The organism is Lysinibacillus sp. NPDC058147 (genome assembly GCF_042884205.1).
Taxonomy (GTDB): domain Bacteria; phylum Bacillota; class Bacilli; order Bacillales_A; family Planococcaceae; genus Lysinibacillus.
Genome location: NZ_JBHVUJ010000015.1, coordinates 1 through 51,050, shown reverse-complemented (window position 1 = coordinate 51,050; position 51,050 = coordinate 1). Strand labels below are relative to the sequence as shown.

At 35.8% G+C, this 51,050-nt stretch carries 83 protein-coding genes; 11 read left to right on the top strand and 72 right to left on the bottom strand.

Going from position 1 to position 51,050, the window contains the following annotated elements:
* Window positions 1-288: 288 nt before the first annotated feature.
* Together ACFVT8_RS23795 and ACFVT8_RS23790 are read right to left on the bottom strand one after the other, a co-directional pair.
* A complete protein-coding gene (locus tag ACFVT8_RS23795; RefSeq protein WP_387080561.1) occupies window positions 289-621 on the bottom strand; it encodes a hypothetical protein in 333 nt (110 codons plus the stop codon).
* Window positions 611-970: a YolD-like family protein gene (locus ACFVT8_RS23790; RefSeq protein WP_387080558.1), complete on the bottom strand. Its 360-nt coding sequence runs from the start codon at window positions 968-970 to the stop codon at window positions 611-613. The genes ACFVT8_RS23795 and ACFVT8_RS23790 overlap by 11 nt, the downstream gene beginning before the upstream one ends.
* Window positions 971-1,126: 156 nt before the next feature.
* On the opposite strand from ACFVT8_RS23790, the gene ACFVT8_RS23785 reads away from it, so the two are divergent.
* From ACFVT8_RS23785 to ACFVT8_RS23765, 5 genes are all read left to right on the top strand, one after another.
* Window positions 1,127-1,273 carry a hypothetical protein gene (locus ACFVT8_RS23785; protein WP_387080555.1) on the top strand — a complete coding sequence of 49 codons (147 nt, stop codon included), beginning with the start codon at window positions 1,127-1,129 and terminating at the stop codon, window positions 1,271-1,273.
* 232 nt (window positions 1,274-1,505) lie between these two features.
* Window positions 1,506-1,709 (top strand): hypothetical protein, encoded by a 204-nt coding sequence (locus tag ACFVT8_RS23780; protein WP_387080554.1) that lies wholly within the window; start codon window positions 1,506-1,508, stop codon window positions 1,707-1,709.
* 371 nt (window positions 1,710-2,080) lie between these two features.
* Window positions 2,081-2,503 carry a DUF6941 family protein gene (locus ACFVT8_RS23775; RefSeq protein ID WP_387080551.1) on the top strand — a complete coding sequence of 141 codons (423 nt, stop codon included), beginning with the start codon at window positions 2,081-2,083 and terminating at the stop codon, window positions 2,501-2,503.
* 1 nt (window position 2,504) lies between these two features.
* Window positions 2,505-3,059: a hypothetical protein gene (locus ACFVT8_RS23770; protein ID WP_387080549.1), complete on the top strand. Its 555-nt coding sequence runs from the start codon at window positions 2,505-2,507 to the stop codon at window positions 3,057-3,059.
* The gene (locus tag ACFVT8_RS23765; RefSeq protein ID WP_387080547.1) at window positions 3,059-3,316 is read left to right on the top strand and encodes a hypothetical protein; all 258 of its coding nucleotides are present in this window, start codon (window positions 3,059-3,061) and stop codon (window positions 3,314-3,316) included. The genes ACFVT8_RS23770 and ACFVT8_RS23765 overlap by 1 nt, the downstream gene beginning before the upstream one ends.
* A 65-nt stretch (window positions 3,317-3,381) precedes the next feature.
* Here ACFVT8_RS23765 and ACFVT8_RS23760 read toward each other — a convergent pair whose 3' ends face one another.
* Window positions 3,382-3,696, bottom strand: coding sequence for a hypothetical protein (locus ACFVT8_RS23760; RefSeq protein WP_387080545.1), 315 nt, complete (start codon window positions 3,694-3,696; stop codon window positions 3,382-3,384).
* Window positions 3,697-3,985: 289 nt separating this feature from the next.
* Here ACFVT8_RS23760 and ACFVT8_RS23755 point away from each other — a divergent pair, with 289 nt between their 5' ends.
* Window positions 3,986-4,393 (top strand): hypothetical protein, encoded by a 408-nt coding sequence (locus ACFVT8_RS23755; RefSeq protein ID WP_387080543.1) that lies wholly within the window; start codon window positions 3,986-3,988, stop codon window positions 4,391-4,393.
* Window positions 4,394-4,866: 473 nt separating this feature from the next.
* Here ACFVT8_RS23755 and ACFVT8_RS23750 read toward each other — a convergent pair whose 3' ends face one another.
* The 40 genes from ACFVT8_RS23750 to ACFVT8_RS23555 form a co-directional block, all read right to left on the bottom strand.
* Window positions 4,867-5,475 (bottom strand): hypothetical protein, encoded by a 609-nt coding sequence (locus ACFVT8_RS23750; protein ID WP_387080540.1) that lies wholly within the window; start codon window positions 5,473-5,475, stop codon window positions 4,867-4,869.
* A 395-nt stretch (window positions 5,476-5,870) separates the two neighbouring features.
* Complete coding sequence (locus ACFVT8_RS23745) at window positions 5,871-6,536, bottom strand: M15 family metallopeptidase (RefSeq protein WP_387080537.1); 666 nt, start codon at window positions 6,534-6,536, stop codon at window positions 5,871-5,873.
* Window positions 6,533-6,793, bottom strand: a complete 261-nt coding sequence (locus tag ACFVT8_RS23740; RefSeq protein ID WP_387080535.1) for a phage holin — start codon at window positions 6,791-6,793, stop codon at window positions 6,533-6,535. Before ACFVT8_RS23740 ends, ACFVT8_RS23745 begins: the two co-directional genes overlap by 4 nt.
* Window positions 6,783-7,091, bottom strand: coding sequence for a hypothetical protein (locus ACFVT8_RS23735; protein ID WP_387080533.1), 309 nt, complete (start codon window positions 7,089-7,091; stop codon window positions 6,783-6,785). Before ACFVT8_RS23735 ends, ACFVT8_RS23740 begins: the two co-directional genes overlap by 11 nt.
* A gap of 218 nt (window positions 7,092-7,309) precedes the next feature.
* Window positions 7,310-8,551, bottom strand: coding sequence for a stalk domain-containing protein (locus ACFVT8_RS23730; RefSeq protein ID WP_387080530.1), 1,242 nt, complete (start codon window positions 8,549-8,551; stop codon window positions 7,310-7,312).
* Between the two features lie 368 nt (window positions 8,552-8,919).
* Complete coding sequence (locus ACFVT8_RS23725) at window positions 8,920-9,075, bottom strand: XkdX family protein (RefSeq protein ID WP_387080529.1); 156 nt, start codon at window positions 9,073-9,075, stop codon at window positions 8,920-8,922.
* On the bottom strand, window positions 9,075-9,290 hold the full coding sequence (locus ACFVT8_RS23720) for a hypothetical protein (protein ID WP_387080526.1): 216 nt from the start codon (window positions 9,288-9,290) through the stop codon (window positions 9,075-9,077). The genes ACFVT8_RS23725 and ACFVT8_RS23720 overlap by 1 nt, the downstream gene beginning before the upstream one ends.
* Window positions 9,290-11,782, bottom strand: coding sequence for a sialidase family protein (locus ACFVT8_RS23715; protein ID WP_387080523.1), 2,493 nt, complete (start codon window positions 11,780-11,782; stop codon window positions 9,290-9,292). Before ACFVT8_RS23715 ends, ACFVT8_RS23720 begins: the two co-directional genes overlap by 1 nt.
* A 2-nt stretch (window positions 11,783-11,784) precedes the next feature.
* Window positions 11,785-12,423, bottom strand: a complete 639-nt coding sequence (locus tag ACFVT8_RS23710) for a hypothetical protein (protein ID WP_387080521.1) — start codon at window positions 12,421-12,423, stop codon at window positions 11,785-11,787.
* Complete coding sequence (locus ACFVT8_RS23705) at window positions 12,423-12,725, bottom strand: hypothetical protein (protein WP_387080518.1); 303 nt, start codon at window positions 12,723-12,725, stop codon at window positions 12,423-12,425. The genes ACFVT8_RS23710 and ACFVT8_RS23705 overlap by 1 nt, the downstream gene beginning before the upstream one ends.
* Before the next feature lie 13 nt (window positions 12,726-12,738).
* Window positions 12,739-13,395, bottom strand: coding sequence for a putative phage tail protein (locus ACFVT8_RS23700; protein ID WP_387080515.1), 657 nt, complete (start codon window positions 13,393-13,395; stop codon window positions 12,739-12,741).
* Window positions 13,388-14,443 (bottom strand): baseplate J/gp47 family protein, encoded by a 1,056-nt coding sequence (locus ACFVT8_RS23695; RefSeq protein WP_387080513.1) that lies wholly within the window; start codon window positions 14,441-14,443, stop codon window positions 13,388-13,390. Before ACFVT8_RS23695 ends, ACFVT8_RS23700 begins: the two co-directional genes overlap by 8 nt.
* Window positions 14,443-14,847 (bottom strand): DUF2634 domain-containing protein, encoded by a 405-nt coding sequence (locus tag ACFVT8_RS23690; RefSeq protein WP_387080511.1) that lies wholly within the window; start codon window positions 14,845-14,847, stop codon window positions 14,443-14,445. The genes ACFVT8_RS23695 and ACFVT8_RS23690 overlap by 1 nt, the downstream gene beginning before the upstream one ends.
* The gene (locus ACFVT8_RS23685; protein ID WP_387081505.1) at window positions 14,847-15,197 is read right to left on the bottom strand and encodes a DUF2577 domain-containing protein; all 351 of its coding nucleotides are present in this window, start codon (window positions 15,195-15,197) and stop codon (window positions 14,847-14,849) included. The genes ACFVT8_RS23690 and ACFVT8_RS23685 overlap by 1 nt, the downstream gene beginning before the upstream one ends.
* 1 nt (window position 15,198) lies before the next feature.
* The gene (locus tag ACFVT8_RS23680) at window positions 15,199-16,161 is read right to left on the bottom strand and encodes an XkdQ/YqbQ family protein (protein ID WP_387080508.1); all 963 of its coding nucleotides are present in this window, start codon (window positions 16,159-16,161) and stop codon (window positions 15,199-15,201) included.
* Window positions 16,154-16,834, bottom strand: a complete 681-nt coding sequence (locus tag ACFVT8_RS23675) for a LysM peptidoglycan-binding domain-containing protein (RefSeq protein ID WP_387080506.1) — start codon at window positions 16,832-16,834, stop codon at window positions 16,154-16,156. The genes ACFVT8_RS23680 and ACFVT8_RS23675 overlap by 8 nt, the downstream gene beginning before the upstream one ends.
* Complete coding sequence (locus tag ACFVT8_RS23670) at window positions 16,827-19,073, bottom strand: tape measure protein (protein WP_387080503.1); 2,247 nt, start codon at window positions 19,071-19,073, stop codon at window positions 16,827-16,829. The genes ACFVT8_RS23675 and ACFVT8_RS23670 overlap by 8 nt, the downstream gene beginning before the upstream one ends.
* A 57-nt stretch (window positions 19,074-19,130) precedes the next feature.
* Window positions 19,131-19,475, bottom strand: a complete 345-nt coding sequence (locus ACFVT8_RS23665) for a hypothetical protein (RefSeq protein ID WP_387080501.1) — start codon at window positions 19,473-19,475, stop codon at window positions 19,131-19,133.
* Between the two features lie 14 nt (window positions 19,476-19,489).
* Window positions 19,490-20,020 (bottom strand): hypothetical protein, encoded by a 531-nt coding sequence (locus ACFVT8_RS23660; protein ID WP_387080498.1) that lies wholly within the window; start codon window positions 20,018-20,020, stop codon window positions 19,490-19,492.
* Between the two features lie 279 nt (window positions 20,021-20,299).
* Complete coding sequence (locus tag ACFVT8_RS23655) at window positions 20,300-20,725, bottom strand: phage tail assembly chaperone (RefSeq protein WP_387080495.1); 426 nt, start codon at window positions 20,723-20,725, stop codon at window positions 20,300-20,302.
* A 60-nt stretch (window positions 20,726-20,785) separates the two neighbouring features.
* Complete coding sequence (locus ACFVT8_RS23650) at window positions 20,786-21,301, bottom strand: phage tail tube protein (protein WP_387080493.1); 516 nt, start codon at window positions 21,299-21,301, stop codon at window positions 20,786-20,788.
* 14 nt (window positions 21,302-21,315) lie between these two features.
* A complete protein-coding gene (locus ACFVT8_RS23645; protein WP_387080490.1) occupies window positions 21,316-22,638 on the bottom strand; it encodes a phage tail sheath subtilisin-like domain-containing protein in 1,323 nt (440 codons plus the stop codon).
* A 1-nt stretch (window position 22,639) separates the two neighbouring features.
* The gene (locus ACFVT8_RS23640; RefSeq protein ID WP_387080488.1) at window positions 22,640-22,831 is read right to left on the bottom strand and encodes a hypothetical protein; all 192 of its coding nucleotides are present in this window, start codon (window positions 22,829-22,831) and stop codon (window positions 22,640-22,642) included.
* Window positions 22,832-22,836: 5 nt separating this feature from the next.
* Window positions 22,837-23,259 (bottom strand): phage tail terminator family protein, encoded by a 423-nt coding sequence (locus tag ACFVT8_RS23635; RefSeq protein ID WP_387080486.1) that lies wholly within the window; start codon window positions 23,257-23,259, stop codon window positions 22,837-22,839.
* On the bottom strand, window positions 23,249-23,752 hold the full coding sequence (locus ACFVT8_RS23630) for an HK97 gp10 family phage protein (RefSeq protein ID WP_387080482.1): 504 nt from the start codon (window positions 23,750-23,752) through the stop codon (window positions 23,249-23,251). The genes ACFVT8_RS23635 and ACFVT8_RS23630 overlap by 11 nt, the downstream gene beginning before the upstream one ends.
* Window positions 23,752-24,114, bottom strand: coding sequence for a hypothetical protein (locus ACFVT8_RS23625; protein ID WP_387080480.1), 363 nt, complete (start codon window positions 24,112-24,114; stop codon window positions 23,752-23,754). The genes ACFVT8_RS23630 and ACFVT8_RS23625 overlap by 1 nt, the downstream gene beginning before the upstream one ends.
* A complete protein-coding gene (locus ACFVT8_RS23620; protein ID WP_387080478.1) occupies window positions 24,108-24,503 on the bottom strand; it encodes a hypothetical protein in 396 nt (131 codons plus the stop codon). The genes ACFVT8_RS23625 and ACFVT8_RS23620 overlap by 7 nt, the downstream gene beginning before the upstream one ends.
* Window positions 24,504-24,508: 5 nt before the next feature.
* Complete coding sequence (locus tag ACFVT8_RS23615; protein ID WP_387080477.1) at window positions 24,509-24,688, bottom strand: hypothetical protein; 180 nt, start codon at window positions 24,686-24,688, stop codon at window positions 24,509-24,511.
* 14 nt (window positions 24,689-24,702) lie between these two features.
* Window positions 24,703-25,758 (bottom strand): major capsid protein, encoded by a 1,056-nt coding sequence (locus ACFVT8_RS23610; protein ID WP_387080475.1) that lies wholly within the window; start codon window positions 25,756-25,758, stop codon window positions 24,703-24,705.
* 16 nt (window positions 25,759-25,774) lie between these two features.
* Entirely contained in the window at window positions 25,775-26,089 is a 315-nt protein-coding gene (locus ACFVT8_RS23605) for a hypothetical protein (RefSeq protein WP_349662177.1), read from the bottom strand.
* Window positions 26,090-26,107: 18 nt separating this feature from the next.
* Window positions 26,108-26,698 carry a phage scaffolding protein gene (locus ACFVT8_RS23600; protein ID WP_387080473.1) on the bottom strand — a complete coding sequence of 197 codons (591 nt, stop codon included), beginning with the start codon at window positions 26,696-26,698 and terminating at the stop codon, window positions 26,108-26,110.
* A 141-nt stretch (window positions 26,699-26,839) separates the two neighbouring features.
* Window positions 26,840-27,049, bottom strand: coding sequence for a hypothetical protein (locus ACFVT8_RS23595; RefSeq protein ID WP_387080470.1), 210 nt, complete (start codon window positions 27,047-27,049; stop codon window positions 26,840-26,842).
* A gap of 2 nt (window positions 27,050-27,051) precedes the next feature.
* Window positions 27,052-28,587 (bottom strand): minor capsid protein, encoded by a 1,536-nt coding sequence (locus tag ACFVT8_RS23590; protein ID WP_387080468.1) that lies wholly within the window; start codon window positions 28,585-28,587, stop codon window positions 27,052-27,054.
* Complete coding sequence (locus tag ACFVT8_RS23585) at window positions 28,574-30,079, bottom strand: phage portal protein (protein WP_387080466.1); 1,506 nt, start codon at window positions 30,077-30,079, stop codon at window positions 28,574-28,576. The genes ACFVT8_RS23590 and ACFVT8_RS23585 overlap by 14 nt, the downstream gene beginning before the upstream one ends.
* Window positions 30,080-30,093: 14 nt before the next feature.
* On the bottom strand, window positions 30,094-31,401 hold the full coding sequence (locus ACFVT8_RS23580; RefSeq protein WP_387080464.1) for a PBSX family phage terminase large subunit: 1,308 nt from the start codon (window positions 31,399-31,401) through the stop codon (window positions 30,094-30,096).
* Complete coding sequence (locus ACFVT8_RS23575; protein ID WP_387080462.1) at window positions 31,401-31,838, bottom strand: terminase small subunit; 438 nt, start codon at window positions 31,836-31,838, stop codon at window positions 31,401-31,403. The genes ACFVT8_RS23580 and ACFVT8_RS23575 overlap by 1 nt, the downstream gene beginning before the upstream one ends.
* A 61-nt stretch (window positions 31,839-31,899) precedes the next feature.
* A complete protein-coding gene (locus ACFVT8_RS23570) occupies window positions 31,900-32,802 on the bottom strand; it encodes a hypothetical protein (protein ID WP_387080460.1) in 903 nt (300 codons plus the stop codon).
* 172 nt (window positions 32,803-32,974) lie between these two features.
* Window positions 32,975-33,316, bottom strand: coding sequence for a hypothetical protein (locus ACFVT8_RS23565; RefSeq protein ID WP_387080458.1), 342 nt, complete (start codon window positions 33,314-33,316; stop codon window positions 32,975-32,977).
* A gap of 155 nt (window positions 33,317-33,471) precedes the next feature.
* Window positions 33,472-34,068 carry a hypothetical protein gene (locus ACFVT8_RS23560; protein ID WP_387080456.1) on the bottom strand — a complete coding sequence of 199 codons (597 nt, stop codon included), beginning with the start codon at window positions 34,066-34,068 and terminating at the stop codon, window positions 33,472-33,474.
* A 359-nt stretch (window positions 34,069-34,427) separates the two neighbouring features.
* The gene (locus tag ACFVT8_RS23555; protein WP_387080454.1) at window positions 34,428-34,931 is read right to left on the bottom strand and encodes a hypothetical protein; all 504 of its coding nucleotides are present in this window, start codon (window positions 34,929-34,931) and stop codon (window positions 34,428-34,430) included.
* 572 nt (window positions 34,932-35,503) lie between these two features.
* Here ACFVT8_RS23555 and ACFVT8_RS23550 point away from each other — a divergent pair.
* Both ACFVT8_RS23550 and ACFVT8_RS23545 read left to right on the top strand, forming a co-directional pair.
* The gene (locus tag ACFVT8_RS23550) at window positions 35,504-35,707 is read left to right on the top strand and encodes a helix-turn-helix transcriptional regulator (protein ID WP_054550329.1); all 204 of its coding nucleotides are present in this window, start codon (window positions 35,504-35,506) and stop codon (window positions 35,705-35,707) included.
* The gene (locus ACFVT8_RS23545) at window positions 35,707-36,006 is read left to right on the top strand and encodes a hypothetical protein (RefSeq protein WP_387080452.1); all 300 of its coding nucleotides are present in this window, start codon (window positions 35,707-35,709) and stop codon (window positions 36,004-36,006) included. Before ACFVT8_RS23550 ends, ACFVT8_RS23545 begins: the two co-directional genes overlap by 1 nt.
* A gap of 50 nt (window positions 36,007-36,056) precedes the next feature.
* Here ACFVT8_RS23545 and ACFVT8_RS23540 read toward each other — a convergent pair whose 3' ends face one another.
* The 29 genes from ACFVT8_RS23540 to ACFVT8_RS23400 form a co-directional block, all read right to left on the bottom strand.
* Window positions 36,057-36,476 (bottom strand): hypothetical protein, encoded by a 420-nt coding sequence (locus ACFVT8_RS23540; RefSeq protein WP_387080450.1) that lies wholly within the window; start codon window positions 36,474-36,476, stop codon window positions 36,057-36,059.
* Window positions 36,477-36,581: 105 nt separating this feature from the next.
* Window positions 36,582-37,037: an SAM-dependent methyltransferase gene (locus ACFVT8_RS23535; protein ID WP_387080449.1), complete on the bottom strand. Its 456-nt coding sequence runs from the start codon at window positions 37,035-37,037 to the stop codon at window positions 36,582-36,584.
* 25 nt (window positions 37,038-37,062) lie between these two features.
* A complete protein-coding gene (locus ACFVT8_RS23530; RefSeq protein ID WP_387080447.1) occupies window positions 37,063-37,317 on the bottom strand; it encodes a hypothetical protein in 255 nt (84 codons plus the stop codon).
* Window positions 37,302-37,718: a RusA family crossover junction endodeoxyribonuclease gene (locus tag ACFVT8_RS23525; RefSeq protein ID WP_387080445.1), complete on the bottom strand. Its 417-nt coding sequence runs from the start codon at window positions 37,716-37,718 to the stop codon at window positions 37,302-37,304. Before ACFVT8_RS23525 ends, ACFVT8_RS23530 begins: the two co-directional genes overlap by 16 nt.
* A gap of 12 nt (window positions 37,719-37,730) precedes the next feature.
* Window positions 37,731-37,910 (bottom strand): helix-turn-helix transcriptional regulator, encoded by a 180-nt coding sequence (locus ACFVT8_RS23520; protein ID WP_387080443.1) that lies wholly within the window; start codon window positions 37,908-37,910, stop codon window positions 37,731-37,733.
* Window positions 37,911-37,918: 8 nt separating this feature from the next.
* Window positions 37,919-38,587, bottom strand: a complete 669-nt coding sequence (locus tag ACFVT8_RS23515; protein ID WP_387080441.1) for a dUTP diphosphatase — start codon at window positions 38,585-38,587, stop codon at window positions 37,919-37,921.
* Entirely contained in the window at window positions 38,565-38,765 is a 201-nt protein-coding gene (locus ACFVT8_RS23510; protein WP_387080439.1) for a hypothetical protein, read from the bottom strand. The genes ACFVT8_RS23515 and ACFVT8_RS23510 overlap by 23 nt, the downstream gene beginning before the upstream one ends.
* 13 nt (window positions 38,766-38,778) lie before the next feature.
* On the bottom strand, window positions 38,779-39,273 hold the full coding sequence (gene ssb, locus ACFVT8_RS23505; protein WP_387080436.1) for a single-stranded DNA-binding protein: 495 nt from the start codon (window positions 39,271-39,273) through the stop codon (window positions 38,779-38,781).
* Window positions 39,270-39,539, bottom strand: coding sequence for a hypothetical protein (locus ACFVT8_RS23500; protein ID WP_387080435.1), 270 nt, complete (start codon window positions 39,537-39,539; stop codon window positions 39,270-39,272). The genes ssb and ACFVT8_RS23500 overlap by 4 nt, the downstream gene beginning before the upstream one ends.
* A complete protein-coding gene (locus tag ACFVT8_RS23495) occupies window positions 39,536-39,967 on the bottom strand; it encodes a YopX family protein (protein WP_387080433.1) in 432 nt (143 codons plus the stop codon). Before ACFVT8_RS23495 ends, ACFVT8_RS23500 begins: the two co-directional genes overlap by 4 nt.
* The gene (locus ACFVT8_RS23490) at window positions 39,964-40,203 is read right to left on the bottom strand and encodes a hypothetical protein (RefSeq protein WP_387080432.1); all 240 of its coding nucleotides are present in this window, start codon (window positions 40,201-40,203) and stop codon (window positions 39,964-39,966) included. Before ACFVT8_RS23490 ends, ACFVT8_RS23495 begins: the two co-directional genes overlap by 4 nt.
* Window positions 40,200-40,388, bottom strand: coding sequence for a hypothetical protein (locus tag ACFVT8_RS23485; protein WP_387080431.1), 189 nt, complete (start codon window positions 40,386-40,388; stop codon window positions 40,200-40,202). The genes ACFVT8_RS23490 and ACFVT8_RS23485 overlap by 4 nt, the downstream gene beginning before the upstream one ends.
* Window positions 40,381-40,725, bottom strand: coding sequence for a hypothetical protein (locus ACFVT8_RS23480; RefSeq protein WP_387080429.1), 345 nt, complete (start codon window positions 40,723-40,725; stop codon window positions 40,381-40,383). Before ACFVT8_RS23480 ends, ACFVT8_RS23485 begins: the two co-directional genes overlap by 8 nt.
* A complete protein-coding gene (locus ACFVT8_RS23475; protein WP_387080427.1) occupies window positions 40,725-41,072 on the bottom strand; it encodes a hypothetical protein in 348 nt (115 codons plus the stop codon). Before ACFVT8_RS23475 ends, ACFVT8_RS23480 begins: the two co-directional genes overlap by 1 nt.
* A complete protein-coding gene (locus ACFVT8_RS23470) occupies window positions 41,065-41,259 on the bottom strand; it encodes an IDEAL domain-containing protein (RefSeq protein ID WP_387080426.1) in 195 nt (64 codons plus the stop codon). The genes ACFVT8_RS23475 and ACFVT8_RS23470 overlap by 8 nt, the downstream gene beginning before the upstream one ends.
* Before the next feature lie 20 nt (window positions 41,260-41,279).
* Window positions 41,280-41,465: a hypothetical protein gene (locus ACFVT8_RS23465; protein WP_036120747.1), complete on the bottom strand. Its 186-nt coding sequence runs from the start codon at window positions 41,463-41,465 to the stop codon at window positions 41,280-41,282.
* 37 nt (window positions 41,466-41,502) lie between these two features.
* Entirely contained in the window at window positions 41,503-42,558 is a 1,056-nt protein-coding gene (locus ACFVT8_RS23460) for an ATP-binding protein (protein ID WP_387080424.1), read from the bottom strand.
* The gene (locus ACFVT8_RS23455) at window positions 42,464-43,264 is read right to left on the bottom strand and encodes a DnaD domain protein (protein ID WP_387080422.1); all 801 of its coding nucleotides are present in this window, start codon (window positions 43,262-43,264) and stop codon (window positions 42,464-42,466) included. Before ACFVT8_RS23455 ends, ACFVT8_RS23460 begins: the two co-directional genes overlap by 95 nt.
* Window positions 43,265-43,387: 123 nt before the next feature.
* Window positions 43,388-43,696: a hypothetical protein gene (locus tag ACFVT8_RS23450; RefSeq protein WP_387080421.1), complete on the bottom strand. Its 309-nt coding sequence runs from the start codon at window positions 43,694-43,696 to the stop codon at window positions 43,388-43,390.
* Window positions 43,697-43,710: 14 nt separating this feature from the next.
* A complete protein-coding gene (locus ACFVT8_RS23445; protein ID WP_387080419.1) occupies window positions 43,711-44,127 on the bottom strand; it encodes a hypothetical protein in 417 nt (138 codons plus the stop codon).
* 196 nt (window positions 44,128-44,323) lie between these two features.
* Entirely contained in the window at window positions 44,324-45,034 is a 711-nt protein-coding gene (locus ACFVT8_RS23440; protein ID WP_387080418.1) for an ERF family protein, read from the bottom strand.
* A complete protein-coding gene (locus tag ACFVT8_RS23435; RefSeq protein ID WP_387080417.1) occupies window positions 45,034-45,600 on the bottom strand; it encodes a host-nuclease inhibitor Gam family protein in 567 nt (188 codons plus the stop codon). The genes ACFVT8_RS23440 and ACFVT8_RS23435 overlap by 1 nt, the downstream gene beginning before the upstream one ends.
* Before the next feature lie 104 nt (window positions 45,601-45,704).
* Window positions 45,705-45,983 carry a hypothetical protein gene (locus ACFVT8_RS23430; RefSeq protein ID WP_387080415.1) on the bottom strand — a complete coding sequence of 93 codons (279 nt, stop codon included), beginning with the start codon at window positions 45,981-45,983 and terminating at the stop codon, window positions 45,705-45,707.
* Window positions 45,980-46,189, bottom strand: coding sequence for a hypothetical protein (locus ACFVT8_RS23425; protein WP_387080414.1), 210 nt, complete (start codon window positions 46,187-46,189; stop codon window positions 45,980-45,982). The genes ACFVT8_RS23430 and ACFVT8_RS23425 overlap by 4 nt, the downstream gene beginning before the upstream one ends.
* Before the next feature lie 306 nt (window positions 46,190-46,495).
* Window positions 46,496-46,753, bottom strand: coding sequence for a hypothetical protein (locus ACFVT8_RS23420; RefSeq protein WP_387080412.1), 258 nt, complete (start codon window positions 46,751-46,753; stop codon window positions 46,496-46,498).
* Window positions 46,741-47,034, bottom strand: coding sequence for a helix-turn-helix domain-containing protein (locus tag ACFVT8_RS23415; protein WP_387080411.1), 294 nt, complete (start codon window positions 47,032-47,034; stop codon window positions 46,741-46,743). The genes ACFVT8_RS23420 and ACFVT8_RS23415 overlap by 13 nt, the downstream gene beginning before the upstream one ends.
* Window positions 47,035-47,249: 215 nt before the next feature.
* The gene (locus ACFVT8_RS23410) at window positions 47,250-47,564 is read right to left on the bottom strand and encodes a hypothetical protein (protein WP_387080409.1); all 315 of its coding nucleotides are present in this window, start codon (window positions 47,562-47,564) and stop codon (window positions 47,250-47,252) included.
* Window positions 47,561-48,340, bottom strand: coding sequence for a phage antirepressor KilAC domain-containing protein (locus tag ACFVT8_RS23405; protein ID WP_387080408.1), 780 nt, complete (start codon window positions 48,338-48,340; stop codon window positions 47,561-47,563). The genes ACFVT8_RS23410 and ACFVT8_RS23405 overlap by 4 nt, the downstream gene beginning before the upstream one ends.
* A gap of 19 nt (window positions 48,341-48,359) precedes the next feature.
* Window positions 48,360-48,608 (bottom strand): helix-turn-helix transcriptional regulator, encoded by a 249-nt coding sequence (locus ACFVT8_RS23400; RefSeq protein ID WP_387080406.1) that lies wholly within the window; start codon window positions 48,606-48,608, stop codon window positions 48,360-48,362.
* A 155-nt stretch (window positions 48,609-48,763) separates the two neighbouring features.
* Here ACFVT8_RS23400 and ACFVT8_RS23395 point away from each other — a divergent pair, with 155 nt between their 5' ends.
* The 3 genes from ACFVT8_RS23395 to ACFVT8_RS23385 all read left to right on the top strand — a co-directional run bounded on the left by ACFVT8_RS23395 (window position 48,764) and on the right by ACFVT8_RS23385 (window position 50,940).
* Entirely contained in the window at window positions 48,764-49,117 is a 354-nt protein-coding gene (locus ACFVT8_RS23395) for a helix-turn-helix domain-containing protein (RefSeq protein WP_387080405.1), read from the top strand.
* Between the two features lie 93 nt (window positions 49,118-49,210).
* Complete coding sequence (locus tag ACFVT8_RS23390) at window positions 49,211-49,729, top strand: ImmA/IrrE family metallo-endopeptidase (protein ID WP_387080404.1); 519 nt, start codon at window positions 49,211-49,213, stop codon at window positions 49,727-49,729.
* 53 nt (window positions 49,730-49,782) lie between these two features.
* Complete coding sequence (locus ACFVT8_RS23385; protein WP_387080402.1) at window positions 49,783-50,940, top strand: tyrosine-type recombinase/integrase; 1,158 nt, start codon at window positions 49,783-49,785, stop codon at window positions 50,938-50,940.
* The last annotated feature ends 110 nt before the right edge of the window (window positions 50,941-51,050 follow it).

The following is a 51,050-nucleotide window of genomic DNA, read 5'->3' as shown; positions in this document are numbered from 1 at the left end:
CTTAAATTTTTCTTAAGAGTTGACATTATTTAGCTGTATTTTTATTAGGCTAACTATGATTAATTCTATGTTTTCATGTTCTCTATGCAGGCAGTAATTTAAGGTAAGTTTTATTTATTTGCATTTCATCGTATTCTCATGTGGGGTACGATTGGGGTACGAGGCATTTTTTACTGAGGTACTTGGGGTACCAAAAAATATACGGACAGGTATATGTTGAATCTGATAACTTTAGTTTAAAAAAACTAAAAAGGTCACTCATTATTTTTTAAATGAGCGACCTTCTTTTTAGTTTAAAAGAATGTTATCTTTATTAGCATATAAATGAATTACTCCAGTACTACTTACCCTCATACTTACACTTGTATAATCAGCATTCAAAATATAATCAATTGCATATCTGATTTCCCATTCTTGAATAAAATCATAACCTTTAGCATTAGAAATACTAGCGTGATTTGAGTTGCTATTTTTGCTGTGTATAATCACTGTATCTTTACATTCATAAATTTTTGTAATTACATCATCAGCCAAATCAGCAGTAACGATTTTTAGTACATCTGTTTTTTGTTTTGTAACCTCTTTAAATGTTTTAGATTTAAACTTATATTTAACTGTCATATTCAATATCTCCAGAATCAACATCTATCAATTTCGCATCTTGTATATCGTTTAATGAAATACGTTTCACTGATATATTCGCATCCAGTAGTAGTTCCTTTTTGTGAGGATCCATACCTGTAACTAATCCAGTTTTATCATGCAAATTATGATTTTGCCATAGCGTTAATGTAACTAGTTGTCGTAATTTAAAGGCACGTTGTATGGTTTGTTCAATTTCTTCTAATTCCCATTCAGTCAAATCACGTTTCTTTTCATGAAATTGCTCTTCTTTCCATTTTCGAATTTCCACCAAATGCTCTGGCAACATCATCGCTGTCCACTTCATATTTCCACGGTCTTTTATCATAATCTAGCCCAAGAACGTTTGTTTGTATACATTATAGAACTAACGTTCTGTTTTTGACAATGAAAGTATTTGATTTCAATGGAAATAATTGAAGGAAAGTATTGACTTTATATACTAGTACTAGTATAATTAAAGTATAGAAAGGAGGTGAACAAAGTGGATTACGATAAGATTCTAGCTTACCTAGTAGCTATCGCAACAATCGCAAACTTACTTACAAGTTCAGCGAAAAACATAAGCGATATGAAAAGTAAGAAAAAACAAAAGCGACGCTCTCCCGGGAAGAAGAAACGTCGCAAATAAGCTGTAGAAGGAGGTTAACGCCTCCTTCCCTATAATCTTATCATATCCATCTCGTTATGAAAAATATCGGATATGTTGTGGCATTAGCATTTGCTCTGTATGTATTAACAGATATGGTTAATTGGAAAGAACCAAAGTTTTTCGACTATTCCATGATTGTTATATACTCAATATGTTTCTTATTAGCGATATTAAATATCGTAGTGTATTTCAAAAGAAAGAAGGGTTAAACTTGGAAAAAAATTCTCAGACCGAAGCAAATAAACGTTGGCAGGAAAAGAACAAAGAACGTGCAAAGTACATTAGCGCTCGATCTAGAGCGCGCAGCTTTATCAAGAATAATGCTTTAGAGGAAGATTTGGATGAATTTATGGAATTGATATTAGAGCGTAAGCAAGTGTTAAATGACATGAAAATAGACCAAGATGGCGTGTAAGCTGTCTTGGTTTTTTAATGTCTTAAACTGCTCATACCTCTTGCGCTATGCATTTCATCATATTCTCGCTCCGCTCAGCAAAACAGAATGTTTGTTTTTCAACATTGTAGAACTAATAAAAAATGACCAAGACCAAAAAAATTTGATTACCTGGTCATTTATTTTTACTAAATTCATTTTAGACGCTTATCTTATAAAAAAATAGATACTGATTTACAAAATTACAATATCCATCACTTTATATTATAGAACTTTTTTTAGGTGTTTCAAAAGCAAATTGGTTTATGGTGCATATGTGGGAAAATACTACCAAAATTTAATAAAACACGATATAATTTATTTATACAACATATACATAAGGAGATAAAATTATGAAACCGATAGTAAGTAGCTTTATGTTTTTTGATGATGTACAACATATGTCTAATTCAAGTGCTCCAGGATCAGCACTGCATTTAATAAACCCTCAAAATATTATAAGAACGCCATTTATACCAAGTACTTATTCTTTCGCAGTTGCTTTTGGGGTTACAAATATTAATACAGAAGAAAGCCATATTTTATCTTTTCAACTTGTTAATCCTATAAACGAAGTAATAGTCGATACTTCCGAAATTCATATTCAACCAGAACGAACAGATAAAATTGTACCTATTGAAGCACGTGGTTACACTTTCAATTTGAATTTAAGAAATGTAAAACTACAGTACGAAGGAAAGTATGTAGGACGTATTTTTGTTAGCAAGGAATTAATTGGCGAATTTCCGTTATTCGTTTATCCAGTAGGTGATTGATATGGAAACTTTAGAAATTCAAAGAGTAGATAATAATTACAAACCAGTTTCTTTAGATTTTAAGGGTGTTCACATAACACTTGGTATTGTCAGTTCGTTATTCGCACCAAGTATAATACCAGGGGTATTAGAGAATACTAGCCCTCAAGGTGAATACACATTAAATTTCAATAAAGAAAATCATGAAAATACTGTATTAATTAATTCAACAAATGTAAACAAGTTAATTGAATTAGATAGTTATGGTGTTAAAATGGTTGAAACAGCTAGTACTGGGCTTAGATTTTCATATGAAAAAGCTGAGCGTGAAGTTACCGTTATGAGTTATTCATCTGTTCAAACTGAGGAGGATGTGACTATGACTAACAAATTAATAATGCATCAAAACAAAGTTGAAAATATTGGCTTTTACGGCGGATTATTCTCTGGTATAGCAATGCTAACAATGCCACTATTTTATAACATTCAATGGCAAGCCACTATCCCGACTACTTTATTATTCCTCTCATTACCTATGTTTACTTTTATTAGAAAGAAACTGAAGGAGGATAATTAATGTCTTCACCAACAGATGCCTTAACACCGAAAGTAGTAACAACAGTAGCCAAGCAGTTATGGCCATCTATGTTATTCATAGTTGTAATGACATTAATTGCAATTACGTCGTTGTACATGTTTAGGGATATATTAGAACCCGATTCTATTAAATTTGCTTTCAATGCGTGGTTCGCTACAATGATTATTATCACAGGTTATGCTACTTATGTTTTTGTAATAGATGCTAGAGTACAATTTAATAAAACCAATGAATAACAAAAAAACAGATAACACAATGTTATCTGTTTTTTGTTTATTATTATTTAATAGCGTTAATCTTATCATAGAGTTCGTTTAACTACAGAAATCAACAATCCTAAAGCTTCACTATCAGTCATTGAACCCACTTTTTCGCTATGGTCCACCTTTAAAATCCCTTTTTGATACGTTGTTTTCAATAGTGCTTTTAAATCCTCTTTCGCTGTTGATGTTAGTGAATTTGCCATCTTCGTTTCCTCCTTTGGTTGTGTCGGTGTTATTGTTTGAGTTGTCGGCTTCATAGCCAGTTCAATTCGTTTTAAGAAGCGATTCCAACGATTTTCGCTTAAGATACGATGAGGACAGTATTTTCCGTTCCAATCCTGGTGTTTTTTCATTTTTTCAATGCCCCAACCATTCTGTTTTAATAGTTTAGCAATGTACTGCATTTTCTTCAGTTGCAGTATAACGAGCACCACCATTTTTGCTGTAGCAGATTTCAACACCGATAAAAATACGGTTACCTTTCTTTAATGTGTTTGGATCTTTACTACTACCACCATCACCACAATGCCCAGGCTCAAAATTAATTGAGTATCTGGGCTTTGTTGTAATTTATGTATACAAACAATAACAAATCTCTTAAAATGGAAATGATTGAAAATAATTAATAGGAGAAAGATTGAGATGAAAAAAATCGTAGCAATAATTGCAATTGTTTTAGTAGCAATTGTGGCCATACCTTATTTAATATTAGTTTCACGATATGAACATTCAGAAACCTTCGATAATTTTCCAATACCTAAAGGAGCAGAGTCATTTGGAGAAGAAAAAAACTCCGATGGTGAAAATACTTTAAATATAATGGGCTTCAAGTGGTCAAATCATAGTAAAGATATTCCAAAAGATTATAAATTACTTATAAAATTAAATGGTTGGAAAGAAGAAGAGGTTGAGGAAGAATACGATGGATCGCTTAGATATTCCTATACAAAAGGTGACTCATTAGTAGATCTTACTAGCATTGAAGAACATTATGTTATTACTTTATCAATAGGAGAATTAAATAGATATAAGAACCAAGTTGGCAATTAAGCTATCTTGGTCTATTCATTAGAATAAGCTTCCAGTGATGAAATTTTTCTTTTTTCCTTTTTTAATTCCACTAAATGTTTAGGCAACATAATGGACGTTCCTTCATATTCCCACGATCATTTATCATAATATCGCACCCCCAACAAAATAGAACGTTTGTTTGTACATATTACAGAACTAATGTTCTGTTTTTAGCAATAAAAAAAATGCCCAGGCTCAAAAATTAATTGAGTACCTGGGCTTTTTGTCTATACTCCGAATTAATTACTGAGTATAAGTATCATTTTTTTTTTTGAATTGATAAGTGACACCTGTAATAAGATTAAATATAAAAAGTAAATTTAAAGGATTTAAAATAATCCATTTTAAATCTGCTTCTAATGCCAATTGTAAAAATATAAACAGGATCCATATTACAAGATAGCTCAATATCATCGGTCTAGAAAACCATTCATTCAAAAATCATCACCTCATTAATCAGTACAGAATGTAGCAAATCCAGCCATACCGCCACCTACAGCACCAACTATAGCACCTCCAACACTTGTTACAGCTTTACCATTTGTACCCTTTTTATCGCCTACAGCAGCACCAGTACCTGCGCCAGCAACTCCTCCGCTTATCCAGGCTCCTGCAGTTCCAAGTGCGCATTTTATTGGATTAAAACTCCTTTTGCTTCTTGATAACGATCCTTGATTTGTTTCAGAATCATTTTGCAATTCAACTAATAACCCATTTTCAATTTCATTATAGACTAAATTAACAGTGTTACCATTTACATCAATTGCAGTTGTCGGTAAAACTTCTGAATTTTCACCGTTAGTTAATGTCACTACTCCATTTTCATTGAATTCAACGTTTACATTTTCATTAGTGAAATTAATCTGTAATGAACTATTATTAAACTTTATTATATCAACATCATTTGCACTTGTATTTGTTTCTACTGTATTAGAAAAAAATTCTTGGTCTGCAAAATTTGATGGATTACTTATTTCAGATGCTGATGCATCCTGTATGTTAGAAAAAGGAATCATTGATAGAGTTAAAGTCGATGCTAAGATTATATTTTTAAATTTCATAATGAACCACCTTATTTTCAGATAATAATATTTTAAATAGCTATAGCTAAACTTACCTCGAGTAATTATTATCCTATCATTACTAACATTACCAATTCAACAGTCGATTCACGCCATTTTTCCGGCGGTCATAACGTCATTTTTTGGCGTACTCAATTGTTTTTTAACAAAATCACGCCAATCACGCCAATTACAACGCCATTTTTTGGCGTGCTTATTTTTTTTGTAATAAAAAAGTAACGTTTTTAGTGAACATATCATTAAAGCTCTTGAAATTTATTTTTTATTTCATTTTATTCTAAAATAATATTTTCACGAAATTGTCACTTTAGTATTATGTAATAAGAAAAAAGACTAGCTCGACTAAATTAGCTTTGCTAGTCTTCATTACTTATTTATTTACGTCTTTGCTGAATCGTAATATACAATCCAATTAAACGATCTGTTGTCATTGCTCCACTTTGTAAATCTTTCAAATGTGAAGCTTGAATAATACCATCCTTTACAGCCTGTGCTATATAATTTTCAGCCTCTGTTTTCATAGTAGGTGAACCCGGATTCCAATTTGTCATTTTGATTTCCTCCTTTGGTTTGTCTTTCACAATTAATTGAACTTGCAATTTGCTGTTACTTGGTACAATTACTTGTCCTTCTAATTTATAACCTGTTGGCATTTTCCAAGTTGATTTAACTTCAAAGTGCGGTCGGTCAATACTACCTACCCAATTACCGCCCCATGTAATACCTAGCTTTCGAGCAATAGCACCTACTCGATTGAGCATTGTCACATCATACAATGATTGTGGAGGGCCAACAGCAATATCCCATGCTAGACGTGATTTATGATTACTGTTTAGTGTCCAAGTAACAATTTGTCCTGGTCGTGTTCGTCCTTGAGCATATAGGTAATTTTGTCGTTCTTGAGAGCGATACGTCTCAGTAATAAAGATGTTCTTAATGCCAGCCTTAAAACACTCTTGGAATAGTAATCTACAAGCTGTTTGTGCAGCTGGTAATAGTTCAGCAAGATCTCGACATGTAGTAGTTACACTTGTACTCATTTAGCATCATCCTTTGGTTTGTCGTAATTAAAGGCTTGCGTGCTATCTGAAATGCCTAATGTTGTCGGGTCGATAATAATACCAAGCAAACCCAAAATACTTAGAATTGTTTCAGAAATAGCTGTAACTTGAGCGTTGTAAATCGTTATATCGACATTAAAAATGCCCGCTATTTGATTAGCGAGCACTAGTAGTAATGCGATTAGCGATACCCAAAATTGTTTGTGTTGAAGTCGTACTTTCCAGTTAATTTTCATGTGTTAAACCCTCCATTTTATCAATTCGTTTATGAGCCTGCTTAGATGATTCTTCTACACGAGTGACCCGTTGTACTACCTCTTGAACTTTCTGATCATTTGCTTTCATATCCAAACGAATATCTTTCATATCTATTTGAATATCATTCACACCTTTGCTGATGTAATGCAATTGTGCGCTCACTTCTGCGGACTGTCTTCCGTCATCTTTAATACTTTTAGTTTTGTTGAGTTGATACCCTTGTATCGCTACAATTAGCGATAAAATTGTTAAAACAATTCCTAATTCCACTGTCAATTGCCATCACCAATCCTTTGCCCTATTTAGTTAAAATAAACAACGCTGTCAGAAGCATCGAGAATCAGTAACACGTACCGTTGCCCATCTCGATTGCTCTCACAGCGCATAATAAAAGCCCTCCACAGATTTGTGGAAGGCCTAAAAACTTATGTTTTTTTTATGCGATATATATCATTTACATATTTTACATACAAAAAAATTATATAGTTGTTTAACTAATTAATAGGAGCTAAAGGAACACCGTAACCATTAGTCCAATATTTAGAATTGGATTTGAAAAAATAGCTATAGAAATTGAACAATTCGTGTGCATCTATTCCTACTATATTATTATTAGACTTTCTAATTTGATAACTAATAACTTTACCATAATGACTTCGTAGTGCTTTCACAGGGTCTACATTAATTACATGATTAGTAGCCTTTTTGAATTCGGTACTGTTTGCGGATAGACCTGACCCCAACGCATTGAAAGTAACCATTTTATTGTAATTGTTAGGATAATACGATGCTACTCCTTGTGCTAGATTTCCACCTAAAGAGTGCCCAACAATCGTTATATATCCACCATTACTAATAGACTTTAAGAATAGCTGAAGTGCATATGGTTTCTGAGTATTACTCTTGTTTATAAAACTTTCCTTATTAGCATACCAATCATCTAAACTCGTAAAACCATCAGTACCACGATAGGAGATTACAACTTCCTTAGTTCGTATATTTCTGAAAGTATAACCTGTAAAACCTGAATTTTTGTATTTTGTATATTCAGAATCTGTTGAGAAATCACTCTTCGTAAGTACTGTCTTAACTACCCAATCTCCCATCAACATTTCGCTAGCAAATTCTTCAGGTGTATAATCTGTGTATATCCATAGTCTATTTTTCACATCATTAAAGATTCTATCATACCCCACACTTAATTGTGGGAAAATCTTATCTAGAGTTGTTTGGTTATCCGCATAATTTTCGAGTTTATTATACGCTAATGACGTTAAAATTAAGTATTGGTTCATTTTTAATTCATATGAATATACATCGATACGATTCTTAGCGCTATCCCAATTTACTTGCGCATCCAAACCTTCGAAAAATCTAATAGGGACATAAGTAACACCGTTTTCAACAAGGGAAACAGTATTCATTTGATTAGTCCCACTTTGATATCCGTTTTCATATCGAGTGGTAGTTTTAGTCCCAACAGTATGGTGCAATTCCCACTTTTGAAATGGATGTGATACAATTATAGTTTTACTGTTTTCATCAAATTTTACAGTTAAACCTAACTTTTCCGAAATTATTCTCAAAGGTACTAATGTACTATTATCTCTAGTAGCTGTTGAAACAGGTATATTCCTTCCATCAATATAAACTGAAGGAGTAGCAGCCTCTGCGCGTTCACCTAGAAATAAAAACGCTAAGCAAAGTGAAAATAACAAAATTACACTTTTTTTCATAAATCCTTTCCTCTCTTACCTAAAATTTTTACCAACCTTTTTCAAACCAAATTTTTGTAATACAGTTGATATATTATCATAATAGTAAAAACGTAGGGATATTGAAAGAGTTAATATTATCCACATTGTATTTTTATGATATATGCAACATCTTTTAATAACTTAATATGTGAGAACTAATACTTAGTTTATATTCTAACCTCACCACTGATTCAGCTTCAGTTTAATTTTCTGTATTATCATAGGACGATTATTTCCACATGTATCTTTCATACTAAAACCACTTTTTCATGATTTTCTTTAATCTCCATAGCGAGTATCCATCGTAAATTCACATCCCATTTCTAATTTAGACAATAAAAATAACGCTAAGCCTTAGCTTGCGTTTCAAAATCTTGCTTTGTTATTTCTTTGTACTGTTCAGCAGTGATTTCTCCAAACGGATTAGCTTCAGTCTTTACAGCTAAACGTAACTGAGCTGCTGTCACCCATTTATACATAAAAGCGATTTGCCAGAATTGCATTATGCCTCACCACCTTTCAAGACCATCATTTCTAACTTCAATTGTGTAACTGTTTCACCAAGACTATTAATAAGTAAATCCTTTTGAATACCCTTGATTTTTTCCTGCGCTAATTGCTCTCCCAGTGAAGCAACTTGTTCATCAATGCTCAACCCTGTTCCAATTTTAATAGGCTCACCAATTGAGCCATCTTTATTACGTTGTTTATATTCCATTACTCTACAGCCCCCGATATTAAGTGGATTTTGTGATTAACCGTAGCATCTGGTCGTGCAGAAGTAAGTTTTAAAATGATATTATCTTTTGCTTCTGTGGTTTCATAATAGAATGTATCTTCAACTATGCTATCGTCGTATGGCATTTGTGCTGTATCTTCTGGTGTTAGAGTTTCATACTGCTCTTGCTCACCATTTAAAGTCATGGACAACTCAACCTTTAAGTCCAATTCTTTATCACGTTCGATAAATAATAAAACACCCTTTGCAGTTCCCTTCGGCGGCTCGATTTTGTAACGGGCTACAGATTGCAAAATAGGTGTTTTCACTTCATTTTTATTAAGTTTTATCGTTTTGCTTGTCTTAGCACCATAGTTGTCGATTACTTCGACCACAATAGTATTTTCACCGACTATTAGTTGTGCAAGTGACACTTCAAATGCCCAATCTCCACCAGGACCATTGTAAATTTCAACTGCATTTCCATCGTTAATGCGTCTCGTCACTTTTAAGCTTGAATTAGCATCTTCATCCCATGCTTTACCACTGATCTTAAATGAATCGGCATCAACGATACCTGACGGCACTACAGCATCTACAGATAAAAGTGGTGCTCGGTTAGGAACAACATAGAATGTTCTCTCTACATTTGTAGATGATGCGTTCTCACTATCGACTGCCCATACTTTTATTTTGTGCGCTACTCCGTCAGCAAGGCTACTTGTTATAGCTGTATCACCATCATAAAGTTTGCCTGCTTTAAATTTGAGCTGTTTTGTTAACGATATTTGCGTTTGACTGACGTTTGTCGCTAAAACCTTTCGCGGTTCACTGTTGATTTGGTAATACGCTGTTACTGACTGATCTTTGTCAGGATCATATGTGTCACCTGAGATATTCATTACATCATTTTCGTATAGAGTAAGATTATCTGTTGGCGATGCAATTGCGATTGTAGGCGGACTGTTTGTACTTATTTTGCCTTTGAATTGTATACCACTAGATACCGTTTCCATGATGAAAGGAGGTGGCGTATCTGCTGTAGTGCCGAATTTAAAACGTCGTTCCGGATCATATAAAGTGTGTACTGAATAAGCTGTACCTACAGGTAAAATAGCGCTACCTTCCCAGTTATTACCTCTGTCTCTTGAGAAAAACAACGGTACTATTGTGTTTGCTCCTAGCACAAATAACGTACCTTCTTTATCTATTGTTATGCTAGCGTTTGCGGTTTCTGTATTTGGATTGATAGGCGTACTAGGCGCTTTCCACGTGACTCCTAAATCGTCAGAATAACGAGTTTTTATATGCGTAGCCGCATTTGAGCTAGTTTGACAATGGAAAGCAATAGTTACACGCCCTGTACCATCTACCATAATAACTGGATTATCGACTGGTTTATCGCTATTGTTGAACGCTGTTAATCCGTTACCGAAATTTTGGTCGCTTGTCGGACTGTACATGAACAATATGCTCATTATTCCAGAAGAGTTAGTTCGGTATGTTAGATACACTTTATTGTTTAACGCCAATATATCTGGATAATAAGCGTTACTAGTTGTTGCGTTATAGCTTGTGAGCATCTTAGTCGCTGAGAATGAGTTCCCTTTATCAGACGAGTAAACATGCGCTATGTTGTATGAAGCACCTGGATATTTAACAGACATTGCTATATGCAATTTATTGTTAACTTTGTCATATGACATAGACGGCGCTGCGTCTACTTGCATTGCGTTACCGTTGATTTGTTTGTTCTGAAATGTCCATGTCTTAGTAACTGGATTCCATAAACTATACATCGCTGTCGATGCTGTTGTATATAGGATAGCTATCTCGTTTCCTACAGCTGCTATTGTGACATTTTTTACTGCTGCTGAAAGAGCTACATGTGATTCCCAGTTTTCACCTTCATCTTTAGATACACGAACATTAGTTTTGCTATCAGTTATATAAGTTACTGAAACCCACCAACCGTTATCCAGGATAATTAGTTTACGGCCATTGTTTGGTCTTATTTTAGTACCTGTTTCAAGAGTTATTGTGCCTTTTGGAATTGCTCCAACCGCCGTTTTCTTCACGTACCAACTGCCATCACTATGACGTCCATTTGCCGGATATGTGCCGTCCTCTGCTACGATATCACTTTGCACTAGTGAACCTTTTGAGTACGTCGTACTTGAGCCTGTTTGTACGAATTTAGAAGTACCTGAATTGTATCGCATCCATCCTGTATAGCTACCTAGACCCGTATACCTTCCAATGCGAGACCCGTCACCGTCTATAACATATACAGTTTCATTACCAGATGACATCGCTATGTTTTGACCACCAGCGCCCGAAAATTTCCCGGTATTTTGGTCTAGGTTGTATGACATGTACCCATATGCCGAATCATTGCGTATTTCAGAATCTGGACTCCATTCAACCTGGTAGACGTAATTAGGTACGGTATTTGGGATAGCTGTAAACTTGTCATAATAATATAAAGCCATTCTTAAACCACCTCCACTAATTCAACGTTGTAAGTCTGCCAATCACCGATGCCCATTTCGGCATTGACCGTATCAATCATCACATTACTACGAGCCACTCTAGCGCCTTTTTTATACGCATTTTTAAGAGCTTGTACTTTAATAGTGTCTGCGCCTACCTCAGTAATCAAAACGTCCTCGCTGCGCGTATCGTCGTAAATCGTAACTTGCGTAAATGGTTTAAAACCTTCGACACTAGCAACCTTAAATTCCGTAGTACCGATTGCAATGGCCAGAGGAATATAGGTAATAGCTTTATCTAACTTGATTTTGTTTGTGCTACCATCCAAAGGATCAGCAAATGTTCCTGAGTTTCCTGGAACGCGACCGTCCAATTCCATTTGTATTTGCATACGACGTATAGTGGCTTCCAAAGAAATTAAATTTTTCCTGTTAATTTCAATGTTTTTATCAAGATGATTCATAACCTTCTGATTGTGTCGAGTACCTTCTTGTAATGCTTCCCAAACAGGCAATCCAGTAGCACGCTCAATTTTTTGTGTTCCTGTTTTTGGGTCTATCACAGGGATAAAATCGCCTTTTTCATCAATTCGTAGGATATGATCCAAAAAATTAATTCGTTCATATTTTTCAATAGCCACTATGCAACAATCCCCTCTGCAATGATAGGAATATCAAAGACATACATAAAGCCTTCATTTTCTTTGTAAAAATTCGTTGGACCACTCACCATAATCGCATTATCTTTATCAAGTAATGCTGCATGTGTTACTGCTCCACTATAGTCATCTAAATAAAACATAACCCGTATGATATTCCCAAGCTGTTCAGTTCTATAAATATCAACATCACGTTGAACGCCATCAATTAAAAAACGCCCCTTTCGTACATTCGAAAGTAGCGTTTGAAACAATAATTTTATTAACCTTTCATGTACTTGCATATAATCACCTCATTTAATAAGAAAATGCCATACCTGTAACCGGATAAATGACTTTATAACCGTGTGACCTTGAAGGAATGTCAATTTTAGACTCACTAGTTACACCAATACCATTGTCAGTTGTAATTGCCTGATTTGTGTTAGGATAAATAACTGGATAAACATGCTCACGTGCACTTACTTTAATTGCTGGCACGTTCATTACATAAAGAAAATGCAACCATAAATTTAAAGGAATCATATCTTCTAAGGTTCTCTTCAAATGATGGACATCAGTTATTTTGCTATAAAACTCAAAATGTAGATCATAAGTATGTGGATCGAGAAGAACATTATAGTTTTCTTCTCCGCATAATGAATTTAATAATTGCTTCAACGTTCGCATTGTATAAGGCAATTTATTATTAATTTTTGTTAAGATACGAGTTTTCCGTTCTTCTAACGTATCTGTTGTTCGTCGCTTTATTTTCAGCATCTTTTCCCACAAAAGCACACCTTTTTCGTCAGTTTCATGAACAAAACGGAACTTGAAAATATTGATCAATCGCAAACGAGCTTTGTTAAAATTATCACTTTCAACACGAGCAATTTCCTGAAACTCTTTAAAATCATTAACCGTTGGTGGTAGTAAAGGATATAAGTCAATCTCATTAGCTAAATAATCATTCACTGATTACACCCCTAACTGGAATTGAGTTTTCATCAATTGCAAGGTTCTCGTCTTTACCGTTAATTAAGGTGTCCTGAATATCCAAAACACCATTGATTGCAAGTGCGCGAGACTCTATTTGTGCAATCCTTATTATTATTTGCGTATTATCTTCCCATTTCTTTTTCAATTCTAAGAAATAATCATCAACCATATTCTGAATATCCAATTCAAGTAGTGCCCAATCATAACCAATATCAAAAGTAATATTGAAGGTAAAGTCTACTGTTGTTTCGGTAACTCCATCAACTTTAACGATGTGCCCAATTGGTGCTATACCTAAACCTTCACCTTGATTTATCTCCGGATCAATGGCCGTTTGAAGATTTTCTAACATAACAGAAGATGGTTTTTGAAATTGAGCATCCATTACAACAACTTTAACGTTATAAATTCCTTCTCGTACCCTATACATTTTAACGCCACCTACACCTTGTAGACTGTGCACCTTATCCTTATAATCTTTCCGATTACCTCCGTATGCCAGTGCATCAAAGCTTTCTAAATAGCGTTTTCTTAAATGTTCTGTAGGTTCTTCATCTTCACCAGGAATTAAAACATCCGAGAGAATTGCTGTCTGTAAACCATCAATGTAATTGATAGGTATTATGTTCCCGAAATCATAATTTCCTAAAGCCCCTGAAGTTTCACACTTTAATTTAAAGATACCTTCACTTATTTTTTCTGTAACTACAAAATTTAAAGTATCTAAACTGAAACGAGAGCCTATAGGAACATTTATATTAAATTCACCTTTTCGTATTGCTTGTGTTGCAGAATTTGGAGTTATACCTCTATCTTTGCTTAATTTAATTAAAAATTCACGAGAGGCAGTATCACCGAACATTTCTTTAATCATGCCGTCCATTGTAAAATATAGCTCATACAATTGTTTTGCATGTGGTGATATGGCATCAAAGATAATCGCACCTTCTCGTTTATCTACGTTATTATCAACTTCATTCAAAGCGTCATTCAATATATTTTCGTGAGTAATATGCTCGAACATCAAATATCCACCTCTCTTTCTATTGGGATTTCACCGAATATTGTATGTGCAGTAAAGGTCATAAAAACTTTATTTTTTTTATGGCTGAAGTTAAAATCTGTTAGCTCGTTTATACGCTTATCATGAAGTAGACATTCTTTAGTAATGCGTTGTAATTCACTGTATACATAAGGAATTGGTTTACCAAATAATTTCGCTATTTCGGCTCCAAAATTCCAAGTATAGATAATATTTTCATAACGCTCAGTACCCATAGCTTTGTAAATGGCTTGTTCCATAGCTTCTTTACCATCTGTATAACCAACAATTCTTTTTCTAGTATGATCCATACGATAAGTTCGAGTTGGTTGTATTTCTTCCTCGAAATCAACAGCTAAATCATCGTAATCATTTCGTGGAATCATCAAACCACCTCTTTATCAATTATTAAATATTGCTGTCCTCCATGAGCCCGGATCATCGTAACTTTATCACCTTTAACAAGACCGTTATGGATTAAGAACTTCTTTCGCCCTTTGTATTCATGTGTATGAAGTTCCTCGATTTCAGTTTCGTGTTCGACTGTCATTTCTACTTCATAATCCATGACCGCGCGAGTAAGCTTCAACTGTTCTTTCTTTAAAGGTAGTTTTTGATCCACTAGGACCTCTAAAGGTTCCACACTAGTAACAATGCCATAAACAATAGTGCATAGCTGTTGAGCATTAATTACTCCTAATACAAGACTTTGGATATTTGATAAAAAGTCATTCATATTACGCAATAAAATCACCACCAATTAGCTTTAAATCCATACGATGGTCTGACTCTTTAAAAATATGCTTACAGGTTTCAACCATCATAAAATGAGCTACAGTTATGTCACCAAGATACATCTTAACGGCAACTTGGCTACCACCTCGTATTGTTGGATCACCAAATACTTTATCAATGTGTAATTTTCTTGATTTACGGTTATAAAGCTTCAACATACCATCAGCTTTAGCCTTACCATTTGCGTTTTCGTCAAGCTTTTCAGTCATTTGCAAGACACCCCATTCGTTGATATTTGAGCTGTCTTGAGCTATATAGATTTCGCGTTTTCCAGTCTCCTTATTTTCGCGAATTAATTTGATCTTGTTATACGTGTTCTCATCGATGGATGTCGTATACTCGAATGTTTCTCCTGAATCTTCATCTATGAGTAAATCCGATTTTAGCATCTTGATATTCCGTAGATTTAGTGAGCCGTAGTCGTCATACAGTACATATAAATCACCTGTATTTAAAGTTGTATCTGATAAAGCATTATCCATAATCGTAAAAAGCTCTTGATTATCCTCAACTCTAGAAGCAATTACATGCTTTGTATTTGCAACAATACCTGTTTTTAATCTAAAGTCTTCAGCAATCATTTGAAGTACTTGAGCAGCCGTTTTATTGGCGTAGACATAAGTGTCTTTATTCTTAAAGTAGCGTAATTGATCGTAGCAAGTAACACTGATAATACGGTTGTTGTTACGTTTTTTAATAAACACAAAACCAAAGAATATCTTATGGCCATCGTAATCAAAGCGAACAGCATCACCCTCGTAAAATCCAAGTGATTCATCTTTAACAATGTTAAATGTCAACTTACCTGGTGTGCCTTTACGATGTGTTTCCCACTCAATACCTTCCTCTACAGCACACTCAAATATACGACCTCTACTCATGATGAATAATTGTGATTTAGCCAAGTTTAATCACCTGACCTTCTTTAATAACGTTAGGATTGTTGATGTTATTGAGCTTTGCTAATTCTGGATATTTAGAGCCATCACCTAAATACTTTTTAGCGATCGCCCACAATGTGTCACCTTTTTTTACAGTATACGTTTTAGGCGTCTCTTTGCCTGTTGTAGGACGTTTTTCTTCAACGACAGCATTTTGAGTTGTCGTAGAACTAGAGGCACTAGTTGATTGTGTAGCAGGTTGTACAACAATTCGTTTATTGCCGTATGATCGATATTGTTTTAACTGAATATTTACCATCACATCAAAGCCATAATCAGCGGATTCTTTAATCTCGTAATCTTCAATTGTAACTGTCATATTGGTGTCAAATAGCAGACTGCCGTTCGGCATCATGCGATTAACAATAAACTGAAATGGCTTATCTGAAATTTTTAATTTTTCGAGTTTATCAAGGTAAAACGTAGCTGGTTGAAAGCCATTTGGATAAATAGAAAACGGATATTTGACGTTTGGGAGTAATACCTCAAACTCAATATCCGTTAAGCCTGTTTTCTTGATTACGTTTACTTCGCCATCATTCATTAATACGATTGTTTCGTTACGTCCATTGATTTTTGTACTTAGCTCAGGAGGTGCAACAGGAAACTGTACACCGTCTACAAAAAAGTTATACATCTTCCGCTGGACCTCCTTCTGCTAACATTTGTGCTGCCTCTTCAGCTTTTTCAGTGAAACGATCAACAATGCCATCAATGTCCATTTCATTATTGATATGATTTTCACTTCGAGCATCTATTTTAATCTCAGCGGTAGTATATCGATTGATTGCTTCTCGTTCAGCGATGTCACGAAGATATTTCAAATCTTCTCCTGAGCCCTCCATCGATTTAGCCATTTCCGCTGTATTGCCAGCTGTTTTAGCACCGTTGCGGTTTCCTTTGTCTAACTTGTCTCCAAGACCTTTACTAGGACCTGCAGCATCCTTCATGGCGTTTTTCATTGCGTTTTCTATTGCTTTGTCAGTATTACTCTTGTCGACACTTTTGTCGTTACTAAATAAATTTTTTCCCCAATTGTAACCTGTATCATAAGCAGCACCTAAAGACTTCATTTCCATTTTAGGTGCTTCCCAGTAATCCGCAGGAGCTTCGCCAACCCAATCTTTCAACGCACCTTTCATATTATTTAAATCACTTGTGATAGATTTACGGTGTGAAAACTCAGTTCCTGCTTTTAAACCAATTTGGGTAGCTATTCCATCTGGCAACAAATTAATAAACCAATTCCATGCCTGTATAGCTAAATTTACTGCATCGATAATGGCATTCACGAAACTAGTAGCGAAACCATCCCATCCTGAGGTCATCGAAATTATTACATCTAAAACATTTGAGGCTAAATTGTAAAACAATCGTTTAACAGCGTATGTTTTATTTTTTGAAACATTTGCAAAAAACTCAATAAACGAAGCCCATATATTCCAAATATAGGATATAACATTATAGATATGAGCACCGAGCATCATGAAGAAACCTGCTATTGCACCTGTAGCACTATAAGATGTACCTGCGAAATGGTTTATTACAGCTATTGCTAAATAGAAAACCCCGATTAAAGCAATTATTAAAAGTATTATCCATGTTAAAGGACATGCGTATAGCGCTGCATTTAACCCGTATTGAGCAGCTGTTTGAGCAAAAGTTGCACCCGTAGCCATCATTGTAGCTGCTGCCTGTCCTGCTTTTCGAATTGCTAAAATACCTTCCCAAAATGCGACAGCCATAGTTATTACCTTAGCAATTGTTAGAACAGCCACGTATGCCATAATCGCTGCAGTTACTGTACCAATTACTGGCCCTATGATTGACCAATGATCATAAACAAAACTTCCTCCTGCAGTCAAAATATCCATAGCAAATGTTGCCACTACCGCTAGATTTTCCATTGCTCCAATTGCATTTTGCATCATATTCCTTAATTTATCACTATTTGCAATTTCGTTTATTTTGTCTAATACACCTCTAAAAGCCCACATTGCTTCATTCTTAAAATCTGTCCATAATTGAGCCCAAGTATATGGCATACTATCAAACTTATTATTAATATCATTAGCAGCTGCAAACATAGCAGCTTTGACTACTTGGGCTGTTATTTGACCATCACTTGCCATTTCTCGAATTTTTCCAATTGAAACACCAAGATATTTTGCAATGTTTTGAATTATTACTGGAGTAGCTTCAAAAACAGCATTTAATTCTTCACCACGTAGTACACCACTACCCATCGCTTGGGTTAGTTGCAGGGTCGCCGAAGCTATACTTTCTGTATTTGTACCAGCTATTACAAACTGCTTATTTATCAATTCAGCAAAAGCAACTGTTTCGGCATTAGTTTTAAATGCATCCCCTGCATTCATTGCTAATTTAGCAACCATGTCAGCGGTATCGGCATATGCACCACGTGAACGTTGTGCACTGTTAAAAATCATTTGTTGTAAATCAGCAGTTGTCTGTAACCCATCATTAATTAAATTTAATCGTGCAGTGGTACTGGTCATTTCATCTGACAATTTAAAAATATTACCAACTGTTTGAAAACTTAAATATGCTGCTGCAATACCCATAATTTTGTTTAATAATCCATCGGCTGCACTAGTGCCATCTCTAATGTTATTCGTAAATCTTTGTTGAGCATTACTAGCGTTATTAACTTCATTTTCTATTCGGTTAAAATGTTCAGCAGCCTTCGCTAACTCCCTTTGGGCTAACTGCACACTAGATGTATCCATCATTCGCCCAGAAGCTGCATGCATCGCTTCCATTTGATTTACCATCATCGAAACAGCGTTGTGCATTGCTCTCATTGGTTGGCTTAAATGATCTTGGATTTGAATTGCTGTGCGTATTGTTGCCAAGAAATCACATCCTTTATGGCATAATAAAAAGCACTCAAAATGAGTGCTTTGGTATTTTCAGAACATTTTTTGAATGAATGATTTATAGATTTTTTCATCAATTTCAATAAGGCTTTTCTTTCCGTCTTTAAATTCCACTGCTATCACATGCGTTCCTTTACTTTTGGCAGTAAGTCCTGCTAATAAGCCTACAGGTCCTAACAATGCACCGCCAACTAACCCCCTTGTAATACCAGAAGCTGCACTTTTGCGATGTTCTTCTGTTATTACTTCATAATTTGATACATTTTCTTTTGTGAGTTCAATTGGAGGTTGTTTAGGATTTGTATAAACACCGGGCGTTACAAACCCCATCACTAAACTTCCTTCATATTCACCAGCAATAACCTTATTCTGAGCCACTATAATCCCTCCTTTTAAAAATAATTAGAGTCATATGTGAATTTAGCAATTCCAAAATTCTTGTCTTCTATCTCTTGAATCCACACATCATCAATCTTATCGGAAACAGGACTATATCTTAAAGCATAATTTGTATCTGCTACTTTCTTTAATTGTTTATTAGGCTCAATTCCGAATAAAGGAAAAATATCATCTTTCTTCTCAAAATTCATTGTAGAATCGTCATATCCCCAATATTGACCTGAATAAACGTTAAGTCTTGTAACAACGTCATCAAATAATAGAAATTCAAACTTATTTTTTTCGTAAATATACAATTTACCTACAATACTTTGTTTAGTTTTTGGTACTAACCACTCATAATTCTCGACTTTTTCAGGCTTCCCCATAATCTCAACTAATTGAGCACTATTAATTTTACTAAATTGTGTAGCATTAATAATGGGTTCAATTGACTTATCTGAACTTTCACTTGAATTTTCTGAAGAACATGCGCTTAGTATAACCAAGAAAAATAGTGTCAATATTACTTTCAACTTTCTCATAAAATCCCTCCTCATAAACAAATATACCTAATATGGAGGGATTTCACTATATCAAAATGGCATAATTGGATATTTATCGCTTTCTCCGTCTTCTACCTTTGCCTTTTCCGCCTTTTTTAGCTTCTTTTTCCTGTTGTTCATCAGCATCTTTCTTAAGTTGAACAGCAGCTATAACAAACGCTTTTTCATGTCTCGGGAGAGCGTCATATTCAGACGGCCACTTGTGCAATTTATGCAAACAATAGTAAGCAATATTTGCATCATAGTCGCCGTCTTCAATTAGTTTTTTGCTTCTTCTACAAGATCATCCATACCTGTGTCGAAACCGTTGATTTTTTGAACTGTAGCTAAGTACTCATCATACTCACCTGGTAACAACATCTTTTTTAATAATTCCTTAGCGCCCATTACCCCATATGAGTTCTGTAGATCTTTATCATGAAGATTAGGGAATACAGTACATTTAACAGCTAGATCAGTTAAGTATGCCGTGTAGTTGGTTTCAGGTATCATGACATTTTTTTTGCCCGGTACCGGCATTCGTTTTGTATTATCTTTACGCAATTGATCATCTTCATCTGAAGTGATTGCTTGGACTTCCCACTTAATAGGCTTACCGTCTTCGACAAACCGTTTTGATACAATAACCTTCTCGTTTTCTGGTTTCAATGCGTTTTGTGCTAAAAATGCAGTTAAATTTGTCATATATAATCACCTTATCCTTTTCTTTTAATTTAAAAAGAGCACACTTTGTGAGCTCTAGTCTTATAACATTTCTTTTAACATCGAGAAGGTTTCAGGCATATCCCAATCCTCAAATGTAAAGTCAATGGAATCTTCTAAGTAATCTGCATCAGCATCTAATGCAGCGATGATGCCACCATCCATATTACAATCTTTTAAGATAGTTGTTTGGCGACCAACTGTTGATGAACCATCCTCATTAGTTACTTGAATATCAAAGTAAACATCCTCACCAGTATCTTTGTACTGTTTTAATAATTCACGGAATATCGATGTATTAAAGTAGAATGTTGCACTACCTGAATACTCAGCGCCTGTTGCTTTGTTACCTTTACTAATGCGTCCCATGATTGGCACCTGTGTCTTAGTTTTTTCCATGTTAGCTTCTAAATTGATTAACTGAGCGAATAGATAACGGTTATTTTTAATCGTTACATACGCTCGGCCTTGTGCACCATGAATGGCATCACGAGCATGCATGGTTGTATTAGCGAAATACTGAAGATCCAGTGGAATTAGCATTTTGTTTGATTTCATTATGATTACCTCCCTTAGGCCACCATCGTTGTGATATAAAGTTGTGACATCGCTACTGTTGGGTCCACTACTTCATTTACCACGACAGCTTTCTTAGATTCTCCTTGTTCTACAGTAAGTTCGTCTTTGTTATAATTTTGAATCGCACGAATACGTTGCATTTCCATTCGATGTGCGCCGATATCATTCCATAAAGAAATACGACCGTCTTGGTCATTTGGTACCTGACCTAGATAACGGGTATTGAATAGATGCGCTGTATCTATTGCAATTTGATCCAGAACACGAATAACTTGGTTCATGCTGATATCTTCATTTTTATCCACTGTGAACGTTGTGAAAGTATTGATATCTTCTAATACTCGAATGTCATCGCCGACGCGATGAAATACGTATTTACCACCTTTTAAAAGCTCTGTAAGTTGAGCCTGTGTCTTTGTTTCAGACATATCAAGAGAATGTTCTCCATCATATTTCTTGTTTGTATTAGACTTATTAACTGCCACACCAGCTTGTGCCCCAGTTGTCCAGTAAACCCCACCAAACACTTCTTCGTTATCACCGATAGCATTGTTAGGAACATCGATAACCCCTTCATGATTGGCAGCTCCTAATTTATGCCCAACGAGTTGGAACTTGCCACCTACTTGGTCGCGAATACGTTTTGTGTATTCGATATATAAAGATTTAATTAGGTTATCCGAAGATAAACAACCTAACGTATTGAAGCCGAATGCTTCTAAAGCGTCTAACGCCTCTTGGTGTGCTCCGCCTGTAATAGCAGAACCGTTTGAACCTCCAGCTAATGGTGTGCCAGCTGTTAATGTAAGTGTTGCATCTGGCTTAAATGTAACGAAATCATTTGCTTTTAAATCAGTAGCAGTAGCAACAGCGATTTGTTCGTCTACTAATACGTTAGCTAATAGAGTTTGAACATCAAATTTCGTTGGTTCATCAACATTTGCTTGAATAACAATCGTAATGTCATTTCCTCGAACACCTTTGTATTTCGCTGTTGCGTAGTCATTTTTAGCAGCTACCGCACCTACAGCAAGCTTGTAGAAAAATACTGTGATAGCATTTTTGAATACATCACGAATACCTTTTAGTTTCGGATCAGTGTAATCATAGCCAAAGATTTTGCGAGAATCTTTTTGTAAATCCTCTTGCGTTACTGCGAATACATCGCCGTCCACGCCCCAATCTAGAGGTATTGGCAGACCTACATAACCACGATCGCTTAGATTTACAAATGCACGAGCTTTACTAATAAAGTTGTGATACGTACCTGGTAGTACTTTGTTTTGTGTTAAAAATGGTCCTCCACCTAATGCCACGTTATTTACCTCCCTTATCAAATTTCTTTAGAATCCCATCCACTTCGGTAAATGAGTATGTTTTATCATCTGCTAGTAATGCGTTTAGTGCATCACGACGAGCAATGTATTTATTACTTTTTATTATTTGTGCTTTTGTAAATTCAGGTGCCTTTTTTGCTTCCTCTGTATTTGACTCATTCTTTGTTGCCACCACATTCACCCTTTCGTTTTTATGTGTTGTTCTAGTGAGCCCATGAAAATCTTTTCTTCGATTTCTTGTAAGAAGAAATTAAAATGAATAAAATTATGACCTATGCCGTCTACTACCTCACTGTTTGCTCCTGTACCAAGCATTAGCGAGCCATTTAACAGTGTTATTTCTTTTAATGCTTGTTGTACCTTCAATGTCATATTAGATGCCTCAGACAAGCCGTTTTTAGGAAAATACTGTACATCAAATAGTGTCGTGGCTTTCCATCGATTGCCGATTTGTCTTTTATGCTCCAACGATAAAAATTGAATTAAAAAAGCAGGAGTCTTAAACCCCTGCGGTACTTCATCAATATATTTTTTGTAATCTACCCCGAAAGCTTCGTGAAGCTTAACAGATATAGCATTTTGAATATCATTAATCTCCATCAAAAGCCTCCTTTAGCATGTTAAACAGTTTTCGCTCAAGAATAGCAGGCGCTTGACGTTCTACTTCGTCTGCTGAAATAGTCATCATAAATCGCCCGTTAACCCAACCTTCGTGATTTCTCGTTCTGTGGCCGAACTCAACATACGAAGCGTATTCTACAGGATTAATGATTTCTATCTCATAAACACTACCAACCTTTTTAGCTTTTAACGAATCAGCAAATTTCTTTACTCCATTTGTACCACCAAATGTTGCACTTAATTCAGCTTCGCGGTGACTTTTTGCAGTCCAACCACGTCTTAAAGTTCCGCCAGTAGTGCCGTCTTCGTAGATACCAACAGGAGTACGTTTAATAACTTTAGCAAGTAACCTAGCAGCCAACTCTTTAGCGGCAGCCTCACAAAACATTGCATAATCTGATTCAGCCAACTTTGCTAACTTTCGTTCAAATGCTTTTAGTTGTCGATAATCAACACGTCCACCTCTGCCCATTATGCATATTCCTTAAATAACTCTAGGACAATTTCTTGATGGTCCATAAAGATACCTGGTTTACCCGAACGTGTATATGCTTCAGTTACATTATCCTGAGTAACGATGATTTTACATCCAGCAGGTATTTTGTATTCATTACCTAATGAAAGTTTGATTTGTTCTGTGATTATAGCTGGTCCACCAGTTGATGAAGAGCTAGTTAGTTTTTCGTGAGATAATTTACATTTAAGGTCCTTGTAAAGCGTTACTTCTTTAGATTGCGTAACATGAGTAACTGGATCTTCTACTTCTAGCCACGACTTCACCGTGCAATTCCCTCTCCAAAGCCTTTCTAATGCCTTACGTCTTGCACTTACCACGTCAACACCCTATAACGAACAAAATCCACTTCGTTGTGCTGTAGATACGCGATAAAGGCATTAAATTGAGCTTCTGGAGTTCTATTTGCTTCAATAGCAAACACTACATTTGTGTCACCATCCTGCACTTGCTTTGCAACAGCTTCAAAGTTAAGTTTTTCGATATCCAGTAAGCCCATTGCTTTTTTTGTAAGCAAGAATTCCCCTACCACCATATCAATAGCTACTTTATTTAATCCTACTGGAATCGCTGTTAAATTGGTTTGGTTATTGATATGGTTAGTTACTTTATCAATAGCATGCTTCAACAACATATCATCCGAACTACTTGGAGCACTAGATAAAGTCACTCCAAGTGCAGATAATCGCATTACTACATCTAGATACATGCGAATCACTCGCTTTCAGACGATTTACTTGATTGTGCAGCCTTCTTCGGTTCTTCTAATCGTTCCATCATTGATTCGTTTAAATGTTTTTCATCAATTGTCAATTCTTCGCCAACTAAATAACGCTCTCCCTTATACCGTATAGGGAAAGCGCCATTCTTAACTTTTACTTTAATGTTTGCCATATAAAATTACCTCCTTATGCAATTGGTTGCGCTTGAAATACATTTTGTGCTTCTGGGAATGATGGGATTGCTGTAGCTGCTGCTTTTGCCCATGTTGAAACAGGATCTTTTCCTTCTTCATATACCATTCCGATTACCTTGCCGATGGTAGTCATTTCAACATCAGAGCCACTTCGGATAAGACGTGATTCTTCTGGTGTTGGACCATATAACGACTCACCAAGAGGTCCATCGCCAAACATTACAAATTTATTGTCTGGGAAGTAACTTTTTGTCGTGTATGTGCCATCAGCGTTTTGCTCACGGTATTTCGTATTTGAATTCGATTCATATACAGCAATAGTAGGTAAACCCTGTTGAGCAAAGAAAGCATTTAAATCTGTTAAATTTGCTACACGTGCAGAACCAGTACCGTATAGGTAACCAATAATCTTAGGATTACGTAAAATAAGAGCTGCAATCTTCTTGGATGTTAGCGCACGAGTTGGTGTAATATCTAGCGCGTCAGACCAACGTTCTAAATCTCCTAAAATATCCTCCGTACCTGTTCCCCATTGGTCAGCTCCAGCAAGTGCTTCTTTATGGTCCACTGGTACTCCATATCCAACTGTAAGGGTCTTTGGTGTACCATCTGCTGTATTCAATGCTAATTTTAATTCACCGGTGCTCAATGCTTGCATACGCATTAATTCAACACTAGCACGAACATCATTTGCAGCTTTGTCGATTAAATTAAATACTCGTTGCATCAAGTATTGTTGCTCCTGTGCAGTTCGTGGGAATTGTAATGCAATTAAATCCTTTTCGGTAATCTGATACTTTTTCTTGATGTAAGCAGCCTCTAACACTTGTTTAGCTGCATCTAATGAGCCAATTTCTGCCTCCGTATCAAAAGAATGCACTTTTGCAATAACAGGCAGTTCATTTGCTCCTACAAGATACTCAAATTCAAGCGTATCGTGTTTAACTTCTGGAAACAGTGTTTCGCCCACACCATAAGTTTGATACTTTCGTTCTTTCATGTAATCTAAAACTGTTTTTTGACCAAATAATTCTAAAATGTCTGGCATATTAGTTTCCCTCCAATTATCGGAATTTAATTTCTTTTAACGTTGTTTTAGCTGCAGCATCTGGGACCGTAGGTAGACGATCTTCTAAAATATAGGCTTCTACAATTAATGAACCTGGTTGTGGTCCATTTGTTACGTCAACATCGGTGTACAAGATGCCCTCTGCAGTAGCGTCATTCGCCGGTAAGATGGTACCTGCCTTTACGATTTTCTTTCCATTCGCATCAGCTGTTACACCTACATCACTCACTAAATACGTAAATGCTTGTACCTTTGATGATGCTAAGAAATTTACACGTTGAAATTTTTCAATTGGTTTTACATATGGCATATATAGCCCTCCTTCTAATTAGTCCCAAGGGGTGTTATTTGTATCACTTGAACTTTTTTCATTCGCCATTTTTGCGAAGTTAGACCCCACCTCACTTGCGCCAGCACCATTGTCAGCACCACCGGCAGGATTCCAACCTTTAAATGTCGGTTGTTGCTTTTCTGGTACAAATAAAAAGGACTTTGATTCTTGCAACGTTTTAAGTTGCTCATCAAGTCCTTTTGTAACTTTTCCATCTTCGCTTAATTCAATTGTTGTTTTATCAATGAGACCTGCTACTAAATCAACATCATGTACTTTATTGTGTAAAGACAGTTTTAGTGCTGCACTCATGCGCTCGTTTTTCAATTGCTGTTCGTATTCCGTTTTAGCTATTTCATTAGCCTGCTGCAACTCAGTGATTGTTATTTGAAGTTCCTCATTACCTTTAGCTTTGTCTTGCAAATCCTTCAACTGAGTTTCATGATTTTTCACTTGATCTTCAAGTGTTTTCTTAGCTTTATTTACCTCATCAAAACGCTCTTTTGGAATCATTGTTCCATATTTACTTATAAGAGCGTCTGCTTGTTCCTCACTTAATCCCAGTGCAATTAAATCTTCTTTTTTCACTTATTTTTCCTCCTAATTCGTTTTTTACAGGTAACGACCTGTTAGGGTATTAAACACTTGTTCTTTAACGTCTACAAGCGCTAAAAAGACGAAAGAAAGCATAATAAAAGCACTCAACCTTTTTTCAGTGGTTAAGTGCTTCTACTCGATAATTTCAATCTTATTTACTTCGTTTTCGTTAAAATTCACTAGTCGTCCTTTAAGCTTACCTTCTATAGGTTTGATAGTTAATTCTTGGACACCTTCTTCACTATCTGCAGGAGAAGTCCAATGATCAACAATTCCTATTAGAGTTTGGTTATCGGTAAAAGTTACTTTAATTTTCTCCCCTGAATCATAAAAAATGCCCACTCTTATCCCTCCTTGTTTGGTTTAATTGGTACTAAATGCGTTCGTTTTTTCGAATGGTGTATTTTTATTTTGTTTGTTTTATAAGTACCATTTTCCGAAACGGCTATACCAACTATATTCTCAACAATGACTATTTCTGTATTTTTTCTTCTTTCATTATGGTCAATTTCAACAACACCTGTTCCAGCATAGTCATTAAATATTTTTTGAACATCCACATCATCGAAGAAGTAACTTTTGCCTTCTGTTTGAGTTGAATCCATATGCGGAGCTTGTTTCTCTGGATTAACCAAGGTTCCAAAGGTTCCGTTTTGAAGATTTGTTTTAACATACAAATTATCTTGCAGTTTATTCCACTCATTACCATTACTATACTTAATATCTTGGAATTCTTCAAAAGATTTAGGTGCAATTTGACCAAGTGTATTTGTGTATTTTTTATACTGATCTTTATCTGTTTTCAAATTGCGTTGCATCTTCTTATTGCGTTCAATCTTCTCTTCGCCATATTCCTCAACTTGCGTTTGATACCAATCTTCATACTTCATATTGCTTGGTACATAATACGTTTTACCATCTAAATCACGCGCTATACGTTCGCTGTAATCATCTTCGAACCATGGAGCTGTAGTTGTTCTACATCGAGGGTGAAACGGATTTGCAGTTACTCCTGGCATAAAATCTTCTTGTTTAAAAACCTTACCGTCCATCGACTGACAAATACTACTCGTTCTACTGTCTAAAGTAGCTATAATTTCATACCTTTCAACGTCTAGTTCACCGAATGCATCCTTTTGAGCAGAAGCACTAAAAAACGCTGATTCAGTCATAACTAGACGAGCAGCGTTTGAACGTGAGGTATTCATTTTTTTAGCTATTGAACTAATCATACGGCCTGGAGCTTCACCTCTGGCTATCGACTGTATAAGTTCAGTGTGCAATGTATCAAGCAACAAATTGCGGTCTCGCCATATCTTTTGACTGAATGTTTGACCATCAGCGGTCCAAGGCTTACTAATTACTTTGGTTAACTTTGTTTCATCCAGCGCTTGTAATGTAAAGCCTATCTCGAAAGCCTTTTGTACTTCAAACGCTGTATGATAATACTGGCTTTGATATACCTCTTTCATTAAATCCTGAAAACCTTCTATTTGCTCTCCATACAATTCTTCTACGTGTTGTTGAAGTTGTAGTTGCAAACTCTCTAAACGGCTTATATGGACACGAGAAGATGCATTTTCGAGTTGTTTCATCCACTTCTGATTAAGAGCATTTTCTTTACCGCGCTTGATGTATTCCTCAACAGTCCATCGGAACTCTTCTAATTCCTCACCCTTTAGTTGCTGTTTTGCTTCTTCAAGAGTCATTTCATTGTTCTCGGCAAAGCGCTGATACCATCGAGCGATATCTTTTTCAATTTCTTGCATTGTTTTTATATAAGCTTTTTCAAGGTCTTTGTAGTAGCTTTCACTTTTCTCATACTGCGCTTGCTCCAACATTTCAAAACGTTTTCGCCAGTATTCTCTACTCTTGGCCATTGTCATCACCAGACTTTGAATTTATAGCCTTAAAATGATCATCATAGCCGTCGAACTCATTAATACGTTCCTGACGTTCTTTCTTGTTTCGTTTTAACTCTTCTTGTACGTCTTTTACATAAGGATGCTGTGCAATCTTTGTTTCTTCAGATAAGTAAGGTGATTTATTTAATACCTCAACAACTTCCATCTCATTGATAAGAATGTCACGATTAAAAATAATATTTACATGTTCACCGTCATAATCACCTTGTCCAGTGTTAGCTAAATGAACATTGATAAACCATAGCAATTCCTCAAAAGATGCTTGGAACTCTATTTCAATACCATCTGCGTCAAGGTCAATTTCGCTGTACATAGCTCTAATGTTTAATTGGTTTGGATTATTTGCCATGCGCTCATCTTTTGCATCATAGCCTCGTCCATTTTCAATTAGCGCCTTTTTAAACAGCGATAAGATAGACTTATAGTTGTCAGCATTAACTTCAATTGTTAATGTTTCAACCCCGCCCTTTGCTCCGTCCGCTGAACGTACTTTAACAGTGCCATATATGGAAAGGTTACGTCTAAATTCTCCCAGGTCTTGTCCATCATAATTGTGAAGCACTAGAATTGTATTTCGCGCATCCTCCTGCATGTTATTTTCAAAGTCACTTAACATGATGTTTATACCGTCTTGTAGCGACTTCACACGTTTAATAAGTGGTATCTCTTTATTGTTGAATTTAAACGGTATCAAAGGTGTCCGTCGCCAATTCATATTTAATTCACTCTCACCATCATTCATAGTGATATAGGTTGATGTTCCCTTTATAACATTTTGTATAAGATGCCCTGCGAACCACTGATAATGTTCCACTCCATTGGCACTATAAACCTCTACTTTTTCCACTACAACCTCTCTATCTCCCTCATACTCTTTAACAGCGTATAAGCGTATTGCGAAGTCAAGAAGTGTTTGCTCTGAATCCTTCCAGAATGGAATGATTTCATAGGGAGGAAAGCGTTTGATAGAAAACTCACCATTTTCATCATAATACGGATATAGCCAGCCAATGCCACCATTTAATGCGTCCTGCCCAACACTTTTTATTGTTCGGTGAAATCTTTTATTGAAAATGTTTTGTAATTTCTTCGAATACTCTTCATTCTTAGTTTCAATTGTTATTGGCTTACCCAGTTGATAGTTTACTTTTTGGTCAACAAGTTTGGCGTACTGGTTATCGAGTATTTTATTGTTTGGAAGGTTATCATTTACCTCTAATTTTCCACCTTTACCAATAATCCAACGTTTACGCTCTAAGATATCCTGCTCACCTTTATAATAATCTTCTCCTATAAGTATCCACTTTCGCTTATCTGACTTTTTGAACTTATTGATCTCGTTTTCTAACCATTTGATATCGGTTATTAAATCTTTTGCACAAGATGTTATGTTTTCATTAATAAAATCAGTGTCTGTACTAACACCCTGGAACGGGAAAAACCCCATGTTCTCACCTCTTTCTAGTCAAAGCTGTATGTGTTACCACGCATATCTTCCTCGAATGCATAACGTGTAGCATCAATAGTGTGATTATCCTTATCCTCTAAACGAGCGATAGGATTACCGTCCTTATCCGTCTGGTAATCAATATTTTCAAACTCTCGTGCAATATTTGGTGTTCTTAATGGATCAATACAAATGAAATCTAAATCATCTAACCATTCTTCTCCATATTCAACACTGTCAGGACCTTTTTTAACACCATAAATACGTGGTATTCCTTGTTCATCACGTAATTCAGCAATAGACTTCGGTTCTGCTGAATCACCTGCCATCCGGTCCGATTGATAACCTTTAGCTTTTAATTTCTCAGCTAGTTTGCGGTTACTGATTTTCACGCCATATATTTCATCAACAGCATAGATGCCATTTTTCTTTTTGTCATAATGCCAACGGACAAATGCTAATGGATCAGTAGCATAACCAAAATCGACACCGTTTCGGATATTATCGAACGAAGCAACCATTTCATCTGTAATTGAACCTTTTTCAATCTGTAAGTTATCAAACGGCACAACACCACTCCCTATCGCTTCACCGAGGTATTCCCAACGGTATTTTAACGGCTTATTTTTCTTAACATTTTCTGCTTCCTCAATAAACTTTTTCGATAGATGCGGATTCCCTAAATAAGTTGAATGATCTACGTAAGTATTGGCATCAATCATTGAACTCTCATACTTCTTGTTCACCCACGATTGCTTACGTTTCGGTGGATTGTAGGAATAATAAAAAGAGTAGTCAAAAGGGTATGCTCGCTGTCTGTCAGCTTGCGAGAATATCTTCCCTTCCAACTCCTCACGTAGGATTGAGTTTTCAATTGTCGTTACTTCATCTTCTGACTTAAACTCTGCTAATTCTTCAAACCACACGATAGCTAATGGAAAATCGGCATCTTTAATAGATTTAATTTTTTCAGGATCATCTGCACCAGCGAAGTAAATCTTGTTCCCTCGACCTAAGTAAGTGATTTCAAGCTTGGAATCGACAAAACGAAATTGATCACGAACTCCCATAATGTTTGCTGCAGCCTTAAAGTTAGCGTACACAGATTTTAAAATAGTGTTTTGCACTTTGCGAATACCTAGAGCAGACACTGGATATTCCATGATGTCCAACAAGATACGCATCGGAATGTGAAACGATTTACCAGAACCACGACCACCCTTTAAAACGTAACGTAGATGTTCTTTTGCTCTAGAAGCACGCCAGAACGGTTTGAATTGCTCTGTAAGAATACTAGCTAAGCTGATTCGTTGTTCTGCCATTACACATCATCCACAATAACCACTTTAGTTTTGCCGTCTGTTTCCACTTTATCAATCCACATACGGTATCGCTTACCTAGTAATTCAGCAGCTTTAATACGCTCAGTAGTAGTAGGAGGCATATCTTCATCAATGGTTTGCGCACCTTCACCAATGCCACGTAAGGTTGCTGATGTTGTCTCGCCCCTTGCGATAGCAGTTAATAATTCTAGTATTTCTTGCTGATCTGCTACTCGTCTAGACTTCAACTCCTCCATGCGCTCGTCTATATAGGCTTTTACGTTAGCATTTGTTAGCAATCTACTCCCATTAGCCCTTGCAGTCGCTTCCTTCTTAACATTTGGATATGCCTTCAAATAAGCTTCTGTTGCATTCCCTAGTTCAATATAATAATCAGCAAACGCTTGTTGCTTTACTGTTAACTTTTGTTCAATCAATGGCATCACCCCATTATGCTAATTGCTTTGAAAAATAAAAAAAGACGTAAATACGCCTTTTTTATTCTGATTTTTCTTTTTCTTTAATTGGTCTATATTTCAATAATTCTTGTTCAATACATGAATGCACTTGCTCTTCACACAATTTAATGGATGTTCTCGTATTTCTCAGCAAATCATCTATTCTTCTATCAAGCTTAACTTCCATTCTTCCGGTTGTGTTTAATAAACTTGCGTTGTTACTTACTACAATTAAAAATTGGTAAATAGACGAATTTTCTATGTCCTCAAACCCAAATGAATTAACTATTTTATCCAAAGTTTTTAATTCTTGTAACATTTCTCTTATTTGATCATCAACTTCCCTTATATTATCTAAGTATATTTTGTATTGATCTTTAGGCACAATTTTTAGTGAGTCGATTTTAAATTCTATTGATTCCGAAATAAAACCATCAGCTTCATTATATTTTTGCATATAAATGTCTACTTTATTATCTAGTTTTAACAAAAGTAGCAATGCTTTTTCATATTTTTCTATATTAAATTGAAGCATAAATTTTTCGCGTTCAAGTTGAACTGTACTATTAATAGACATAACAATATCATCTCTTTGTTGCTTTAATTGCTCTTGATGTTGGTTGTTCTGACTTTCAAGTAATTGATTATGTAGTTCATTTTGATTAATTAATTGATCTTTGTGATGCTTATTTTGAATAGATATTAAAAACAAAGTTGTTAATACTACACCAACCATACCAACAACACCACCTAAATAACCTCCCCAATAACTAAGCCATCCATCTATAGAACCTATACCACCAAGGTAATGTTGCCAAGCAAATCCTAACCCGTGTATTATTGCCGGAATAGCTAGAACTACCAGAACTGAAGAAAAAGTTACTACCCCATACTCTTTTTTTTCAATCTTACCTTTTGCTATATTCCAAATTTTTTTAATCATTTCACATCACCTCCAAGTCCAATCATAAACTAGGAGATGAAGATTATGTAATAACTTTTTGCTCTCAAAAGTAAGTACCGTTGCCCAGCAGTCAAAGAGGAGGAATCTGCTCGATACTCACTTTTCAGGGCAAAATAAAAGCCGCACCATTACGGTACGACATTTTGATTTTTTATCCTTTTGCTAAGAAAAAGTAATGATGTATCACCCTTTTAACATTACTCTCTTCGAAATCACCGACAGTAGTCCAATCACTATAATCATTAAGTAACCATTGACCATCAACATATACTATATCAACTTGTTGTTTGCCTTTAGTAGGGCAATCAAAGGTAATCATAGTAGTTGGTCCAAATTCTACACAAAAATTTAAATCGTTTATCGAGATTTTTATTTGATCGTCATATTTAGTTACTGCATGCTTCCAATCTGCACCTAATTCATTCTCTATATTCTTTTCAAATAAAACACGCAATTGATCTATAGCTTTTTCTAATCCCATTTGTTTTTCCACTTAATCGCCTCCCACCCAATCATAAACCAGGAGATGAAAAATATGTAATAACTTTTTGCTCTCAAAACCTCACCAAACTCTGCCCTCTCAACTCATAGTGTTTTGGCTGTTTGATGTAGTTTTCAAGGCAAAATAAAAAACACCCCAAAGGGTGTTTAAACACTTAATTCATTTTGATAATAGACCATCTTACTTTGCATCATTTCTTCAAATTCTTTTAATAATGTTATATATTTCTTCAATAACAACAGTGCTTCTTTTGAATAAGTCATCGTTCTTCCGTCAGAATTAGGAATAATAACATTATCTAAATTTTTGTATTCTATAATAGTATTTTCAACTTGAAGTAGTTTATTATAGCATTCGTTATCTATTTTTGACGCATAGTCATATAATTTATCTTGATTATTTTTAAAATAACTAAAAGCAACCGTTGGAATTTGATTTAAAGAATCATTTAAAGTGATTGTTATTAATCTTTTCGACAACCTAATTAATTCAATTTTTTGAGGTATTTGATCTCTGTTCCTAATGTCTTTTTCATGTTTTATTGTATATCTAACTCCTAACAATGTTAAACCACCTGAAATTACTCCACCTATTACAGCTCCTATAACACCAATTAATGCTGCGATTATAGTAAAGTCATCAATTGAAAAGAATTTAATAAATACTCCAGTAAAAATAATAATCATAGTTAATGTTAAGGTAAGCAAAACGCAAATAGATAATCCTAGTTCATACTTTTTCATAAAATTCCTCCCAAATTACTATAATAATCTGAGAGGTAATAAATTGGAACAATTTTCTTATACTCTCAAAACCACACCAAACTCAGCCCTATCGGTTACTAGTGCATGCCAGCGCTCCTCGGTATCTAATGTTCCTGAGATACTTGGTCACCCGTAAACTAGTCCATGTTATTTGTATAGCTGTTTGATGCAGTTTTTAAAGCTTAATAAAAAGCCACACCAACTTAATGATGTGACAAATTATTGTATCTCTTATTTCATTCGAATTATTTGATACACGTTACTGACTGGTGCGCTAAAAACTAAAGTATTTCCGTCCACATTAATCATATACCTATCATCGCTACTCTATACCTATATTACAATGGGTCTGTGTCTGACCAATAAGGAATCTGCTTATCTGCTTTCTCTTGCATTGCTTTAGCCCATAAGTCAGACTGTACAAACTCCAATAGCATATCCATGTACTTATACACAAATTGTTGCTTACTTTTTAGGTTCTTTCTGTATATCTCTTCGTAAGTATTTACTGTACCATTCTGATAATCAGTAACAATACCTTCTGTTGAATTGTGTAACTGCGAACCTAAGTTACCAAATTCAGGCATACTACCGATTGTTTTGAAATTATAAACCATAACTTCATAAAACTCTTTCTCTGTTAATTCTCTGCTGTTTGGATTTCCTTGAGGTGCAAATCCTGCATACTCTGCACGATACAACTTAGAATCGAATGTAACAATTACTTGACCATCCTTGATGATTTGAATATTAGCTCCATATCTAATTTCATGCGCTTCAAATCGTTGTTTGTTTCCTGTAGCTACCTCAGTAACTAATACATATTTAAGTTTATTATTCATAGTTAATTCCCCTCCATTTGTCATATAAAAAGAGACTACCAATTTAGTAGCATCTCATGCTTGTTTGCGAAATACACGTACAAGCGAACGTGTTTATTTTGTAAGGCAATTGATTTATAGTGCATTTCCGTGCACTTGTTGCTCAGTAAGTTTGTTTTAGTAAGTTTGACTGAATTATGGAAAGTGGACGAAGTTCACATAAAAACCACTCCTTCAGCAATTTTTAGCCTTTTATATTAATTAAGATACCTAATCTCTTAAAAAATATGGGCCGGCCGTGTATGTCTTGCCTCGAACAAGTTTATGAGGCGCAGGTCGGTCGTCGGTCTGTCTTTCCCTAATATTTAGGATTTTATAAATACCAAGGGAAGAAACATTTACCTGTCCGACCTCCCCTTTAGTTTACATCGCAACTTACCCAAAATGATACGTTTGGAACATTTGGAACATCTGTAACACTTGGCACATTTGTAACACTTAGGACATCTTGAACATATGTAACTTTATTTAATGTAAAAAATAGTTTACAATTTGTAAGAAATAAATTACAATCCATATAAGAGGTGGTGCTATTGTTAAATAACAAATTAGTAATTTGTAGGGCGGAAAAAGGTTGGACGCAACAACAATTAGCAGATGTGGTTGGTGTCAGTCGACAAACTATAGCAGCTTTAGAGAAAAATAAATATAATCCGTCTTTGATTCTAGCTTTTAAAATTGCTAATTCATTTGAGAAAGAAATAACGGATGTATTTAATTATGTGGAGGATGAATAATGGTCAACTTAGCTACGATCAGTATATGTGTTTTAGCAGTGTTAGTAATTATTGCAGAATTTTACAAATCTACATTTGAACGTAGGATAGAGTCGCAAGATGAGAGAGGTCAAATGCTCATCTTTAAAATCAAGTCATTTTCTTATTCTGTTCTAACTGTTGGTATATTAATTGGAGTAGCACTAGTAGCAATGTTTAAATTAATAGATAAAGAATATTTTATTTATTATGTAATGCTTGTGTTTTTCATTCAAAGTATATCATCATCTATTTATTTGGCCGTTGTTCGGAGAGTGTAAAACATTTTGTAAATAACCCTGTCTTAAAATGAGGACAGGGTTATTTTTGTTTACTTCATCATCATATCAATAATACGTTCACGCACTCGCTGTACACTTGTGTGGCTCATATTAAGCTTTGCTCCAATCCAACGGAAAGGCATACCTTCTAACAACCAATAAAGTACTTCTTGCTCTATGTCTCCAGTAACTTTTGCCGTTAGATTTTGAACCAACAGCAATTCATCTTTAATCTTGTTAATACGTACTTCTCTTGATGCTCTAATTTGAACATGTGCATGTACTGGATCACTTGTTCCACCAACAGCTTTAGGCATTGTTGCCTCAATACCATACTTTGCAGTCGATGCTGCTGCCGTCAATGAATCAAGCTCATCCTTCATTCTCATGTACTTACACATGTTGTCATGGTACTTCTTAACTGCCCTGTCTAGTTGGTAGCGATTTAATTCTGTTTTCTCTTTTAACATAGGTTTGCCCTCCTACGGTGTGATATAATAATGTTGTAAGCACCGTCAAAGGGCATAAACCAATTCTTAGCTGTAGCGTCTGATCACGCTGCGGCTTTTTCTTTTCTACTTCATAAATACAATCCAATGTGTTTTACTGCGTTTATCTCCGAATAACGATTTGTGGCCAAAGCAATCCAAAACCTCTCGCAAAGTGATTTGGTCCTCATTCCATTTAAAAATCAAGGTACCATTTGGCTTTAATACTCGCATGCACTCATCAAACCCTTGCATCAAATCTAGTCGCCAAGTAGCCTCATTTAATTTTCCATATTTTTTTGCTAACCATGAATTTTCACCAGCTCTTACCAGGTGCGGTGGATCAAATACCACCATGTGAAAACTTTCATCTACAAATGGCATATCGCGGAAATCAGCTACAACATCCGGCTTCACAATTAATTGTCGTCCATCACACAAGATAGCTTCTTCTTCACGAATATCCATGTACAATGCATCTTCATTTTGCTTGTCGAACCAAAACATTCGGCTCCCACAACAGGCATCTAACACTCGCTGCATCTCACTCGTCCTTTCTAAACATTTTTCAACTAACCACTTTCTGTTTCCCTAACAGCCCACCATCTCTAGGCCCAATCTTACCTGTCATTTCTAAATCCATAGCAATCAAAGCGACACTCACCTTACTTGTATTAAGCCTTTGAGCTATCTTGTTGATTGAATGCCCGTGATTCCACATAGCTATAAAGTTTCCAATCTGTTGTATTGTAAAATCGAACTTAACCGTTTCATGAACTTCTCCGGTGAATAAAATGTATCTACTATCTACTTTTCTGCCCATTCAATCGTCACCTCTGCTCTAGGATTATCCGAATACCACTTACGAGCAACTAACTCCGTTACTTGGCTATCGTCATGCCATATAACCTTACTCAGACCGTCTTTAATGCCCTTTGCTAAGTTGTCGATGTCTGGCTTGGTTGTTGGTCTTAATTCGCCATTTAGCGCCTGCTGTAGCTTTTTCTTACTATTACTGATAGCTTTTGGCATCTTACGGTACACATCAATGCTCAACCTTATTTCCTCAGTAATAAGTGTTTCAGGTGCAAACTGTGATGCTACCAATCTCACGAATGATTTATAGTCCTTAGATTCTTTTGGATCAAATGTGCCGTTACGTGTTACTCGTGGTCTTTGCTGTGCCTGTACGTCGCCTGGTATTTCAAATGTTAAAGTGTTCATATATCCACTTCCTTAATCCTCAAGCTTAATAAGCTGTAATCTGTTATTTACTTCACTTTTCGAACGCCTTTGATAAGTTGGTGCCCCATAATACTTAATCGTTTCAGGCTTAACACCACGTTCCTCAGCTATCTCTTTCACTGTTCCTATGGCAACCATCTGTTCACCTTTGTAAAGTGCGTATTCGTTCATGTAGCACCTCAATAACCGTTTTCCTGTCTAGTGTGGTTAATCTTATTCTTTTCGTAGTAAGCTGTCTCTACTTCATCCCATGTGAAGCCTAGTTTTGCACCAAGTTGTAAAAAACTTTCGAATGCTTGTGTGAACAAATCTCTAATTTCTGATGGTGCAGATTCCATTCGGATAATTTCTTCTACGACTTTTAATGATTTTGAATGTACATCTAGGAATTGCAATGTAATGCCGCCATTTTCATGCGCCGTTGGATATTCACTAAGTTTCATCCATTTATGTGCTCCTATTTCAAGACCAATAGTAAGTTTAAAGGACAAGCAGTCAACGTATTCTTCAAGGAGTGGACTATATTCACCGATTTTTCCAGTACCATCGCAATCTTCACATTTCATGTATTCATGTGTACATCCACATTCTAAGTCGTCGACATATCTCTCATAGTTTTCGTCTCCACTTCCATCACACAATGGGCAAAAACGTACAACTTTTGTCCTCGGCTCCTGGTCCTTACTCCATTTCTTAAACCCACGCCACTCGTTAGCACACTCACCTAGCTCAACCTGTAGTGCCAGCAACTTCCAGTCAAGATTGTTCTGCCCTCTTAGTTCTGGATGCTCCTGCATGATGTGCTCGTCCAATGCTGCTTGTGTTTCAAATAGTTTTGTTATGTTCATATTTCTCTGCCCCTTTTCCGAATCGTAGTAGCACTTGATATGGTCTTGCCTCATATTCAAAGAATTTAATTTCGCTGATTGGATACCAACGGCCACGTTCTTCTGCTTTAATTTGTTTAACCAGCGCTGCCCTTGTTTTCGCTCCAATGATTTTCTTATTAGGTTTTTTCGTTATCATCAGTAATCACTCCTTAAAATGGCAAATCTGATTCATCCACCTCAATCGGTCCTTTACTATTCGCAAACGGATCTTCATCGACCCTAGAATAATTCGGTTGATTATTACCGTAATTCTGCCCCTGTGGAGCCCCTGTACTAGCTCCTTGATAATTTGTACTAGATTCGTAGTTTGATGTGCCCTGTGAGCCTCCTGCGTTGTCAGAACGAGTGTCTAAGAACTCGATGCTATTAGTTATGACATCAGTAGTAAAAACTCTTTGCCCCTGCTGATTTTCATAACTACCTGTCTGTATGCGCCCAACAACCCCAATCCTACTGCCTTTCTTCTGATAGTTTGCTAGACTTTCAGCAACTTTATTAAAAACAACACAACTGATGAAGTCTGTTTCGTCCCTTTTCATCTCTCGATTAACCGCTAATGTGAACCGCACTACCGGAACACCTGACGGACTATATTTGAGCTCTGGATCTTTTGTTAATCGCCCTATTAGTTGAGTTTGATTCAAACCGTTTCCTCCTCAATAAACTTCAATAAATCTTGTTTCATCACATCAAAAGCATTTGTGTGTCCAACAACTTGAAAAGCTGGCTCACCATCTAACATTTCGTTCATGGAGCTTTTGTAATACTGGCACTTTTTAATGCCTTTACCTTCTCGTAATTCAAGTCCGTTTACATACCTGCCTGATATACCTAAGTAGATAAAATATTTGATTGATGGATGTCCTGCATAACGATTGTGTATTATGTCACCTTTACGGAACTTAATCATGCTGTTTCCCCCAGTAATTCAGGATGCTCGTATTTATTTCCAACTACATCGCATTGACTAGCTATAAGTGGATCTAATAAATCTCTCCTATACGACTCACCTAATTTGTATTTTGCTAAGTACGCTGCAAATTCAACAGCATATTCAATTTCTGCTATGATTCCTGTTGGATGTTTAAATAGGTCCCCCTCAAAAATCTCCTTACTGTTTTTGTCCTTTAAGCCTGTGTATTGCATTAAAACTACATCTGAAAGTTCATCAAAGTGCATCCAACCTGGTTCTCGTTTATAATCCACACTTTCAGGTTCTACCCACATACAATGTGCTGTGTAATTTTCGTCTTTTGTATCTACATTACCTACAAGCACTTTATAAGACATAAAATTGTATGTTTTGTCCCAAGCACGAAACTTAATCTCTCTACTCATGCAGAAGCCTCCCTGTTATCCCACTTCTCAGTGATTCTATAACCTTCTTTTCTAAGCTTTTTGAAATCCGGATGTGCCATAGGAACGATTGTCCAAATGTTTTGCCCATCCTCACGTTTGAACATTGTTACATACACGTTGTACTGGTTGTACTCTCCAGGTTTTTGAGTTTTAACCTTCTGAACCTGTTTACGAGCACTAGGAATATCGATTGGAATGCCATTACGTTTTCTCATGCAGCCTTCACTCCTTCCGTAAATGCAATTGCATAATCTAATGCATTATCTTGAGTACTAAGACCTTTCAGCACTCGCAAAGCCTCTAGATTTTGATAAAACCCTTTTTCGTTTTCTTTGAACTGGTATTTCTTATACAGCTGTGAATGTAAGATGATTTGATCAATTAGAAGTTGTTCATTCATGAGCTTCACCACCTAGTGCCTGACGAGCAATTTCGTAAGTAGTAGTTTCCCAACCTTCCATGATAGGCGCTTCAACTTCCATGACTTGTTCAAGTGCCTTGCGTAACCTCTCAACCTCAGCAACAAGAGCTGGCACATCCGTAATAGCATGTTTAATAAACTCTGTATTACCATCGTTCAAACAATCAATATTTTCGTTTTGTGTTTGGCAAATGGTGTAATATTCATCAGGACTTAATATATCGATATGTCCTTCTGCTGTTTCTTCACTTTCCCACGGCCCCGGCGTAGCATTAGCCACACGTTCTTTAATGGCATTCAACTGTTCTTGTTTCATCACTCATTCACTCCTTTGACACCTAATTCAAACCACTTTGCTACTGCCAGCATTCCATTCAAGAAGTCTTTCTCGAATTGAAGATCCGATTGTGAGTATTTATCGTAAAAATAATTAAATTTCTCTTCTGGTGTTTCTACTAAAATGAAATTACCTAGTAGTAGATTCATCAATCCTTCTCCTTCATCATTGTTCTCTAGGTGCCATTTGCTTAGCGTTTTAATGTGTTCGTGGCAAACCTCATGATCAGCTGTACTAGATTTAAACACCTCTGTTAAAGTCCATGTTTTTAACAATAGTTCTCTCGCTTCTTTAACCTCACGACTAACCTTCACTTTTTCAGCCATTCATTTCACTCCCCACTAATTTGTTAAAAGCCTCACGGTCGCCAGTAGCCAAAGCCTTATCAATGGCATTAGCAACGTTAAATGCTTCAATTTCACTCATAAGGTCGTTCGTTTCTTTTTCACGTTGTTCTCTGTGAAGTTCTTTAGCTGCCTCTGCTACATCACTTACAAGCTTCCAAAAGTCCATCCCTTCACCCTCCGATTTTTTTAATGACGTACACCTCTAGCAAAAACTTGTACTGCATTCGGTTCTCCCACAGCGTCATCCAACAATATGATTCTGTCGATTCGTTTCAAAATAAATGTTTCGCCCTCTACCGTAACGACAGACCCTTTTGAAATACCTAAGTACGGGTTTTTGAGCAAGAATCGAAACTCTGTCCATTTATCCATCCCTTCACCCTCCAATCAAGGGGCTGTGCGCCCCTCATTATGCAAATAAAATCTGTTCAAAAGCGTTGTTCTCTTGCTGTGCTTCGATATCCCTAACGGATTCTTCCGGCATATTGACCTGATAACACATTTTGTTAATACGGCTTTTTATACGTTCGCCACGATCTCCGTCCTCAACAATTTGCCCTTTGGAATCTCGTAATTTATACAAATCTGCTAACTCTTCAATCGTCTTATTTGACGTGATAATGGTTGTTTTAAAGTTATCCATTCGATAATCCAAGATGTTGTATAAAACTCGTTCAGCGAAGTCAGAAGGGTTTTCAACAGCGATATCATCAATAATTAGTACATCTGCTGTGCGATAAAGTTTTAAAATTTCATCTTCTGTAGTTTCACTGTTTTTATTGAAAGTCTTACGAATTTGCAAGAAAAGGTCATAGGCTTTCATATAAACAACTGCTTGTCCATAAACAGTCATTAATGCATTCCCGATACTGCAAGATAGACGGGTTTTACCAGCGCCTTTTATTGAGCTGTAAAAATAAAGTCCTTTGCCCGGTTCAATCTCTTTATATTTTTCGATAAAGTTAGTAGCGATTTTTTTAGCAAGTGCAGCGTCTGTTCTTGAAACTTGTTGAGCGTAAACATCCACTTTAAAACCATGTACTTTAGCTTTTCTAAATTTCTCTGGCATACCCGATAAATCTAGCTTCCTAGCAATCTCTTGCTCTTTTTGCTTCTGTTCATGGCATTCGCATTTTACCCACCACTCGGATTCTTTTTTCAAGTCAACCAAGATTGAGTTAATACGATCCATCTCCTGTTGGTCGTTCGCTTCATGTGCAACAGCGTATAGCTCTCTGTGCTTTCTAATATCCTCGGCAACTTTTTCCGGATGCATTTTCTTGTGGTAGTCGATATACCAAAGGAAACCACTGCCATCACATTTCTTGTTAGGACAGGCATCACTAGGAGTTGTTGCACACTCAATACCTCTAGAGCCCAGCGAGTTTTGCGCGTCTCTCATTCTCTGCTCTAATTGCGAATTTTTTTGCATCATCTGTTGGAATACTTCGCTGATCGCTTCCAAGTTGCTGCGCCTCCTTTTTAGTTAATAGTTCGATGGATGTTACACCTTCATGTTTCCAGTTACGTAATGTGCCAGTTGCATATTTTTCTTTGTTTGTAACTCGTCCATTTATAAGTGCTCGTTCAAATGCTTCTATAATTAGATCTGCATCTTGATAAGTTGCTAAATAGTAATCGATATCTTCTCGTAACTTTTCACTAGGAATCCTTTGCAGACGACTTACAAAATACTCATATAGCTTTTGAGCATGCTTCGTGTCTGTAGTCAGTACTTGGTTATTATCAATATTTGGTTTATTCAATACTTGGTTATTATCAGTACTTAGTAGTGTTCGATTTTCTACTTCTTGAAAACCTACTTCTTGGTTTTCTACTTCTTGCTTTTCTACTTCTTGAAAATCGGTAAGTAGAGAATTTATAGGTACTTCATGAACGATTGTTTCCCATTCTTTAATTCTTTGCCCTTCACGAATAGGTTTTCGTTCGATGTATCCACATGTCTTTAATTCATTGAAACCAGCTCTGAATGATGCCTTACCATCTGTTGAGTGCGTCATTAACTCGTCCATATAAAACACCCAATCATCTGGCATTGAAAGCATGTATGCCATTATGCCTTTAGCTTTCCAAGATAGCCGGTTGTCGTTCAATGCCGTTCGATTCATCACTACATAGTTGCTGTTCTTAGCCACTCGGATGATGCCCATTTGCCCTCGCCTCTCCTTATGTCGCAATATTCGAATTTTTAATCACAGTTTTATTCACAAAATCCACAAATACTAGATTTTTCAGCGCCACTTCGTATGCTCGTTGTAGTTGTTCAAGCATGTTTAAGCTCCTTCCCACAAAAAGTAGAACGTAGCGTTACTCGGTTTACGTTTTTGCTTCTCAATAACCTTAAAAATTACCTCTGTCGCATTCTCTTCAAATGGCGTTGATGGTGTGTCTGGGAACTCACCAGTTTTAACCTCGTGACCATTTTGTGTATGTGGTGTGTCAGTTGATAAAAATTGTTGGCCAACACCATTTCTTCTAAGCATTACAGCATCTTTAGAGTGGAATGAAATGCGTCGATACTTACCACTCTGTATTAGTTCCAACTGCTTTTGTTCAATGAATTGTTGTAGTTGAATATTCATGTATTTGCCACTCCTTATGAAAAATTCCGATACCCACTCTTGTAACGAACAATGTTTAATTCGTTTTTTTCTCCATTCGGTAAACGGAAAAACTTCTGTTTTTTATATTCATGTTCACCCAGCTCATTAATAAGTTGTTGGTGATCATATTTGATTTTTGCAATTAAAACTTCAACATCGGAATATGGCGCAAAATAACATCGTGTACCTTGCCTTGTGATCTCCGTCCGACGTTTTTCACCTTTGACTAAGTTGTATTGATGAAACCTCTTAGAAAGGTGGTCACTTATGCGTAAGACACCAAGCAAGCTGTTTTCTAATGTTAAATATGCACTATCGGTTGTTTTGGAATATCGATGATGTACCTCGAAACCAACTGCTTTTAATTGAGCACTGATATACTTCGCTGCTCGACGGTGGTCTTTTTCCACATCATCACTCCTTACCCATCACCTACATAAGACTTTCAATACGCTCGCAAACTGCGAAACTATCACTCACTTTGATAATTCGATAGTTTGGATATCTAGTCATGTACTGCAGCACCAAGTGTCTGAGTTCATCGTTATCCTTCGCCTGTTGGAATATCCAAGCAGGCAATAAAACTTTTGATGGTACTCTATTCATCTAGACTGCCTGCTGTTGCATTTTCTGTTGTGCTTCTTGTTGAGCAGCTGCAACCTGCATCATTCCGATACCTTCTCGAATAGCAGCATCTGTTTTATCACCATTCGCAAGCCATTGAATATAAGACATATCTTCACGCCATATTTGCTTCAACGTTTTACCTTGATGCTTTCCGAAGCTCAATGTAATAGCACTAGCCTCTTGTGCATTTGTTGGCATAGGAATGTTGTTGTTATTTGATTGTTGTGAAGATCCACCTTGTTGGCGACTAGAGTAATCGTATGTGTTACCACTTGCACCATTTGCATCATCATCTTTCTCTGTAGCGATACCTAACATTGCCGACAGACTATAACGCTTCATATAAGTTATTTGTCCTCCAAAATCTTGCATCCCTGTAGCTGCTGGGAATTTTAGAGGTAATGACTTGACCCATTCACCAGAACTATGCAAAAACATAGTCTCAACACATGCTAATGGTCCACGTTCTGTTGATTCTGTATAACTGTTTTGTATTACCGATATTCCGTTTTCCTTAAAAACCTTTCTAGCAGCTTCGAAAATACCGTTTAAATCAGTGTAATCAAATGAATAACTACCCCCGGATTTCAAAGAAACTTTTACAGTAGCATTATGTTTTGGTGTCTCTAATTCACCCCACGACTTTGCTAATGCAGTAGCTATATTTGTGTTTTCTTGTGAAAAGATCATCAGTCATCCACCTCCACTTTGAATGTTGTAGTTTGAGGTTTTACTGTTACCCCTGGCACTGCTTGTCCATAAGTATCAACGACGATTTGTTCCTCACCTTGTTGAACGACCTTTAGTGTTTTTTTGAGTTCGCCCCACTGTAATTTTCGAATAGTATCCACTTCCGCATAAGGTAATTGATTCGCCACAACATAATGGAGTATAGCTTCATCATCTAATCTTTCTGGCTGTGCTTCATTCGTTATAGATCTCACTCGACCATATGGAGTTACAATACTTTTTTGTTTAGGATCATTAGCAAGAACATGTGAATGATACTCAAATACTTTTTGTTCAAAGAATGTAATGTCATTTATTAATCCAGTACTTTCTTTTTTCTCCCAAGCATTAATTCGCTCTCGTTCTGCAACTGCCAATGATTTAATTTCATTCAATTTTGTATTTGCAGCATTGATTTTTCGTAATACCCAATTCAGTCCATCCATATCTTTAATGATGAATATCTGTTTTTCTTGTGGTTGCATTTCATAGAGTTCCTGTAATTCGGTTTCTTGCAACAAATTCATTAGAGTACCTCCTTCGATTTGTATTTATTAGGCCCATGCGTTATAATTTGAGAAATGATATTGGCATGGGCCTTACTTAATCCTTTCCGTTGCGCCGGATTGGATTATTTTTTTGTATATGCATAGCCATAATTCACTTCTACGTAAGCAATTACCTCTGAATCCGTCATGTCATAAGTTGACGTGTCTCTGTAGCCTTTAGCCAAGTAATCACTGATATTCTCAATGTGTATGATCGCATCACCGATTTCGAAATAAACATCACCAGAAGCTACGAAACTACCAAAATCATCGTGCATTTCAAAGCTTACAACTGGCTCATAAGAAGGCATTGGATACTCGATGCGACCAAGTACCATTGGATTTTCTAGAAGTAAGTTCATGCAATTGCCTCCTTCTGCTTTCGTAATACTTCTGCATAAGATGCTGTTACAAAGCTTGTGTATCGTACATTGTCATCAACGACTACTAGTGTATGGATAATTCCAGTAAATTCACTGATGATGTCATACTCAGCAAAACGTTCCTCAAATACTTCCGTGTCTAGGTGGACCGTCTGCATTTTTGGTTTAAATGGTGCGATATTCATGTTTTCACCTTCTTTCTGATGGAATCCCATCAAGCAGCTCATAATGTTTGGCTAACCAGACCAATGATATGAGGAGGATTATGAACTGCTTGACGAGAGCGAGATAACACTCGCAAACGTCTGATTTTGTGGTATAATTGATTTGTATATGTTGTCCGCTGTTTAGTCGTTCCCGCGATTAAGCAGCTTTTTTATTGCCAACATGTGATGACAACAGGTACACCGATAACCAACATTGTGATTGCGGCACCGATACAAAATTTTCTGTGTGATTCCGGTACATCGTCATCCGGCAAGTAAAAATAGTTATCTAGCCATTTCCACAACCTTCTTCACCACCTCTACATTAATTCCTTTATCTACAAACTTAAGTGCTGTTAAGTACAACCCTTTTTGTCTTTCTAAATGCTGAATACGAGCTATTGAATTTTGCATGTCACGACCACGTTCAGCTGCTAGTTGATAGCGACCGTCTTGTGTGTGAATTGTTATCTCTTTCACTAGGTCATCGATACATGCTTTCTCTTTAATAATTTGATTGTTAATCAGTTTTAAAGCATCCAACTTATAAACCCTCCTACTATTGATGGAACTGTTTGTGATAAGTGTGTAAGTGCATTCGCTACTTCCATTCCGAACATCATTGCTGTTCCAGCAAACTCCGATTCGGTAATTTTCAACCATGAAGCAAAGGTGAAAATATCTATTGTCTTTCTGCCACTTTCTAATTTACTTACTGCTGATTGTGTGCTATTTAATTGCTCTGCCATTTCTTCCTGAGTAATATTTGCATCAATGCGAAATTTCTTTAGCATCTTTCCGACTTTTGCAAAATCTGCAACCATATCTTTTTGCCCCTTTATTCCAATTTCGAATATATTCCTTAATCGAATACCAATTTCATTCAAGTTAACTTAATATAAAGATAAGAGGTTGTTGCCCCAACCTCTTATACTAGATTGGTAGTTTGATATACTATTGAGGCCATTTGCCCTGGCCTCTCCTATACTTAAAGTTTATTGTTTTATCACACATGTACCTGTCCGGGGTAAAATGTGTTTTATGTCCATTCATTCATAATGATTTGTTCAATAGCTCGGATAGTTGGTTCATAAAGCCAAATTCGTTTGCTATGCGGCCCACGTTGACGTTGATGTTGCCTAATTCTTGGATCGTTTAAAATGTTTTTTTCTAAGAAATCACGTTCAAACGGGACAATTTCTTTTAATTGTTCTAAATCAACAAACAATATTTTTGGTCGAATACTGTCACTGATGAATTTTTTTAAGTGCTCTTCAATTTTTTCTTTAGTGATGCCAGTCATTTCCAATAGATTTTGAATCAATACGGTTTCATTTGGTGTTGTACTAATCACATCGCCACCGCCTTATTTAAAAACTTATTAATAAAATAGGCTTGTCCTTTGCCAGTGATTTTTGATGTTCTACTGATACTAATTTCTCCACTATTGTGATGGATTGGTGTTTCTTTAATTTCAAACAGTCCCAACTCCATTGACTTTTGTGTTGGCGAGTTATACTCAGATCCTTTACGTTTGATTAAATAACCATTTTCTCTAAGCCATTCGAATAGACGTTTTTGTCCAACATCTATACCGTTTTGCTTTAGTATTTTGGCAAACTCACCAATTAAAATTGATGTATGACTTGCTTGTATTGAATCTGCAAACAGTACTTTAGGCTTTTGAGTTTCAATTATTAGTTGTTGTTCAACGATTTTTCTTTTGTTGTTTTCTATTGTTTTGTTGGCAATCAATAATGCTTTAGCCATGATAGATGCTTCATCATCGTTTTCATCAGTAGCAATGTAACCACCGTTAAGGCGGATGTCTTTTAGGATTTTTTTGACCTGTTTTTTGAATTGCTTAGCGATTGGCTTACGTGATTGCATTAGCAATTCATACAACCCTTCTTCTGTTAAGAACCATGTTTCTTGGGTTCCGCCAAGGGTGTAAACATTGTTTACTACCTTCTCGTCTGCATCTACTGATTTCAGCATCATTCGTGTGTTACTGTGTTCAATCCAACTAGCAACATCCTTCGCTAGAAACAATGGATTTTTGGGCGTTCCATATACCTTGAATTTTTTTGTTAAGACTTCTTGTTCATGAATAACTTGTAATTGAGTCATTTTTTGACCTCCTAAACTTTTATCCAACACAACAAAATGTTGTTTTATTATTCAAAAAAATTTTTGATGGTTCCTTATCAAATAATGCTGAAATAGCTAATGCAACATCTAATGATGGCGTTCTTACGCCTTGTTCAATCATTCCATAATAGCTTTCAGTAATTGATATACCGTAATCATTTGATAATTTTTCTACTACATTTTTTTGTAACCAACCTTTTTGTTTTCTTGCATTTATAAGATTGGTACGGCGGTTAGCATTTTCCAAAATTGCACCTCCCAACTTTTTGTTGTTTTTATCTTACCCAACAAAAAGTTGTTTGTCAACGTTAAATCAGATTTTTTGTTGTTTTTATTTTTTATTTAACTATTTACCCAACAAATAGTTGTATAATGATATTACATTTTGAAAGAGGTGTAATTATGTCTAATGTACCGCTAAGGCTTAGAGAGTTAAGGAAAGAAGCTAAGTTAACACAAGCAGATGTTGCGAAGTTTTTAAATATTTCCGAAAGTGCGTATGGGTACTATGAACAAGGGCGTAACGAAATATCTATAGGTAGTGTTCAAAAATTAGCAGAAAAATATAACGTAAGTGTTGGTTATATTCTTTGCGAAACAGATGAAAAGCAACCTTATGATAGTGAAGCTGCATTCCAAGCATTTGCTAATGATCCTGAGTTACAAGTTTTTTATAAAGAACTTCCTAAGTCAGATGAAGAAGCAGTTCGTCGATTACGCGATATTTGGGAAATTATAAAAAAAGAAAAGAAATAAATCATATTTCAAGCCCTTCTTCTTAGAAGTGGGGTTTTATTGTAAATTTAAAAAGAACATACGTTCTAATTAATTTAGTTTGGGGGTGATTGAATGTCGTATTCAACACACACAGAAGATTTTATTGAAAAGCTTTACACTCAATTAGGTATCTTTTTACCATATCAATTAGATTTCAATGAAATATCCTATAAGTTAGACATTCAATTGTATTTCTGGAGTAACCCTAGTCAAGTTTTATTTTTAAATAGCCAATCTTACATTTTTTTAAATCAAAATTTACCATCTAAGAAAATATGGCAAGATTTTTGCCATGAACTTTGTCACGTTTTATTTCATAGCGGCAGCCAAGAAAAGATGCCCTACTCTTGGATTGAATACCAGGAATGGAAAGCCAATAATTTTATGCTTCATGCCTGTGTTCCGACATTTATGTTGAATAAAATTAATTTACCGAAAAACCAAAATAAAGCAATTCAATTAATTCAGGAACTATTCAATGTTGAATATGATATTGCTCAAAAAAGATTGGAACAATATAAGAACAATAGATTAATACATATGACTTCAATAGAACAAAAACATATTGAAAGGAGTGATGCATTTGTCTAAGGTTATCATTTTATCTTAGATGTACCTGTCCGGGGATTACTGAGGTGAATAGAATGGCTAGACAACAATATAACAAAACAAAAAAAGAACATATTTATTGGTATAAAGATGATAAGAAAAAGAAATTTGCATTTCGTTACCGTTATTACGACACGTCCGGAGCTCGCAAAGAAAAAAGTAGAAGTGGATTTGAAACTGAAAAAGCTGCAGAACTTGCATTAACACAATTGAAGGCAGACATTTTATCAGGAAATCTTGCAAAAGTTGAAAATCAAGGATTAACAATGGAAGAATGGCTAAACATGTGGTATCAAGCGAATCATACAAAGTGGAAAATTAGCACCCAACATTTGTATAAATATTATATTGAGCATCACATCCTCCCTTCCCTACGTCATTTGAAACTTAGTAATCTAACTAAAACATCCTATCAAGACTATATTAATAAGCTTTTGAATGAATTTTCTCCATCTACTGTGCATGGTGTACATGCTGTGATGAATCATGCTATAAACGCTGCGGTTGATGATGAAATCCTTACTCGCAATAAGATTGCAAAAATTGTTATACCAAAAGATAATACTAAATCTTTTGAAGAGAAACATTTAAATTTGCATGAAATTGAGGAATTACTATCTTATGTTAAAAAGCATGAAAGTTTTACTCATTTTGTATTAATTTTAACGCTTGTTTCTACTGGATTAAGAAAAGGAGAAGCGTCTGGTTTAAAATGGAACGATATTGATTTTGAAAACAATATCATTACTATTCAAAGAACTAGAGATCACCTTGGAACTCGTTCGACAAAAAGTTGGAATAGCATGAGAAAAATTGATGTAGGTACTCATCTAATATCTTATTTAGAAAAATATAAAATTTGGTCTAAGAAAAAATTTCTTGAGCATGGGAGAGTATTAGCTGAGGATAATTATATTTTTATCAATGAAAGTTTATTAGAACCTATTTCTAGACAATTTCCAAATTACGTTTTAGAACGTGCTTTTGAGGCAGGAGTTATTAAAAAAATCACACCCCACATGTTAAGGCACTCGTGTGCTTCCATTTTAATTTCTCAAGGCATTCCTATAACTACTGTTGCAAAAATGTTGGGGGATTCCGTAGAAATGATCTTAAAAGTCTATGCTCATTCTTTAAGGGAAAAAGAGAAGGAAGTTGTAAAAGTAATGGATACATTACTGAAATTTGGGTGATTTATTGGATTTCGGGGTACAAATTGGGGTACGCACTAAGTAAGTACCCCTCAAACCCTTATATATCAACATATTTTCACTTGTTACAGCTTAAATTTTTCTTAAGAGTT

Coding starts and splice junctions, on each gene's coding strand:
- ACFVT8_RS23795 (WP_387080561.1), bottom strand. CDS start 621: ATGACAGTTAAATATAAGTTTAAATCTAAAACATTTAAAGAGGTTACA.
- ACFVT8_RS23790 (WP_387080558.1), bottom strand. CDS start 970: ATGATAAAAGACCGTGGAAATATGAAGTGGACAGCGATGATGTTGCCA.
- ACFVT8_RS23775 (WP_387080551.1), top strand. CDS start 2,081: ATGAAACCGATAGTAAGTAGCTTTATGTTTTTTGATGATGTACAACAT.
- ACFVT8_RS23770 (WP_387080549.1), top strand. CDS start 2,505: ATGGAAACTTTAGAAATTCAAAGAGTAGATAATAATTACAAACCAGTT.
- ACFVT8_RS23765 (WP_387080547.1), top strand. CDS start 3,059: ATGTCTTCACCAACAGATGCCTTAACACCGAAAGTAGTAACAACAGTA.
- ACFVT8_RS23760 (WP_387080545.1), bottom strand. CDS start 3,696: ATGAAAAAACACCAGGATTGGAACGGAAAATACTGTCCTCATCGTATC.
- ACFVT8_RS23755 (WP_387080543.1), top strand. CDS start 3,986: ATGAAAAAAATCGTAGCAATAATTGCAATTGTTTTAGTAGCAATTGTG.
- ACFVT8_RS23750 (WP_387080540.1), bottom strand. CDS start 5,475: ATGAAATTTAAAAATATAATCTTAGCATCGACTTTAACTCTATCAATG.
- ACFVT8_RS23745 (WP_387080537.1), bottom strand. CDS start 6,536: ATGAGTACAAGTGTAACTACTACATGTCGAGATCTTGCTGAACTATTA.
- ACFVT8_RS23740 (WP_387080535.1), bottom strand. CDS start 6,793: ATGAAAATTAACTGGAAAGTACGACTTCAACACAAACAATTTTGGGTA.
- ACFVT8_RS23730 (WP_387080530.1), bottom strand. CDS start 8,551: ATGAAAAAAAGTGTAATTTTGTTATTTTCACTTTGCTTAGCGTTTTTA.
- ACFVT8_RS23725 (WP_387080529.1), bottom strand. CDS start 9,075: ATGCAATTCTGGCAAATCGCTTTTATGTATAAATGGGTGACAGCAGCT.
- ACFVT8_RS23720 (WP_387080526.1), bottom strand. CDS start 9,290: ATGGAATATAAACAACGTAATAAAGATGGCTCAATTGGTGAGCCTATT.
- ACFVT8_RS23715 (WP_387080523.1), bottom strand. CDS start 11,782: ATGGCTTTATATTATTATGACAAGTTTACAGCTATCCCAAATACCGTA.
- ACFVT8_RS23705 (WP_387080518.1), bottom strand. CDS start 12,725: ATGCAAGTACATGAAAGGTTAATAAAATTATTGTTTCAAACGCTACTT.
- ACFVT8_RS23695 (WP_387080513.1), bottom strand. CDS start 14,443: ATGTTCGAGCATATTACTCACGAAAATATATTGAATGACGCTTTGAAT.
- ACFVT8_RS23690 (WP_387080511.1), bottom strand. CDS start 14,847: ATGATTCCACGAAATGATTACGATGATTTAGCTGTTGATTTCGAGGAA.
- ACFVT8_RS23685 (WP_387081505.1), bottom strand. CDS start 15,197: ATGAATGACTTTTTATCAAATATCCAAAGTCTTGTATTAGGAGTAATT.
- ACFVT8_RS23675 (WP_387080506.1), bottom strand. CDS start 16,834: ATGTATAACTTTTTTGTAGACGGTGTACAGTTTCCTGTTGCACCTCCT.
- ACFVT8_RS23660 (WP_387080498.1), bottom strand. CDS start 20,020: ATGAGAAAGTTGAAAGTAATATTGACACTATTTTTCTTGGTTATACTA.
- ACFVT8_RS23655 (WP_387080495.1), bottom strand. CDS start 20,725: ATGACAAATTTAACTGCATTTTTAGCACAAAACGCATTGAAACCAGAA.
- ACFVT8_RS23650 (WP_387080493.1), bottom strand. CDS start 21,301: ATGAAATCAAACAAAATGCTAATTCCACTGGATCTTCAGTATTTCGCT.
- ACFVT8_RS23635 (WP_387080486.1), bottom strand. CDS start 23,259: ATGGAGATTAATGATATTCAAAATGCTATATCTGTTAAGCTTCACGAA.
- ACFVT8_RS23630 (WP_387080482.1), bottom strand. CDS start 23,752: ATGGGCAGAGGTGGACGTGTTGATTATCGACAACTAAAAGCATTTGAA.
- ACFVT8_RS23620 (WP_387080478.1), bottom strand. CDS start 24,503: ATGTATCTAGATGTAGTAATGCGATTATCTGCACTTGGAGTGACTTTA.
- ACFVT8_RS23615 (WP_387080477.1), bottom strand. CDS start 24,688: ATGGCAAACATTAAAGTAAAAGTTAAGAATGGCGCTTTCCCTATACGG.
- ACFVT8_RS23610 (WP_387080475.1), bottom strand. CDS start 25,758: ATGCCAGACATTTTAGAATTATTTGGTCAAAAAACAGTTTTAGATTAC.
- ACFVT8_RS23605 (WP_349662177.1), bottom strand. CDS start 26,089: ATGCCATATGTAAAACCAATTGAAAAATTTCAACGTGTAAATTTCTTA.
- ACFVT8_RS23590 (WP_387080468.1), bottom strand. CDS start 28,587: ATGGCCAAGAGTAGAGAATACTGGCGAAAACGTTTTGAAATGTTGGAG.
- ACFVT8_RS23585 (WP_387080466.1), bottom strand. CDS start 30,079: ATGGGGTTTTTCCCGTTCCAGGGTGTTAGTACAGACACTGATTTTATT.
- ACFVT8_RS23580 (WP_387080464.1), bottom strand. CDS start 31,401: ATGGCAGAACAACGAATCAGCTTAGCTAGTATTCTTACAGAGCAATTC.
- ACFVT8_RS23570 (WP_387080460.1), bottom strand. CDS start 32,802: ATGATTAAAAAAATTTGGAATATAGCAAAAGGTAAGATTGAAAAAAAA.
- ACFVT8_RS23560 (WP_387080456.1), bottom strand. CDS start 34,068: ATGAAAAAGTATGAACTAGGATTATCTATTTGCGTTTTGCTTACCTTA.
- ACFVT8_RS23555 (WP_387080454.1), bottom strand. CDS start 34,931: ATGAATAATAAACTTAAATATGTATTAGTTACTGAGGTAGCTACAGGA.
- ACFVT8_RS23545 (WP_387080452.1), top strand. CDS start 35,707: ATGGTCAACTTAGCTACGATCAGTATATGTGTTTTAGCAGTGTTAGTA.
- ACFVT8_RS23540 (WP_387080450.1), bottom strand. CDS start 36,476: ATGTTAAAAGAGAAAACAGAATTAAATCGCTACCAACTAGACAGGGCA.
- ACFVT8_RS23535 (WP_387080449.1), bottom strand. CDS start 37,037: ATGCAGCGAGTGTTAGATGCCTGTTGTGGGAGCCGAATGTTTTGGTTC.
- ACFVT8_RS23530 (WP_387080447.1), bottom strand. CDS start 37,317: ATGGGCAGAAAAGTAGATAGTAGATACATTTTATTCACCGGAGAAGTT.
- ACFVT8_RS23525 (WP_387080445.1), bottom strand. CDS start 37,718: ATGAACACTTTAACATTTGAAATACCAGGCGACGTACAGGCACAGCAA.
- ACFVT8_RS23520 (WP_387080443.1), bottom strand. CDS start 37,910: ATGAACGAATACGCACTTTACAAAGGTGAACAGATGGTTGCCATAGGA.
- ACFVT8_RS23515 (WP_387080441.1), bottom strand. CDS start 38,587: ATGAACATAACAAAACTATTTGAAACACAAGCAGCATTGGACGAGCAC.
- ACFVT8_RS23510 (WP_387080439.1), bottom strand. CDS start 38,765: ATGATAACGAAAAAACCTAATAAGAAAATCATTGGAGCGAAAACAAGG.
- ACFVT8_RS23500 (WP_387080435.1), bottom strand. CDS start 39,539: ATGATTAAGTTCCGTAAAGGTGACATAATACACAATCGTTATGCAGGA.
- ACFVT8_RS23495 (WP_387080433.1), bottom strand. CDS start 39,967: ATGAGTAGAGAGATTAAGTTTCGTGCTTGGGACAAAACATACAATTTT.
- ACFVT8_RS23490 (WP_387080432.1), bottom strand. CDS start 40,203: ATGAGAAAACGTAATGGCATTCCAATCGATATTCCTAGTGCTCGTAAA.
- ACFVT8_RS23485 (WP_387080431.1), bottom strand. CDS start 40,388: ATGAATGAACAACTTCTAATTGATCAAATCATCTTACATTCACAGCTG.
- ACFVT8_RS23480 (WP_387080429.1), bottom strand. CDS start 40,725: ATGAAACAAGAACAGTTGAATGCCATTAAAGAACGTGTGGCTAATGCT.
- ACFVT8_RS23475 (WP_387080427.1), bottom strand. CDS start 41,072: ATGGCTGAAAAAGTGAAGGTTAGTCGTGAGGTTAAAGAAGCGAGAGAA.
- ACFVT8_RS23470 (WP_387080426.1), bottom strand. CDS start 41,259: ATGGACTTTTGGAAGCTTGTAAGTGATGTAGCAGAGGCAGCTAAAGAA.
- ACFVT8_RS23465 (WP_036120747.1), bottom strand. CDS start 41,465: ATGGATAAATGGACAGAGTTTCGATTCTTGCTCAAAAACCCGTACTTA.
- ACFVT8_RS23455 (WP_387080422.1), bottom strand. CDS start 43,264: ATGGGCATCATCCGAGTGGCTAAGAACAGCAACTATGTAGTGATGAAT.
- ACFVT8_RS23450 (WP_387080421.1), bottom strand. CDS start 43,696: ATGAATATTCAACTACAACAATTCATTGAACAAAAGCAGTTGGAACTA.
- ACFVT8_RS23440 (WP_387080418.1), bottom strand. CDS start 45,034: ATGATCTTTTCACAAGAAAACACAAATATAGCTACTGCATTAGCAAAG.
- ACFVT8_RS23435 (WP_387080417.1), bottom strand. CDS start 45,600: ATGAATTTGTTGCAAGAAACCGAATTACAGGAACTCTATGAAATGCAA.
- ACFVT8_RS23430 (WP_387080415.1), bottom strand. CDS start 45,983: ATGAACTTACTTCTAGAAAATCCAATGGTACTTGGTCGCATCGAGTAT.
- ACFVT8_RS23425 (WP_387080414.1), bottom strand. CDS start 46,189: ATGAATATCGCACCATTTAAACCAAAAATGCAGACGGTCCACCTAGAC.
- ACFVT8_RS23415 (WP_387080411.1), bottom strand. CDS start 47,034: ATGGTTGCAGATTTTGCAAAAGTCGGAAAGATGCTAAAGAAATTTCGC.
- ACFVT8_RS23405 (WP_387080408.1), bottom strand. CDS start 48,340: ATGACTCAATTACAAGTTATTCATGAACAAGAAGTCTTAACAAAAAAA.
- ACFVT8_RS23395 (WP_387080405.1), top strand. CDS start 48,764: ATGTCTAATGTACCGCTAAGGCTTAGAGAGTTAAGGAAAGAAGCTAAG.
- ACFVT8_RS23390 (WP_387080404.1), top strand. CDS start 49,211: ATGTCGTATTCAACACACACAGAAGATTTTATTGAAAAGCTTTACACT.
- ACFVT8_RS23385 (WP_387080402.1), top strand. CDS start 49,783: ATGGCTAGACAACAATATAACAAAACAAAAAAAGAACATATTTATTGG.